Consider the following 56787-nt stretch of genomic DNA (forward strand, 5'->3'; position numbering starts at 1 on the left):
CGAGGAATCCGCGAGCCAGGTACGCCTGCGCGCCGACCGCATCGGCGCCCTCGACGACCACCTCTACCTCGCGGCCGAAACCGACCTCTCCGCCGTCCTCGGCCACCTCGACACCGTCAAGCCCTCGCTGCTGATCCTCGACTCCGTGCAGACCGTCGCCTCCCCCGAGATCGAAGGCGCCCCCGGCGGCATGGCCCAGGTCCGCGAAGTGGCCGGCGCCCTCATCCGCGCCTCCAAGGAACGCGGCATGTCCACCCTCCTGGTCGGCCACGTCACCAAGGACGGCGCCATCGCCGGACCCCGCCTCCTGGAACACCTCGTCGACGTCGTCCTGCACTTCGAAGGCGACCGGCACGCCCGGCTCCGCCTCGTCCGCGGCGTCAAGAACCGCTACGGCACCACCGACGAGGTCGGCTGCTTCGAACTCCACGACGAAGGCATCACCGGCCTCGCCGACCCCTCCGGCCTCTTCCTCACCCGCCGCGCCGAACCCGTGCCCGGCACCTGCCTGACCGTGACCCTGGAAGGCCGCCGCCCCCTCGTCGCCGAGGTCCAGGCCCTCACCGTCGACTCCCAGATCCCCTCCCCCCGGCGCACCACCTCCGGCCTGGAGACCTCCCGGGTCTCGATGATGCTCGCCGTACTGGAACAGCGCGGCCGCATCAGCGCCCTGGGCAAACGCGACATCTACAGCGCCACGGTCGGCGGCGTGAAGCTGACCGAACCCGCCGCCGACCTCGCCGTGGCCCTCGCCCTCGCCAGCGCCGCCAGCGACACCCCCCTCCCCAAGAACCTCGTCGCCATCGGCGAAGTGGGCCTCGCGGGCGAGGTCAGAAGGGTCACCGGCGTCCAGCGCCGGCTGTCCGAAGCGGCCCGCCTCGGCTTCACCCACGCCCTCGTCCCCTCCGACCCCGGCAAGATCCCCGACGGAATGCGGGTACTGGAGGTCGCCGACGTCGGAGCGGCCCTCACCGTCCTGCCCAAACGGGTGCGCCGGGAGGCCCCACAGGAAGAGGGCGCACGCCGGTAGACTTTGCCCTGGTCTCGCCCGTCGCCGCAGAATTGCCTGTCGGCCACGTACGCTCCGCTGGTACGTCAACACAGCATGGGCCGGGCGGCCTGCGGACCGACAGACCTTGCGACGGAGGAGTGCAGTGGCAGCCAACGACCGGGCATCGACTTCCGGCAGGTCCGGTGGAAGCTCCGGCACCGAGAGCCTGATGCGCGCCACGCTGAGCGCCGTCGCGCCCGGTACCGCCCTGCGCGACGGCCTGGAGCGCATCCTCCGCGGCAACACCGGCGGGCTGATCGTGCTGGGCTTCGACAAGACCGTCGAAACCATGTGTACCGGCGGATTCGTCCTCGACGTCGAGTTCACCGCGACCCGGCTGCGCGAGCTGTGCAAGCTCGACGGCGCCCTGGTCCTCGACAAGGACATCACCAAGATCCTGCGGGCCGGCGTCCAGCTCGTCCCGGACGCCTCCATCCCCACCGAGGAGACCGGCACCCGCCACCGCACCGCCCAGCGCGTCTCCATCCAGGCCGGCTTCCCGGTCGTCTCCGTCAGCCAGTCGATGCGCCTGATCGCCCTCTACGTCGACGGCGAGCGCCGCGTCCTGGAGGAGTCCGCCGCGATCCTCTCCCGCGCCAACCAGGCGCTGGCGACCCTGGAGCGCTACAAGCTCCGCCTCGACGAGGTCGCCGGCACCCTCTCCGCCCTGGAGATCGAGGACTTGGTGACGGTCCGCGACGTCACCGCGGTCGCCCAGCGCCTGGAGATGGTCCGCCGGATCGCCACGGAGATCGCCGAATACGTCGTCGAGCTCGGCACGGACGGCCGCCTCCTCGCCCTCCAGCTGGAGGAACTGATCGCCGGCGTGGAGCCGGAACGCGAACTGGTCGTCCGCGACTACGTCCCCCAGCCGACCGCCAAGCGCTCCCGCACCGTCGTCGAGGCCCTCGCCGAACTCGACGCGCTCAGCCACACCGAACTCCTCGAACTCCCCATCGTCGCCCGCGCCCTGGGCTACAGCGGAGCCCCCGAAACCCTCGACTCCGCGGTCTCCCCGCGCGGCTTCCGCCTGCTGGCGAAGGTCCCCCGGCTCCCCGGCACGGTCATCGACCGCCTCGTCGACCACTTCGGCGGCCTGCAAAAGCTCCTCGCGGCCAGCGTCGACGACCTCCAGGCCGTCGACGGCGTCGGCGAGGCCCGCGCCCGCTCGGTCCGCGAGGGCCTGTCCCGCCTGGCGGAGTCGTCGATCCTGGAGCGGTACGTCTGATCCTGGGGCCGGTACGGGCGGGGATGCGCAGCCCCTGAGTTCGGCCGGGCCCCGCGGGGGCCCGTCACGCCCGCCCGGCGGCGCCCTGAACGTCCGCCGGGACGCCCGCCCGGTGGTCCTGCCGGCGGTCCTGCCGCCGCACGGCCTCCGGCGTGACGGGCGTGAAGAAGTTGATCAGATTCCCGTCCGGGTCCCGGAACAGCAGGGAGCGGTTGCCCCACGGCATCGTCGTCGGCTGCTGCACGAACGCACAGCCCAGAGACGCCAGCCGCCGGTACTCCGCGTCGACGTCCGCCACCCGGAACTCGATGATCACCGTCCGGTTGGCGGCCGGGCGGGCGGAGTCCTCGCCGAACAGCGCCACGGTGCGGCTGCTCGCCACCGCCAGCGTGCACGACGGCGTCACCAGCTCGGCGAAGTCAGGGGTCGACCACGCCGCCGGAACACCGGTGACCCGTTCGTAGAACGCGACGAGACCGGCGACGTCGTGGGTGATCACACGCAGCGAAACAACGTTCATGAGCGGCTTCCTGTCGGAGAGTCCCCCGGAGGTCCACCGGGGTCGGCACCACGGTCCACCCCCGGGGTCGCACCACGGTGCCGACTGCACGGCACCGCGCACGCACCGGAGGAAGAGGCGCTGCCGACGAACGTAGAGCCGATACCGGACAGAACCCGCCCGGTATACGCGGCACACTTTCCGGCGTGACCACCTCGACCGCCCGCGTGCTCGCACTGCTGGAGATCCTCCAGGGCAGCGGCCGCCACACCGTCCCCGACCTGGCCGCACGCCTCGGCGTCGACGAACGCACCGTCCGCCGCTACGCCGGCCACCTGCAGGACCTCGGCGTACCCGTCGAGTCGGTACGCGGCCGCTACGGCGGCTACCGGCTCCTCCCCGGCTACCGGATGCCCCCGCTGATGCTCACCGACGAAGAGGCCCTCGCCGTCCTCCTCGGCCTGCTGTCCGGCCGGAACACCGGACCGGCCACCACGTCCCCCGCCGCGACCGAGAGCGCCGCCGCCAAGATCCGCCGCGTACTGCCCAAACCCCTGGCACGCCGGCTGGACGCCCTGCGCGAAACCACCGGCTTCACCACACGCCCCCACCCCACCCCGCCCCCGGAAACCCACACACTCCTCGCACTCGCCGAAGCCGCCCGCCACCAACACCCGGTAACCCTCACCTACACCGACCGCAACGCCCACACCACCACCCGCACCGTCCACCCCTACGGCCTCGTAGCCCACTCGGGGCGGTGGTATCTGACGGCGGGGGTGGGCGGTGGCGGGGTGACGGGCGGTGGGGCGGCGGCTGGTGGTTCGTCTGGGGCTGGTGGGGCTGCTGAAGCCGCCGATCACGTCGGTCCCGTCGGTTCCGTCGGTTCCGTCGGTTCCGTCGGCGGGGCAGGCTCCGTCGCCGATTCCGCCGGTTCCGCCGATTCAGCTGATCCTGCCGACTCCGCTGATCCCGTTGGGGAGTCCGGCGTCCCGGCCGACGAAGGGATACGTACCTTCCGGCTGGACCGGATCGCCGCCCTGACCGTGCAGCCGGGCTCCTTCACCGTCCCGCCGAACTTCGACCCGGTCACCACCCTGCTCGACGGCCTCGCCCGCACCCCCTGGGCCCACGAGGTCTCCCTCCGCGTCCACGGCAGCGTCGAGCACATCCGCAAGCACCTGCCCGCCGGGATCGCCACGCTGTCACCCGTCACGTCCGAGGGTGCCGGGGCACGTACGGGGGCAGGAAGGGAGGCCGACGCGGCCACCGGCACCGAATGGGTCCACGTCCGCCTCCGGGCCGAGCGGCTCGACTGGATACCCTCCGTACTCGCCGCCCTGGACCGCCCGTTCGTCATCGAACACCCCACGGCCCTCCGCGACCTCGTCCGCGCCCTGGCCCACCGCCTCCACGAGAACGCCACCGCCGACGAGCCACCCCACCCACCCATGTGACCGGCCGGCCAGCGACATTCACGGTCATCGCGAAGGGGACAAGCGAAAGATGACGAGCTGAGCCCTACAGCCGCCCCCTCGACCAGCAACCAGCTGTCCGCCGGCCCGACGCCCGGCCCTCAACCGCTCCCCCCTACCCCTCCCCCGGCCCAGCAGCCGGCCCGCCGTCCACCCATCAGTCCGCTCGGCGCAACGCCAGCGCCACCGCCTCCTTCGCCGGGTCCAGCCCGAGCACGGGCCGGTCCGGACGCTGCGGCGCCACACCGCCGATCGCCTGCAGCCAGGCCCAGGTGTCGGCAACGGTTTCCGCGACGGGCCGGCAACGCAGCCCGGCCGCCAGCGCCTTGGACACGTCGACGCCGAAGAGCGCGTCCCTCAGCTCACCGGGCGCCAGCCACACCGGCAGCTCGGTCCAGGGCTCGATCCCGGCGGCGAGCACATGCTCCGGCGCGGTCCAGCGCAGCTCCGCATCCGAGCCGGTGACCTTCACGCAGCTCTCCAACAGCTCGCCCATGGTGGCGTGGCCGACCTCGCTCACCAGGCTGTACGGCCCACCCAGCCCGCCCTCCAGGGCGTCCAGCGTCCACTCGGCCAGGTCACGGACGTCGATGTACTGCAGCGCCATCCCCCGCGGCCCCGGCGCGAGGACCGGGCCGCCGCGCGCGATCCGCCCCAGCCACCACGGCAGCCGCCCCACGTTCTCGTACGGCCCGAGGATCAGCCCCGCGCGCACCAGCAGCGCCCGCTCCCCGAACACCTCGGCCGCGGCCAGCTCGCCACCCCGCTTGGCCTGCGCGTAGTCCTCGGCGTCGGTGGCGTCCGAAGAGCCCGCCACCAGCGGCGCGCGCTCGTCGAGCCTGGCCGTGGGCGGGAAGGCATACACCGAGCCGCTGGACACATAGGCGTACGTCCCCACCCGCCCGGACAGCAGCCGCGCACTGTTCCGCACCACCGACGGCGCACCGCTCCAGGTGTCCACCACGGCGTCCCACTCGCCCTGTTCCAGGGCCGCGAGCCCCGCCGGGGCCCCACGGTCGCCGTGCAGCGCCGTCACGCCCTCCGGCGGCGCGTGGTTCCCGCGGTGGAAGACCGTCACCCCCCACCCGCGCGCCACCGCCGCCTCACTGACCGCCCGCCCCACGAACTCCGTTCCACCCAGCATCAGTAGCTTCATGACGCCGACTATCCCGGACGACCCCGACCTCAGCAGCCCCGCTCGCTCCCAGCAGAACCGCTACGGGCGGAACCCCGAAGACACATACGAGCCAGGCGCATACGAGCAAAATCCGGCGCACGCACAGCCACAGCGCGCGCCCCGCCGCGGAGACGGCCCCCGGACAACATGACACCGGAACGACACGGCCCTCCGCAGAAAGCCTGGCCTCCCCGGCCCTCGGCCCCCGCCTCTGGGCACCTCAGCGGCGCCTCAGCCCTCAGCCTTTAGCTCTCGGCCAGGACAAACGTCGTATGGACCGTGTCCAGCCCGGGCACCTTCGCCTCGATCAGGTACTTGCCGGACGGCACCGTGGCCGAGCTCGGAGTGGCGCACTGCGGGCCGCTGGCCCGCCGGTCCCACACGATGGTGCGCTTCACGGAACCCTTGGCCGGCACCTGCAGCAGCGCGGGCCGGGTGCCCGACGGGCAGTCGTTCGAGGCCCACACCCGGTCGTCGCCCGCGGTGTCCGTGATGGTGAGCACCGCGGCCTTCTGCCCGAGGTCCACCTTGCACGCGTCACCGGCACCGTTCTTGACCGTCAGCTCGAACGTCGGCTTGGCACTCGGCGCATAGGACTTCTTGACGCTGTGGAGCACCAACTCCGCCTCATCCGAGACACAGTTGGGGAGCGAGGAACTCGCATCGACGGCGTTCTTGCCGGAGCCCTGGCCGAGCGGCCCATCGGGAACGGAACCCGAACTTCCGGAACCGCCCACGGAGTCACCACCGGACTCGTCGCCACCGCCGGCCGCGCCCGAGCCACCGCCGGAACCGGAGTCCGAACCCCCGCCACCGCTCGACTCGTCGCGCCCGCCCGGCTTTTGATCATCCGCGGGCCCGCTGGCGGAGGGCCCGGGCGTGATGGAGGTCGCGGGCCCCTTGCCGTGGGGCCCCTTGCCCTCATCGCCACTCTTGCCGCCGCTTGCGCCCCAGTTGAGGGCCCACACGACCAGAAGGGCGAGCAGTACGACGATGGCCAGCGCAACGGCCCTCCGCCGCCAGTAGATGGAGGAGGGAAGCGGCCCGATCGGATTGCGCAGTGATCCCACGCGGAAACTCTACGAGAGATCAGCCGCCACACCGGCCAGTACCCGCCGTATCCGACTGCAACTTTTCCCATGATCAGCCCGGACCCGCCGGCCCGTCCCTCCACAGACAACTCCCGGGCCCCGTTTCCTGCCCCCATCCCGCCCTAACGCCTCTGATACAGGCTTAGTTCGGATAGGTCACACTCCGCTCACTCCGTCACCACTTCCGCTCGGTGCGCCATCGACGACCGACGGACCGGAGGGCCCAACCGATGCCCGAGCGCAGGAGCAGGCACGGACCCAACGGAAGAGGGCCCGCCCAGAGAGAAGAGGGCACGCCCGGAGCCAGGGGCCGCCCCTGAGACAGCCTCGCCCCGGGCCAGGCTCAGCCCGGAAACGCCATCGCCCCAGGTCGGCATGCCCACCCAGCCCTCAGCCCCAGCCCCCCGGCCGCCGCCGACCGGGCAAAGGCCAGTCCCGCCCCGTCCCGCCGCGACCTCACCGGCCCGACGACCACTCCTCCTTGTGACCGAAGCCCTGCCCGTTGTCGATCAGCCGCAGCCAGTCGGGCCGCAGCTCCCACAGCGCGGTCCGCTCCAGGGCATCGCGCAGCCGCTCGCTCGTCGCGACAAAGGGGAAACGCTCCAGATAGACCCGCCAGCCGGCCTCCCGCTCCGCGCCGGTCAGCGTGCGGCAGCCGCCCCGCCCTTGAAGCCCGGTCAGGCCGGTCCACTCCTGGCCGTCCCGCTGGGCCGTGAACGCAACCCGCGCCCCCGGCTCCGCGAGGGCCCGGCCGTGCCGTGTGGTGGCCGACGTGACGAAGTACAGCGCGGGCCCCGCCCCGGCCTCCGCGCCGCCCTGCACGTCGGTGGCGTACAGCACCGCGCACGCCTGCGGCCCCTCCTCGTCCACGTACGCCAGGGTCATCGTCGTATGCGCGGCCAGCGCCCGCCGGATCCCCTCCGGACACGGGCCACCACCCGTCCCCGCCGCTTCGCCGGATCCCGCAGCGCCGTCCGAGCCCCACTCGCCACCCGATCCCGCCGCGCCACCCGGCCCCGCAGCACCGCCTGACGCCCCAGCACCGCCTGGCGCCCCGGCACGGCCGGATGCACCGGCGCCCCTCCCCCCAGCCATACCCGCGCCCGAGCCCACCTCGTCCGAGCCCGCCACGCCCGAGCCCGCCGCGCCCGACTCGGCCGCGTCGCCCCTCCCAGCCGCACCACCGGGCCTCAGCGCACCGCTCATCCTCACCGCACCGCTCCTATCGCCCGTCCCGCGCATCCGCTCCATGCCCGCATCCTCGCTTTCCCTGCCAATCCCTGCGTTCCCTGCGTTCCCTGCTTGCCGCCTCCATATATTCCAGCAACGATTACGGAGAGTGACTAGTTCCCCCGGAATGTAATCAGCCCCGGCCCCCGTGCCGCACCCCGAAGCCGCCGCGCCCTCCTCCTACCGCCGGTAGCCGCCACCCGTGCGTATGTGGTCGTCCTGCGTGCGGGTGGGCGCGCGGCGGGGCGGCCCGGCGCGTTTCCCGGGCGGCGTCGGACGTGCCAGGATCGGCAGTGCCATGACTTCGACGCCTGTCACCACCACTGCCACGACCGCCGCCACCGAGACCGCTTCTGCCGCCGGTGCGGCCGCGGAAGCCGACGGGACCGCGCTGCACGGCCCGGTCACCGACTGGTTCGACGAGCACGCCCGCGATCTGCCCTGGCGCCGCCCCGAGGCGGGCGCCTGGGGTGTGATGGTGAGCGAGTTCATGCTGCAGCAGACCCCGGTCAGCAGAGTGCTGCCGGTCTACGAGCAGTGGCTGGCCCGCTGGCCCCGCCCCGCCGACCTGGCCGCCGAGGCGCCGGGCGAGGCGGTACGGGCCTGGGGCCGGCTCGGCTACCCGCGCCGCGCCCTGCGGTTGCACGCCGCCGCCTCCGCGATACAGGAGCGGCACGGCGGCGACGTGCCCCGTGAGCACGGCCAGTTGCTGGCGTTGCCCGGCGTCGGCGAGTACACGGCGGCCGCGGTCGCCTCGTTCGCGTACGGGCAGCGGCACGCGGTGCTGGACACCAATGTGCGCCGGGTGTTCGCGCGCGCGGTGGCCGGCCGGCAGTTCCCGCCGAACGCCACCACGGCGGCGGAGCGCAAGCTCGCGCGGCAGTTGCTGCCCGAGGACGAGAAGCTGGCGGCGCGCTGGGCGGCGGCCACGATGGAGCTGGGTGCGCTGCTGTGCACGGCGCGTGCTCCGGAGTGCGGGCGCTGCCCGATCGCCGCGCAGTGTGCCTGGCGGCGGGCCGGGTCGCCGGCGCACGACGGTCCGGCGCGTCGTACGCAGACGTATGCCGGTACGGACCGGCAGGTGCGGGGCAAGCTGCTCGCGGTGCTGCGCGAGGCGGTGTCGCCGGTGCCGCAGCAGGCGCTGGACGCGGTGTGGGACGAGCCGGTGCAGCGGGCGCGGGCGCTGGACGGGCTGGTCTCGGACGGTTTGGTGGAGCCGCTCGGCGGTGGCCGCTATCGGTTGCCGCTCACGTAGTGCGGCGCTCACGCGTACGCGATTGCCTGTAAGACGGAGGAAGGGCGCGGTCACTTCGGCGGCCGCGCCCTTCGGCGTCGGGCGGCCCTGGCTGACCGGGTGTCACCTTTCGCCGTACTTGACCGGAAAGCGCCCCCGATACGACCGGAAGAAGACCTTCCCTTTGTGCGATGACCCCCGCGTCACGGCCGGTCGGCCTTTCGGCGGGGGTGCTCCTCCCTCCGGAGGATGACGTGCGGCAGGCCGTCGTCCGTCCGAGGTATGACCCCTGGCGGGCTGTTACACAACCGAGGGTTTTCCGTGCACTCGCTGTGGGGCCGACGCACATTACGCCGCAACACCCCCTCCGTAGCGTCTTCCTCGTGCTGGAGATGACCGCCAGCACGGTCAACGTGGGGAATCGTAAGCGGATCGGAGGCGTCGACATGGCGACCAGCGGCGGCAAGGTACTGGACTTCGAAGAGTACGTGCGTACCCGGCAGGAGGCCCTGCTGCGCAGCGCCCGGCGCCTGGTGCCCGACCCGGTCGACGCCCAGGATCTGCTGCAGACGGCACTGGTCCGCACGTACGGCCGCTGGGACGGCATCGCGGACAAGTCGCTGGCCGACGCCTACCTCCGCCGCGTCATGATCAACACGCGGACCGAGTGGTGGCGGGCGCGCAAGCTGGAAGAGGTGCCCACCGAGCAGCTTCCGGACGCGAGCGTGGACGACGGCACGGAGCAGCGCGCCGACCGCGCGCTACTGATGGACATCCTCGGGGTGCTGGCTCCCAAGCAGCGCAGCGTCGTCGTGCTGCGACACTGGGAGCAGATGAGCACGGAGGAGACCGCCGCGGCGCTGGGCATGTCCACGGGGACGGTCAAGAGCACGCTGCACCGTGCGCTGGCCCGGCTGCGTCAGGAGCTGCAGATGCGTGACATCGACGCGCGGATGCTGGAGCGCGGCGAGCGGGGGCGGGAGCGGTGCGCGGCCTGACCGGCGGCACGCGGCGCTCCGCGGGCCGGCGAGCGGCACAACCGGCATCACACCACATGCGAGACGAAGTGCGCCTTTACCGATGAAAACGGACACGGCGCCAGGCGCCTTACGGCTCGCAGCGCGACGCGCGACAATCTCCTCAGGAACAGCGGCGGCATCGGCAGCTGTGCGAGCAGCACGGTGAGCGGGAGCGGATTGACCAGGAACAGGTTGACCAGGATCGGGTTGACCAGAGGCGGCGCGGCCACGGCGGGTGTGGCCGCCGTCGGCCTTTTGCTGGCCGGATGCAATCCGGGCGGCGAGGGCGTCCGCAGCGAGGGGTCGGCCGGCACCACCCGCGCGCCCCAGGGCGCGCTGCACACCACCCCCAGCCCGTCGGCGCCCGCCCGCTACAAGAAGGTCGACGCCGTCAAGCTGCTGAAGCACGCCCCGAAGGTCGGCCCGGACGTGAAGAGGTCGCTGGCCAAGCCGTGCGCCGCGGACGAGTACCCGGTCGAGGTGACGTATGCGTCGCTGACCGGCGCGAAGTCGCCCGACGTCATCGTCAACGTCATGACCTGCGCGGATTCCGTCGGCATCGGCGCGTATGTGTTCCGCAGGCGCCCGGGTGCCCCGGACGGGTATGACACCGTGTACGTCAACGAACAGCCGTCGGTCTACGCCGGGGTGAACAAGGGCGACCTGGAGGTCTCCAAGCAGACCTACGCCGCGGGCGACAAGGTGTGCTGCCCCTCCGGCGAGGACGTGGTGACCTACCACTGGGCGGACGGCCGCTTCAGCCAGCGCGGGCGCCCGTACCACACCGACTACAGCAAGACCACCGCCGGCGGCGCCACGCCGGACGACGACACGGGAACGGAGGGCTGAGACCACCGCATGGCCGAGACCCATGTCCTCTTCGTCGAGGACGACGACGTCATCCGCGAGGCCACCCAGCTCGCACTGGAACGCGACGGCTTCACGGTCACCGCGATGCCGGACGGGCTCGCGGGCCTGGAGGCGTTCCGTGCCGACCGACCCGATATCGCGCTGCTCGATGTGATGGTGCCGGGGCTCGACGGCGTCAGCCTGTGCCGGCGCATCCGCGACGAGTCGACCGTCCCCGTGATCATGCTGTCGGCGCGCGCCGATTCGATCGACGTGGTGCTCGGCCTGGAGGCCGGCGCGGACGACTATGTGACCAAGCCGTTCGACGGCGCGGTGCTGGTCGCCCGGATCCGCGCGGTGCTGCGCCGCTTCGGCCACGCCAGCGGTCCGGACCGGGCCGGCGGCGCGTCCGCGGACCCGGCCGACATCCCCGAGCCGGTGCTGCGCTTCGGCGACCTGGAGGTCGACACCGAGGGCATGGAGGTCCGCAAGGGCGGTGCGAACGTCGCCCTGACGCCGACCGAGATGCGGCTGCTGCTGGAGTTCTCCAACGCACCGGGTACGGTCCTCTCGCGCGACCGGCTGCTGGAGCGGGTCTGGGACTACGGCTGGGGCGGCGACACCCGGGTGGTGGACGTCCATGTCCAGCGGTTGCGCGGCAAGATCGGCCAGGACCGGATCGAGACGGTCCGCGGCTTCGGATACAAGCTGAGAGGCTGACACGGCCGGTGGTCAGGCTGGCCCTGCGGACGGGGCTGAGATGGAAGCTCAGCGCCGCGATCGCGCTCGTCGGAGCGCTGGTCGCGATCGCGCTGAGCCTTGTCGTGCACAACGCCGCCCGGCACTCCATGCTCGACAACAGCCGCGACGTGCAGATCGAGCGGCTGAACTTCACCCAGAAGATCTTCATCTCCACCAACCGGCTGCAGTTCGGCGCCAAGATCGACGATCCGGCGCTGCCGGAGGCGCTGCGCGACGAGGTCGAGAAGAACAAGCGCGCCACCTACCTCCAGGACACCGGGCAGACCGCCCCCGAGGTGTGGGCCGCCTCCCCGCTCAGCAACGGCCGGGTGCTGTCCGTCCACGACCGTTTCCCCGACCGCTTCGCCGTCCTCGACGACCTCGACAAGGCGCTGGTCATCGGCTCGACCGCGGTGGTGGTCGGCGGCTGCGCGCTGGGCGTGCTGGTCGGCGGACGGCTCTCCAGGCGGCTGCGCAAGGCGGCCGCGGCGGCCGGCAAGCTCGCGGACGGCGACACCGCCGTCCGCATCCGCGACGAGGTCGGCAGCGGGCGGGTGCGCGACGAGACCGACGACCTGGCCTTCGCCGTGGACGCCATGTCGGACGCCCTCCAGGAACGCATCGAGGCCGAGCGGCGGGTCACCGCCGACATCGCCCACGAGCTGCGCACCCCCGTCACCGGCCTGCTGACCGCCGCCGAACTGCTGCCGCCCGGCCGCCCCTCCGAACTCGTCCGCGACCGCGCGCAGGCGCTGCGCACCCTCGTCGAGGACGTCCTGGAAGTGGCCCGGCTCGACGGCCATGCGGAGCGCGCCGAGCTGCAGGACGTCGCGCTCGGCGAGTTCGTCACCCGGCGGGTGCGCGCCCTCGACCCGGACATCACCGTCGACGTCGTACGGGACGCCGAGGTCACCACCGACCCGCGCCGCCTGGAGCGGATCCTCGGCAACCTGATCGCCAACGCCGCCCGGCACGGCAGGCCGCCCATCGAAGTCACCGTCGAGGGCCGGGTGCTGCGGGTCCGCGACCACGGCACCGGCTTCCCCGAGGCGCTGCTGCGCGAGGGCCCCAGCCGGTTCCGCACCGGCAGCAGCGATCGTGCCGGGCGCGGGCACGGCCTCGGCCTGACCATCGCCGCGGGCCAGGCCCGCGTGCTCGGCGCCCGCCTCACGTTCCGCAACGCGGACGAACTCACCGACGGGTCGACGGGCGCGGTCTCCGTCCTCTGGCTGCCGGAGAATGCCCCGACGAGTACGGGGAGCTTTCCGGTTCTTCATCTGCCTGACCGGTAACGCGGTTGCGTTGCCCCACGTTTTTGGCTCTCCCGCCATGGGTCTTCTCGCCGTGATTCGCCCGCTGCGCGGTGCGCTCGCCGTTGCGCCTGGCGGCGGGCCGGTCCGCTGCGCAGGCCCGTCCCCTCCCGTTGAGGGGTGGGGAAAAGACCGGTGGGGTGCAAGTGGCTGGTCCGGTGCGCGTGGTGATCACACGTAAACGGGTCGCCCCGTAACGACAAAGTGGGGGCGGGCCATCACAACGGCCCGCCCCCACCCACATTCACTTGACTCACTCACGGGAGGGGACGGGCCGGAGGGGCGGGTGTGCGGGACGTAGAGCGAAGCAGTCCCACACACCCGCCCCGGAGGCCCGTCACCGCACCCACAGCCCCGCGCAGCGGACCCGGCCCGCCGCAGGCGCCACGGCGAGCGCACCGCGTAGCGGGCGACAATCGGCGAGCACCCCCCCCCGGAGGGAAAGCCGAAGACGCCGAGATTCAGACCGCTTCGGCGACCAGAACCCGATCCGCCGCCCCCTCTTCGCTCCCGGCGTTCGTCACCGGCCCGCCCCGTAGGGGAACCTCCTTGAGGAACCACGCCGCGGCGAAGCCGATGACGCTGATGGCGGCGCCCCAGAGGAAGACGTGATGCGTGCCGGAGGCCACCGCGTGCGCGTAGGCGTCCTTGATCATCGGGGGGAGCTGGGCGAGGCTCTTGGGGTCCATCTGGGCGCCGCCGCTGGTCATCTTCTCGCCGGCCGTGCCGATCCGTTCGGCCATCGTGGACTGCACCTGGTGGGTGAAGATCGCGCCGAAGATCGCGACGCCGAAGGAGCCGCCGATCGTGCGGAAGAGGGTGGCGGAGGACGAGCCGACGCCCATGTCCTTCATCTCGACGCTGTTCTGGGCGATCAGCATCGTGGTCTGCATCAGGAAGCCCATGCCGGCGCCGAGCACCGCCATGAAGACGCCGGAGGTGAAGCGGGTGGTGCCGGTGTCCATCAGGGACAGCAGGGCCAGGCCCGCGGTGATCAGTCCGCCGCCGACGACGACGAAGATCTTGTACTTGCCGGTCCGGGTGGTGACCCGGCCGGCGAAGAGCGAGACGGCCATCATGGCGAGCAGCATCGGCAGGAGCAGCAGGCCCGAGTTGGTGGCCGAGGCGCCCTGGACGGTCTGCTGGAAGAGCGGCAGGAACGTCATCGACCCGAACATCACGAAGCCGACCAGGAAGCCGATGAGGGTGACGAGGGAGAAGTTGCCGTTGCGGAAGATGTGCAGCGGCAGCACCGGCTCGCTGACCTTGCGCTCGACGATCACGAAGAGGGCGAGGGCGACCACGCCGAGGATGCCGAGGCCGATGATCTGGCCGGAGAGCCAGGCGTACTCGGTGCCGCCCCAGGTGGTGATGAGCACCAGCGAGGTGATGCCGAGGGTGAGCAGCGCGGCGCCGGCGTAGTCGATGCGGGTCTGTGCGCGCTTCTTCGGCAGGTGCAGCACGGCGGTCACCATGACCAGGGCGATCGCGCCGAGCGGCAGGTTGATGTAGAAGCTCCAGCGCCAGCCGAGGTGGTCGGTGATGGTGCCGCCGACGAGCGGTCCGCCGATCATGGCGACGGCCATGACGCCGGCCATCATGCCCTGGTACTTGCCGCGTTCCCGCGGCGGGATCAGGTCACCGATGATCGCCATGACGCCGACCATCAGTCCGCCGGCGCCCAGGCCCTGGACGGCGCGGAAGCCGATCAGCTGCCCCATGTCCTGTGCCATGCCGGACAGCGCGGAGCCGATCAGGAAGAGCACGATGGACGACAGGAAGACGCCCTTGCGTCCGTACATGTCGCCGAGCTTGCCCCAGATCGGCGTGGAGGCGGCGGTGGCCAGGGTGTAGGCGGTGACGACCCAGGACAGGTGGTCCATCCCGCCCAGTTCGCCGACGATCGTGGGCATCGCGGTGCCGACGATCATGTTGTCCAGCATCGCGAGCAGCATCGCGATCATCAGTGCGAAGAGCACCACGCGGACGCCGGCCGGCTTTTTGGCCGTGCCCGGGTCCGGTGCGGTGTCCGGTCCTGCGGTGGTCGTCATCTGCTTGTCCCCCGTCGGGGTCGCGGGTCGCGACTTCCCCATCACTCACTCCTACTTACTTGCCGCCCGGCTAGTTCAGTACAGTACGGAAGGTAAGCGGACAACTAGCCGGGCGTCAAGTAAGTTTCTCGGGTGCCCGGCCGGGCAGCCCTCCGACCAGGACCGACAACGCAGGAGAGAGCACCATGAGCACACAGGCGCGCAAGGGAAACACCCGCCAGCGCATCCAGGACGTCGCTCTGGAGCTGTTCTCCGAGCAGGGCTACGACAAGACGTCGCTGCGTGAGATCGCGGAGCGGCTGGAGGTCACCAAGGCGGCGCTCTACTACCACTTCAAGACCAAGGAAGACATCGTCATCAGCCTGTTCCAGGACCTGAGCAGGCCCATCGACGAGCTGATCGCCTGGGCCGAGGAGCAGCCGCGCACCCTGGAGACCAAGCAGGAGCTGATCCGCCGCTACAGCGAGTCGCTGCGCTCGGCCGAGCCCCTCTTCCGGTTCATGCAGGAGAACCAGGCGGAGGTGCGCAATCTGAGCATCGGCGAGACCTTCAAATCGCGGATGCTGGCGCTCTTCGGGCTCCTCAAGGAGCCCGACGCGGAGCTGACGGATCAGGTGCGCTGCATCACGGCGCTGTTCTCCATGCATGCGGGCATGTTCGTGATGCAGGGAGTGAGCGGCGACCCCGAGGAGAAGCGCAAGGCCGTCCTCGAGGTCGCCACAGAACTGGTCACGGCGGCGAACCCGCCGAACCGCCGGCCAGCCCGGCCGGACTCAGCTCAGACGGCGTCGCCGTGAGCCCGCAGGAATCCGGTCGGCTCGATGCCCGACCCGTAGTCGGGGCCGGTGCGGACCTCGAAGTGCAGGTGGGGACCGGTGGAGTTACCCGTGCTGCCGGACAGGCCGATCTGCTGGCCGGCGCCGACCTGCTGGCCGACCTGGACCTGTATCTGTGACAGGTGCGCGTACTGGGTGTACGTGCCGTTGTCGTGCTGGATCACGATGGCGTTGCCGTAGGCCGGGCCGTCACCGCCACCCCAGGGGCCGGCCTTGACGACGGTGCCCTTGTGGACGGCCTTGACGGGGGTACCGGTCGGCACGACGAAGTCCTGGCCACTGTGCTTGTGCGACCAGTGGCTGCCGGCGATGCCGAAGGGCTCGCCCAGCGTGTAGTTGCTGACCGGCTTGACCCAGGCGTCGGGCTTCACGGCCGCTTCCTTCTTGGCCTTGACGGCGGCGGCCTTCGCGGCGGCCGCGGACTTCACCTGCGCGTCGGCCTGCGCGGTCACGGCGGAACCGACACCCGAGGTGAGGTTCTGCAGGCCCGTGTCGGCGGCGCCGGCAATACCGGCACCCAGGGCGGCGGCAACACCGGCACCGGCGGCGACGACGGCCACGCGATTGCGCAGGGCGGTCTTCTTGGCATTACGGAGAGCGGTGAACTTCGACATGCGGGTTTTCCTCCAGTGAATTGCTGACTTCCCGGCTGCGGTCCGGGATTGCCATTCCTTGGTAACCCGCCTTTGCCGCCCCGCCAAGGGGCCTTTCTACTAACCAGGTCCGTACCAAGAGGGGGGTGAACGGGGCCCTTGCGTGCCCTCCGGAGCACCGTACGAAACACTCAAAATCGGACATCTCGCACCCGCTCGCGAGTCTCCTCCAGGGCACTTGAACAGGCATTTTCGCCATATGTCGCATGGGCGGCGCCCCTCTCGCCCCGGCCGACCCCCGCGCCCCCCACTCCTCGGCGCCGCGACCCCCGCACTCCCGCCGCCGACTCCCCCTAATGTTTTTAGTAGGCCCCAAATCGGCTGTGCGCCATGTCACCGATAAACAAGATCCAATGCCTTTTCGCGCCCCATTCGGGCGCCCGATCCGGGTCTTGGGTGTCTGTGACGCGGACAACTCCCGACCTCGCGGAGTCACCTCCGCGGCGCTTTGCGGCCCGGGTTATCCGCGCTTTGTGACCCGGGTTACCCGGCATTTGTGACGTGGGTTACTCGGGCTTTGCGTTCCGGGTTGCCGAGGCTTTGCGGCCTGGCTTACCCGGGATTACTAAATGTCCGAATTGAGGGTGGATGGGGGGTCGGTTTCCGTGACCGCCACCACAGCGCCCGGTACCGCCACACCGCCCGGCACCGCCACAGGCCGCCACAGGCCACCACAGGCCACCACAGGCCACCAGGTCACAGGCTCGCCGCCGTCCCCGGTCGTACCGCCGCCGGGCCACAAGCACGCCGCCGCACCCCGATCGCACCGCCACCGCCACTGCCCCGCCCCTGCCCCTGTCCCCCTCCCCGCCCGCGATCTGGCCGATCCCCGCCCGCTGACCCGACCGCCGCCGTGCCTGCCCCTCTAGCCTGGCCGACGGCAGCACCGGCCAGGGGGAGGGCGACCGCACGATGGACCCGTCAGCACTGGGGATCCGGCTCGCCTCCGGCGTGATCGCCCCGCTCGTGCGCAGGCTCTTCGTCCAGGAGGGGCCGGGCGCCGGCCTGGTGGACCGGCCGGTGCGGATCTCGGGGCTGGTCACCTTCACGGGCGAGAAGCGGACCCTCGCCGAGAAGGACCTGCACCGGCTCGCCCGGGAACTGGTGGACCGGGCCGTACGGTCCGCGGGTCCCGGTGAGCGCCCGCTGCCCGCGGACGAGGAGCCCACCGTGGCCGGTGCCCTGGCCGCCACGCTGCGCGGCCTCGGCACCCTCGACATGGACGACGTCCAGGCCGTCCAGCTGGGAGCCGACGCCCTCGCCGAGCGCCTGAGGGCGGCGAGCCCCGCCGCCGTCCGCGGCCTGACCAGGGACGCCGAGCTGCTGCACGACACCCTGCTCGGCCTCGCCTGCCTGCACATCGTGCACTTCTTCACCCAGCGGTCCGCCTTCGTGGCCCGCACCCTCGTGGCGCAGAGCCGGACCCTCGACGGCCTGGTCACCGCCATGGACGCCGTCCTCGCGCGGCACCCCTCCCCGCAGGCCGCCGACACCGCCTTCGAACGCGGCTACCTCGCCTACCTGGACCGCAAGCACGGCCGGCTGACCATCTACGGCATCGACCTCTCCCGCTCCCCGGACCGCTGGCCGCTGGACGCGGCGTATCTGAGCCTGGCGGCGACCGCCCCGGCCGCCCCCGAGGCCACCGCCGCCGGTCCCCTCCACGACGAGGCCGGCCCGCAGCCCGGACCGCCCGCGCCCCTGCCCGTCCCCGCCGACCAGGCCCTGGCCGGCCGCGACCGGGTGCTGCTGCGCGGGGTCGCGGGATCCGGCAAGAGCACCCTCGTCCAGTGGCTGGCCGTCTCGTGCACCAAGCCCCCCGGCGAGACGGCCCTCCCCCACCTCTACGGCCGGATCCCCTTCGTCCTCCCCCTGCGCACCCTCACCCGCGACGGGGCGCCCCTGCCCACCCCCGAACGGTTCCTCGCCGCCGTCGGCTGCCCCGTGTCCGGCTCGCAGCCCGACGGCTGGGCCGACCGCGTGCTGGCCGGCGGGCGGGCGCTCCTCCTGGTCGACGGCCTGGACGAGATCCCCGAGCGGGAGCGCGAGCCCACCCGCCGCTGGCTGCGCGACCTGTCCGACGCCTTCCCCGGCAACCTGTGGCTGGTCACCTCCCGCCCCTCCGCCGTACGCGACGACTGGCTCGCCGCCGACGGCTTCGGCGAACTCACGCTGTCGGCCATGAGCCGCGCCGAGGTCGCCGCGTTCATCGGACGCTGGCACGCCGCGGCCCGCCGCGACGCCGAGGACCCCGCACGCCTCGACGCCTACGAGCAGTCCCTCCTCGCCGCCGTCCACACCACACAGGACCTTGCCCGGCTCGCCACCAACCCCCTCATGTGCGGCCTGATCTGCGCCCTGCACCGGGACCGCCGCGGCTATCTGCCCACCGGCCGCAAGGAGCTCTACGACGCCGCCCTGGGCATGCTGCTCTCCCGCCGGGACCGCGAGCGCGGCATGGCCGCCCCCACGGGCATCGAGCTGAGCGACGAGCCGCAGATCCAGCTCCTCCAGCGGCTCGCGTACTGGCTCATCCGCAACGGCCGCAACGAACTCGACCGCGAACGGGCCGAGCGCATCGTCGGCGAGGCCCTGCCGGCCGTGCCCGCCGCCGCGGAACAGGGCGACGCGACGGCCATTTTCCGCCATCTCCTGCTGCGCAGCGGCCTCCTGCGCGAACCGGCCGCCGGCTCCGTCGACTTCGTCCACCGGACCTTCCAGGACTACCTGGGCGCCAAGGCCGCCGTGGAGGACGGGGATTTCGGGCTGCTGGTGGCGCACGCGGAGGACTCCCAGTGGGAGGACGTGATCCGCATGGCGGTGGCCCACGCCCGGCCGCGCGAACGGGCGGAGATCCTGCGGGGGTTGCTCGCCCGGGGGGACGGCATCGAGGACGACGCCGCTCGCCTGCGCGTCCATCTCCTGGCGATGGCAGGCCTGGAACACGCTACTGAGCTGGATCCGCGGGTGCGGGAGGAGGTGAACGAGCGGGCACGGGCGATCCTGCCGCCCCGAAGCCGCGAGGAAGCCAGGCTTCTGGCCGAGGTGGGTCACCTCGTCCTCGGGCTGCTGCCGGGGCCGGAGGGTCTGGAGGAGGACGAGGCACAGGAGGTGATCGCCACCGCCGCGCTCATCGGGTCGGACGCGGCGCTGGAGGTGATCAAGCGCTTCCGCTGCCACTCCGCCACCGGGGTAAGGTATCAACTCGCGCATTCCTGGCACGCGTTCGACACCGAACGTTATGCCGAGGAGGTCATGCGGAACCTCGACACCGACACGTCCGTCACGGTCGTCAACGCCGGCGAACTGCACACCCTGCAAGCACTGGGAGGGCGGCCGCGCACCGAGGTGACCGGGCCCTTCACCGCCCGGGAACTCCTCGCATCCCTGGACACCCGCCAGATCACACATCTGACGCTCACCGACAATCCCGTGATCGACGACTTGGCCTTCATCCGGAAGTTCCCGGCGCTCGAGTCACTGACGGTTCAGGACTGTCCCTCGGTCTGCAGCCTCGCTCCGCTCCAGGACCTGCCCCTTCGCTCGCTGGCCATCGCCGGGGCAGGCGACAGGGCGATTCCCCTCCATGGACTCGATGGTCTGCACCACCCGACGTTCTTGATGCTTCTCGCTGGGATGCCGACGGACGGCATGGCCGCGCTCCCCTCCCGTGCCCCGTTGACTGGTCTGGCGCTCGGGCAGCCCATCGGCGCCGACTTCACCCGAGTGACCTCCTGGCCCCGCTTGGAAAGCATCCAGCTGCTCCGCATCAGCAATGAGTTCGCCGAGGAGCAGTGGCATGCCCTCACCCGCCTCTCTAGGCTGAAGCGCTTTTCCTTCGGCCTGGCCGAAGACCACGTCCCCTTGCGGGTTCCCCCGGACCTTCGTCTTCCCCAGGTGGAAACCCTGAGCCTCCTCAACCCGGCACGCCGCCCCGCTTCCGACCTGAGCCACACGCTGGAGACGGTTCTCCCGGCCTTCCCCGGCGTACGCACGCTCCAGCTCTACGGCGCACACGCCCCCTCCATCACTCTCCCTTCCCTGTCAGCCCTCCCCGACCTCCAGGAGGTTTATCTCTCCTACGTCCGCCCAGAGGCCAGCCCTCCCTTTCCTCCCCATGTCAAAGTCACCCTCTACCCCCGTCCCCGTACATAGGCGGGCCGGTGTCCTCGGCCCATCCCCGATATGTGCGCGGCCGACGGGTGCCCGCCCGCATCTGCTGATCGCCGGCCTTTTGCTTCCGGGTTACTTCCGGCCACCCCAACCGACGGCATCTTCGCCGCCGAGCCACTCCCCCGATGGCCTCTCGCTTACGGCCGCGGGGTTCCCGGGCTTTCCCCGGAGTGGCTGTCGTCCTTTCCGGAACGGGACGTGCTCCGGAGGTGCTGGTGCGCCGCCCGTGTATTCCGCGGGGCCCGGCGTTGCCGGCGAAATGGGTGCCGTGTGCAGGGAGCGGCCGGGCATCGGCGGCGTTGTCCAGAAACGGCCGAAAATGACCTAGCAATTTCGGAGCTGAATTTCTCCGCCGCATACGGAACTGCCCCGGAACCGTGAGAAACGATTCCGGGGCAGTGCCGTGTGTGCGATTTACGCGGTGCCGTCAGGCGTCCTTGCTCAGGTTCGGGCCCGAGCCGCCGGTGGCGGACTCGATCGGCGGGGCGTCGGGCAGGGCCGACTTCTCCTCGCCGCGGAAGGTGAACTTGGCGGTGTCACCCTCGCCCTCGACGTCGACGACCACGATGTGGCCGGGACGCAGCTCGCTGAAGAGGATCTTCTCCGAGAGGGCGTCCTCGATCTCGCGCTGGATCGTGCGGCGCAGCGGACGGGCGCCGAGCACCGGGTCGTACCCGCGCTTGGCGAGCAGCGACTTGGCCTCGCCGCTGAGCTCGATGCCCATGTCGCGGTCCTTGAGCCGCTCGTCCACCTTGGCGATCATGAGGTCGACGATCTGGATGATGTCTTCCTCGGTGAGCTGGTGGAAGACGACGGTGTCGTCCACACGGTTGAGGAACTCGGGGCGGAAGTGCTGCTTGAGCTCTTCGTTGACCTTGTTCTTCATCCGCTCGTAGCTGGACTTGGTGTCGCCCTGGGCCGCGAAGCCGAGGTTGAAGCCCTTGGAGATGTCCCGGGTGCCGAGGTTGGTCGTCATGATGATGACCGTGTTCTTGAAGTCCACGACCCGGCCCTGGGAGTCGGTCAGGCGACCGTCCTCCAGGATCTGCAGCAGCGAGTTGAAGATGTCCGGGTGGGCCTTCTCGACCTCGTCGAAGAGCACGACGGAGAACGGCTTGCGGCGCACCTTCTCGGTGAGCTGGCCGCCCTCTTCGTAGCCGACGTAGCCGGGGGGCGAACCGAACAGCCGGGAGACGGTGTGCTTCTCGCTGAACTCCGACATGTCGAGGGAGATCAGCGCGTCCTCGTCGCCGAAGAGGAACTCCGCCAGCGTCTTGGACAGCTCGGTCTTACCGACACCGGACGGGCCGGCGAAGATGAACGAGCCACCGGGACGCTTGGGGTCCTTCAGGCCGGCACGGGTACGGCGGATGGCCTGGGAGAGCGCCTTGATGGCGTCCTTCTGGCCGATGACGCGCTTGTGGAGCTCGTCCTCCATGCGCAGCAGCCGCGAGGACTCCTCCTCGGTGAGCTTGAAGACCGGGATGCCGGTGGCCGTGGCCAGGACCTCGGCAATCAGCTCCTCGTCCACCTCGGCGACGACGTCCATGTCGCCGGCCTTCCACTCCTTCTCCCGCTTCGCCTTGGCGGCCAGGAGCTGCTTCTCCTTGTCGCGCAGGCCCGCGGCCATCTCGAAGTCCTGCGAGTCGATCGCGGACTCCTTCTCCCGGCGCACATCGGCGATCTTCTCGTCGAATTCGCGCAGGTCCGGCGGTGCGGTCATGCGGCGGATCCGCATCCGGGAGCCGGCCTCGTCGATCAGGTCGATCGCCTTGTCCGGCAGGAAGCGGTCGGAGATGTAGCGGTCGGCGAGGGTGGCCGCGGCGACCAGCGCGGAGTCCGTGATGGAGACGCGGTGGTGCGCTTCGTAGCGGTCCCGCAGACCCTTGAGGATCTCGATGGTGTGCGGGAGCGACGGCTCGGCGACCTGGATCGGCTGGAAGCGGCGCTCCAGGGCCGCGTCCTTCTCCAGGTGCTTGCGGTACTCGTCGAGCGTGGTGGCGCCGATGGTCTGCAGCTCGCCTCGCGCCAGCATGGGCTTGAGGATGCTCGCGGCGTCGATCGCGCCCTCGGCGGCGCCCGCACCCACCAGGGTGTGGAGCTCGTCGATGAACAGGATGATGTCGCCGCGGGTGCGGATCTCCTTGAGGACCTTCTTCAGGCGCTCCTCGAAGTCACCGCGGTAGCGGGAGCCGGCGACCAGGGCACCGAGGTCGAGGGTGTAGAGGTGCTTGTCCTTGAGGGTCTCGGGCACCTCGCCCTTGACGATGGCCTGCGCCAGGCCCTCGACGACCGCCGTCTTGCCGACGCCGGGCTCGCCGATGAGGACCGGGTTGTTCTTGGTACGGCGGGAGAGCACCTGCATGACCCGCTCGATTTCCTTCTCGCGCCCGATGACCGGGTCGAGCTTGGTCTCGCGGGCGGCCTGCGTCAGGTTGCGGCCGAACTGGTCCAGGACGAGGGAGGTCGAGGGGGTGCCCTCGGCGGGGCCGCCGGCGGTGGCGGCCTCCTTGCCCTGGTAGCCGGAGAGCAGCTGGATGACCTGCTGCCGCACCCGGTTCAGATCGGCGCCCAGCTTCACCAGGACCTGGGCGGCGACGCCCTCGCCCTCGCGGATCAGGCCGAGCAGGATGTGCTCCGTACCGATGTAGTTGTGGCCGAGCTGGAGGGCCTCGCGGAGCGAGAGCTCCAGGACCTTCTTGGCACGGGGGGTGAAGGGGATGTGCCCGGACGGGGCCTGCTGGCCCTGGCCGATGATCTCCTCCACCTGCTGGCGGACCGCCTCGAGCGAAATCCCGAGGCTCTCCAGGGCCTTAGCGGCGACACCCTCACCCTCATGGATCAGGCCCAGGAGGATGTGCTCGGTGCCGATGTAGTTGTGGTTGAGCATCCGGGCTTCTTCCTGAGCCAGGACGACAACCCGCCGCGCACGGTCGGTGAACCTCTCGAACATCGTTAATCGCTCCTCAGAGCGGTCAGGCAGTTAGGGGTCGGTCCCCTCCCTGTCCTTCCGCATGCTAGTCCCGCGGGGCGGGACAGCTCATTCCAACTGCCGACACCCGTCCGGATCACCCCCGCTCCGGCGGGGAAATTTACTGCCGAACAGCTGACATCTGCTCCAACTCGATGGTGCGAGACGATGTTCCCGCAGGCCAGGTATATACGCCCACTGCCACTACGCCCGTGGCGAACGCGCCCCGTACCGACACGCCGTCCGCCGTCGGCCCTCGGCCCGGCGGAGGCGCCTCGGGCGCCGGTCACACCGTCTCTTCCCACTGACACTGTCTTACCCGCCGGCACTGACACTCCATGCGGCGCAGGGCCCTTCCATCCGCTACGGGCGAACATCCGCACGCCACCGAAAGCCCCTCGCGCCCTCTTGCGCGGGCACGCTGCGTATCGCAGGTTCCACTCAGCGTAACTTCCGGGGTGGTGGGGAGTTGCACGGGGCATGGCCCGCGTGCTTCCGCGCCCCCGCAGCCCCTTCGCCCCCGTCACGCCTCCCGTTCCCCGCGCCGCGCTTCGCCGCCGGTACGAGGAGGAGCTGGGCTGGCCGACCACCGCCACGGGGCCGGTGGAGCTGCTGACGGGGCTGCGCTTCGACGTCCTGGAGATGCCGGCCGATGCGGGGGGTGCCGTATTGCGGCGGCTGCCGCGCACCGGCCCCGTGGCGCTGGTCCGGGCCGGAAGCGGCGGGAAACATCCGGCTGATCGGCCGAAATTGTTCATGCTCATCGCGGCCGGGGGTGCGGAGGAACTTCCGGGAATCCTGGAATGGCTGGAGTGGGGTGCTCTGGCGGCGGATCTCACGGCGCGGGGGGCCGGGGACCGGATGCCCGCTCCGGCGTTCCCGGGCGGCCCGGGACGGTCATACGGATTCGGCTCGTGGGAGGCCGCGGGGTGGGTGCGGCCTCCCCGGCCCGGGTACGAGGCGGGGAATTCCCTGCCCACCACGGGGTTCGGGACAGGAATCGGGGACGTTGGGGGCGCCCCCGACCTCGTACGGCTCGTGAGCGCGGCGGCGACGGAGTGCCACCGTGCCCGGTTGCGGCGTGCTCGTAATGCCCAATCGGACCGCGCGAACGGCGATCAGCCGTTGGCCTTCTCGAATGCCTCGCGAATGTCGGCGGGGACGCGGCCGCGGTCATTGACGTTGTAGCCGTTCTCCTTCGCCCAGGCGCGGATCTTCGCAGTGTCCTGGCTGCCGCCGGAAGCGGCGCCGCGCGACTTGCCGCGGCCCGAAGAAGCGCGGCCACCGGTGCGGCGACCCGCCTTCACGAAGTCGGCAAGCGAGTCACGCAGCTTCTGCGCGTTGCCCTCGGAGAGGTCGATCTCGTAGGACTTGCCGTCGAGAGCGAACGTCACCGTCTCGTCCGCCTCGCCACCGTTGAGGTCGTCGACAAGAAGAACCTGAACCTTCTGTGCCACCGGTTTCCCTTTCATCGAATGCGGATTACGACGGAAAGCAAACCGCTTTTCCGGGAAAAACACAAACCCTTGGGTAGGGTTCACTTGCCCGCAGACCGGGGAACGCATGCTTCCGTAGCCATGAGATAGGGGAGCGATTCGGACATAGAACACTCATCACAGGTGCAGAAGCATCCGGCTGTTACCCAGGGTGTTGGGCTTCACTCGTTCGAGGCCCAGGAACTCCGCAACGCCCTCGTCATAGGAACGCAGCAGCTCACTGTAGACATCACCGTCTACCGGAGCTTCGCCGATCTCCACGAAGCCGTGCTTGGTGAAGAAGTCGACTTCGAAGGTGAGACAGAAAATGCGCCGCACTCCGAGCCAGCTGGCAGTGCGCAGCAGCTTCTCCAGGACTTGGTGGCCGACGCCCGATCCCTTCAGGCGCGGATCCACGGCCAGGGTGCGGACCTCGGCGAGGTCTTCCCACATGACGTGGAGCGCTCCGCAGCCGACGACCTCGGCGTCTTCGTCCCGCTCGGCCACCCAGAACTCCTGGATGTCCTCGTAAAGCGTGACGGTGGCTTTGTCGAGGAGGATCCCGTCGCGCGAGTAGGAGTCGATGAGGCGGCGTACGGCCGGGACATCGGCGGTCCTGGCGCGGCGGACGGTGAGCCCTTTTGAATGCGGAGGCATGCCGGGACGCTATCGCCCGTTGCCGGTGGCATCCGCCCCGGGTTCATCCCCTTCGGCCGGCCCGGCTTCCCCGGTGCCTTCCGCTGCCGCCGCCGCTTCGTCTTGTTGTGCGGGAGCGGCCTGTGCGGGCTGTGGTGTCTGTTGTTCCGTACCGTCCGCGGGTTCGTCGACTTGCACCATCCGTACGGCGTCGCGCAGGGCGTGCCGTTGTTCCGGCGACATCATGCCGAAGAAGGCGACAAGGGCGGCCGCGGGGTTGTCGCTGGCGGACCATGCTTCGTTCATGAGTGCGGCCGCGTAGGCGGCGCGGGTGGAGACCGCCTCATATCGATAGGCGCGGCCTTCTGCTTCGCGGCGCACCCAGCCCTTCTGGTGCAGGTTGTCCAATACGGTCATGACCGTGGTGTAGGCGATCGACCGTTCCTTCTGCAGGTCTTCCAGGACTTCTCGGACGGTGACCGGGCGGTTCCACTCCCAGACACGCGTCATGACCGCGTCTTCCAGATCACCCAAGCGTCTCGGCACACAAGAACAATAGTGGGAGATGTCGCGAATGCCCGTTGATCTCGTGGCGTTTGGGACGGAAAAAGGCGGTACGGCCCGGGAGGGAGCCTCCGGGGCCGTACGGTGCGCCGCGGGCCGCCCGGCGGGCGGCGGGCGGCTCAGGCGCCGTGCGCCGTGGCCTCCTGGCCGGTGGATTCGGTGCGGGAGAGCGCGGCGTCCACGGCGGCGTCCTCCTTGGCCTTGTTCGCCCCGCCCTGGCTCTTGACGATCGTCACGATCAGGGCGGTGAAGGCCACGGCCATCACTACCGGCGGGAGCAGCGCTGCGACGTAATCCATGGCGTTCGGCCTCCTTTGGGCGGGGAGATTCCAGAGTACGCAGCGCTCAGGCGGTGCGGCTCTCGGGGGGCGGAGCGGGGCGCCGCCGGGGCGGGAACACCTCTCCGGGGGTGGGGATCGGCCGGTCCCTGCGCGGCGCCTTGGGGGACGCCGGCGCGGGCCGGGGCTTGCGCTCCGGTTCGGGCTTCCGCTCGGGCTCGGGCTCGCGCCCGTCGCGGGCCGCCGAGCGGCCGCCGGGCAGCGCGCGCAGCCGGGTCCGTACGGACTGTTCGGCCAGTTGCTCGCAGTGCCGCAGCAGGGCGCCGCGGCGTTCGCGCTCGGCCCGGCCGGCCGGGGAGGCGGTCAGGGAGCGCAGGGCGGCGAGGTCGTCGGGGCCGGGGACGTGACCGGCCGAGAGCGCCTCGGCCAGCTGCGCGAGGTAGCCGGTGGCCGAGCCGGGCAGGGCGTCGCGGTAGCGGGCGAGGTCGGCGAGGAGGAAGGCGCGCAGCCGGCCGCCTTCGCGGACCGCCTCGTCGACCGCCTCGGCCAGCCGGAGATATTCCTGGATGTCCTGCGACCACTCGGGCCCGGAGGCGCCGAGCGGGGCGGGGTGGGGCGTCGTCTGCAGGGCATGGGCGAGGGCGCGACGGAGCACACGCAACTCATCGGCGCTGAACGCCATGCCGCCGCGGGTTCCGTTTGGCATTGGCATGTGGCGACTTTACGACCGTTTCCGACAAAAGCCGCTTAATTCGTGAACGGTGGCGCGGCAGCGAGCCGCACCACCGCACACCGCGCGCCGGAAAAGGCACCCGGCCGGGGAATGCGCACGGGCCCGGAATGCGCCGCGGCGGTGCGGACCGCCCGCCCGCACCCGCCGGGCGCCTTGTCACGACCGGGCGATGTTCCGCTCGTAGACCAGCCGCAGCCCGATCAGGGTGAGCCACGGCTCGTGCGAGTCGATCACCGACGATTCGCCGAGGACCATCGGCGCCAGCCCGCCGGTGGCGATCACGGTCACCTCGTCCGGGTCCTCGGCCAGCTCGCGCGCCATCCGCTGCACCACGCCGTCGACCTGGCCCGTGAAGCCGTAGAGGATGCCGGACTGCATGGCCTCCACGGTGTTCTTGCCGATGACGCTGCGCGGCCGGGCCAGTTCGATCTTGCGGAGCTGGGCACCCTTGACGCCCAGCGCGTCCACGGAGATCTCGATGCCCGGGGCGATCACGCCGCCGACGTACTCGCCGCGCGCGCTGACCGCGTCGAAGGTGGTGGCCGTGCCGAAGTCGACGACCACCGCGGGGCCGCCGTAGAGCTCGACGGCCGCCAGGGCGTTGATGATCCGGTCGGCGCCGACCTCCTTCGGGTTGTCCATGAGGATCGGCACGCCCGTCTTGACGCCCGGCTCCACCAGGACCGCGGGCACGTCGCCGTAGTAGCGGCGGGTCACCTCGCGCAGCTCGTGCAGGACGGAGGGGACCGTGGAGCAGATGGAAATGCCCTCGATGCCGTCGCCCAGGTCGTCGCCGAGCAGCGGGTGCATGCCCATCAGGCCCTGCAGGAGGACGGCGAGCTCGTCGGCGGTGCGCCGGGCGTCGGTGGAGATCCGCCAGTGCTCGACGATCTCCTCGCCGTCGAACAGGCCGAGAACGGTGTGGGTGTTTCCCACGTCGATGGTCAGCAGCATGCTCCGCACCGCCTCCGGGTCATGTCGCGCCCGGCAGGACCGCCCTGGGCGGCGGGCGGTCGGGGGGCTCCTGCGTCGATGGTCGCGGGCATGACGGTCAGCCGTCCTCGCGCGCGTCGCCGTCCGCGCCCCGGGCACCGGACCCGTCGTCCTCGCGCAGGTCGAGGCCGATGTCGAGGACCGGGGAGGAGTGCGTGAGGGCACCCACCGCGAGGTAGTCGACGCCGGCCTCGGCGTAGGTGCGGGCGTTGTCCAGGGTCAGCCGGCCCGACGACTCCAGCATGGCGCGCCCGGCGACCAGCTCCACGGCCTCGCGGGTCTGCTCCGGGGTGAAGTTGTCCAGCAGGATCAGGTCGGCGCCCTCGGCGAGGATCGGCGGGATCTGGTCGATCCGGTCGACCTCCACCTCGATCGGCACCCCGGGGAACTCGGACCGTACGGCCGTGAACGCCGCGGCGACGCCGCCCGCCGCGACCACGTGGTTGTCCTTGATCAGCGCCGCGTCGGACAGCGACATCCGGTGGTTGACGCCGCCGCCGCAGCGCACCGCGAACTTCTCCAGGGCGCGCAGCCCCGGCGTCGTCTTGCGGGTGTCGCGGACCTTGGTCTTCGTCCCGTCGAGGGCGTCGGCCCAGGCCCGGGTGGCGGTCGCGATGCCCGACAGGCGGCCCAGGATGTTCAGCGCGCTGCGCTCGGCGGTGAGCAGGTCGCGGGTGCGGGTGGTGACGCTCAGCAGCGGGGTGCCGGCCGCGACGCGGTCGCCGTCCTCGACGTGCCGCTCGACGGCGAACTCGTCGGTGCACACGATCGACAGCACCGCTTCGGCGATCCGCAGCCCGGCGACCGTGCCGGCCTCACGGGCCGTGAAGTCGCCGGTGGCGACCGCGTCCTCGGGGACGGTGGCCACGGTCGTGACGTCCACGCCCTGGTCGAGGTCCTCCTCGATGGCCAGGTGCGCGAGGTCCTCGACCTGGACGGGGTCGAGTCCGGCGGCCACCAGGAGGGCGGCCAGGTCGGGGTCGAGGCCGCAGGTCAGCGGGTCGAGTTCGTAGGCGCCCTCGTCGCCGCCGCAGCCGCAGGCGTCGCCGCAGCCTCCGGGGGCGCCGTCGGCGGGCCGGCCGATCTGGAGGAGGGGGAGGTCGTCGCGGGTGCTGCTCACGGGCTGGGCTCCGTTTTCGGGGAGTCGGGCGGGGGGTTGCGGGGTGCTGTCCCGGCGGGCGGCGGGTCCGGCGGGCCGGTGGCCGACGGCGAGCCGCCGGGCGCCGGGGGACCGGTGGTCAGGGGCGGGGTGGGCGGTCATCGGCGGTCACGGGGCCGTGGTCGGCGGGAAGCCGGCGGTCGCCGTCGTACGGAGGGTCAGCGCGCGGTCCGCGTCCAGGGTGATGCGGAAGTGCCGGCGCCAGGAGGCATCGTCGCGGTCCGGGTGGTCCTCGCGCCAATGGCAGCCGCGGGTCTCCGCGCGGCGCTGCGCGGCGGCCACCAGCACCCGGGCGACGCACAGGAGGTTGGTCGCCTCCCACGCCTCCACGCCGGGCTCGGGGGACTTGTGGGCGGTCCCGGCGCTCGCCCGGGTCGCCTCGCGGTGGATGCGGTCCAGTTCGGCGGCGGCCCGCGCGAGGCTCTCGGCGCTGCGCAGCACGCCCGCCCCGGCGCTCATGATCCGCTGCACGGCGGTACGGCTCTCGGGGGCGAGGAGGGGGAGGGTGGTGCGCGGCGCGGACGCCGGAGCACGGTCGCCGGCGGAGTCCGGCGCGGGATCCGGCGCGGGGCCCTCGGTGAGGTCCGCGGCGATCCGCTCGGCGAAGACCAGGCCCTCCAGGAGGGAGTTGGAGGCGAGCCGGTTGGCGCCGTGCACGCCGGTGCAGGCGACCTCGCCGCAGGCGTAGAGGCCCGGGACGGTGGTGCGTCCTCGCAGGTCGGTGCGGACGCCGCCGGAGGCGTAGTGCGCGGCCGGGGCGACCGGTATCGGCTCGGTGACCGGGTCGATGCCATGGCCGCGGCAGGCGGCGAGGATGGTCGGGAAACGGGTCTCCCACATCTGCGCGCCGAAGTGCCGGCCGTCCAGATACATGTGCTCGACGCCCTGTTCGTGCGCCCGGCGCATGATCGCCTTGGCGACGATGTCGCGCGGCGCCAGCTCGGCGAGTTCGTGCTGCCCGGCCATGAAGCGGGTGCCGTCGGCGTCGACGAGGTGCGCGCCCTCGCCCCGTACCGCCTCGGAGATCAGCGGCTGCTGGCCCTCCGCTTCCGGGCCCAGATACAGGACCGTGGGGTGGAACTGGACGAACTCCAGGTCGGAGACCTCCGCGCCGGCGCGCAGCGCCAGCGCCACCCCGTCGCCGGTGGAGACCGCCGGGTTGGTGGTCGCGGAGAAGACCTGCCCCATGCCCCCGGTGGCGAGCACCACCGCCGGGGCGTGGACGGCCCCGACGCCGTCGTGCTGGCCCTCGCCCATGACGTGCAGGGTGACGCCGGACGTGCGGCCGTCGGCGTCCGTGAGCAGGTCGAGGACGAGGGCGTTCTCGATGGTGCGCAGCCCGGCGGCGCGGACCGCCTCGACGAGCGCGCGGGAGATCTCGGCCCCGGTGGCGTCGCCGCCGGCGTGCGCGATCCGGCGGCGGTGGTGGCCGCCCTCGCGGGTGAGCGCTATCTCGTCGCCGCCCGGGGCGGTGTCGAAGCGGGCGCCGGAGCGGATCAGCCGGTGCACGGCGTCCGGGCCCTCGGTGACCAGGGTCCGCACGGCCGCCTCGTCGCACAGCCCGGCGCCCGCCACGAGGGTGTCGGCCAGGTGCTGCTCGGGGGTGTCGCCGTCGCCCAGAGCCGCCGCGATACCGCCCTGCGCCCAGCGTGTGGAGCCGTCGTCCAGGCGGGCCTTGGTGACGACGACGGTGCGGCGCCCGGCCGCGGCGCAGCGCAGCGCGGCGGTCAGTCCGGCCACCCCGGAGCCCACCACCACGACGTCCGCCTCGATGGACCAGCCGGGGGCGGGGGCCGTCAGGCGTATGCCGGTGCCCGGTACCGGGCCGGGTCCGCTGTCGGTTCCGGTGCCTTTTCCGGTGCCTTTTCCGGTGCCTTTTCCGGTGCCTGTTCCGGTGCCTGTTCCGGTGGCGGTCATCGGGTCGCTCCGAGGGGGCCTTGGGGGGTGGTCGGGGGCGGGGTGGGGGCGGTGTGCGTGGGGGCCGGCGTGGTGCGGGATTCCTGGGGCGTGGTGCGGTGCTGCCCCGTGGCCCCGGCGTGCGCCGTGGTTCCGTCCTGCGGCGTGGTGCTGTCCCGGTGGGCGGTCGACGGCCGGGTCCGTCCGGCGCCGAAGACGAGCCGGATGTTGTCGATCAGCCGGGTGGTGCCGACCTTCGCGGCGACCGCGAGGACGGCCTCGCCCTCGTAGGCGTCCGGGATCTCGGTGAAGTCCGACGGGTCGACCAGCGCCAGGTAGTCCAGCGTGAGCGGCGGATCGAGGCGGGCGGCGTCCTCCAGGACCGCGCGGGCCGCGGCGCGCGCCACGGAGGGGCCGTGCGGGGGCCCGGCGGCGGCGTAGGCGACCGCGTGGGCGTCGGCGGCCGCCCGGTCCTCGCCGAGGGCCGCCAGGGCCGCGGAACGGTGCTGTGCCGCATGGCCCACGGAGGCGGCGCGGGCGCGCAGCGCCTCCTCGGCGGCGAGCCGGTCACGGGCCGCGAACAGCGCCGCCGACAGCGCGAGCGCGGTGGTCCGCTCCGGTGCGGAGAGGTAGCGGTTGCGGCTGGACAGGGCCAGGCCGTCCTCCTCGCGCACCGTGGGGACGCCGATGATCTCGACGGGGAAGTTGAGGTCGGCGGCCATCCGCGAGATGACCGCGAGCTGCTGGGCGTCCTTCTGCCCGTAGAGGGCGATGTCCGGCGCGGTCAGGTGCAGCAGCTTGGCGACGACGGTCAGGACGCCGTCGAAGTGCCCGGGGCGGCTGGCGCCCTCCAGGAGGGTGCCCATGGGGCCCGCGGCGATCCGGATCTGCGGCTCCCCGCCGGGGTAGACCTCGTCGGCGGACGGGGCGAAGACGGCGTCCGCGCCCGCCGCGGCGGCCAGCTCGACGTCCGCGTCCAGGGTGCGCGGATAGCGGTCCAGGTCCTCCCCGGCGCCGAACTGCAGCGGGTTGACGAAGACCGTGACGACGACCTGCCCCTGCGGGCCGACCCGGCGGCGGGCGGCGCGGATCAAGGTGGCGTGGCCCTCGTGGAGCGCACCCATGGTCATGACGACGGCACGGGCCCCGGCGCGGCGGGGCAGCTCGCGCAGAGCGGCGGCGGTGTGGACGAGGCGGGTGGGGTCGGTGGGGTGAGCCGTCTCCGGGGGCGGGGCCTGGCGGCTCGCGTCCATGGGCTGGGTCTGGCAGCTCGCGTCCGTGGGCTCGGCCGGGTCCGGGCTCTGCGGCGAGGAGGTCATCGGTCGCCTCCTTCGGGGCCGTGGTCGGGGGCGTCGGGACCGTGGTCGTCAGGGCCGGGGCCGGAGGCGTCCGGGCCGTCGTCGGGGGCGCCGGCGTCCGCTTCGCCGGCCGGGCCGGGGGCGTCCCGGTCCGCTCCCGGGGCGCCGGACGCGTCGGGGGCGGAGGCGCCCGGTGCGGAGCCGGGGCGCGGGGCGTCGCCGGAGTCCGCGAGCACATCGAGCAGGTCCTCGGCCAGCTCCGGCTTCAGCAGACCGTGGTCCAGCGCACGGTCCGCGGTCGTCCGGGCCATGGCGACGTACCCGGCGACGCTCTGCGGCGCGTGCCGGCGCAGCTCCGCGATGTGGGCGGCGACGGTGCCGGCGTCGCCCCGGGCGACCGGGCCGGTCAGGGCCGCGTCGCCGGAGCGCAGCGCGTTGTCGAGGGCGGCGCCGAGCAGCGGCCCCAGCATCCGGTCCGGGGCCTGCACACCCGCGTCGCGCAGCAGGTCCATCGACTGGGCCACGAGCGTGACCAGGTGGTTCGCGCCGATGGCGAGTGCCGCGTGGTAGAGCGGACGCGCCGATTCCGCGATCCACTCGGGCTCCCCGCCCATCTCGATGACCAGCGCCTCGGCGGCCATCCGCAGCTCGTCGGGCGAGGTCACCCCGAACGAGCAGCCGGCCAGCCGCTGGACGTCCACGGAGGTGCCGGTGAACGTCATGGCCGGATGCAGGGCGAGCGGCAGGGCTCCGGCACGGGTGGCCGGGTCCAGCACCGCGGTGCCGAACCGGCCCGAGGTGTGCACCAGCAACTGGCCGGGCCGCACCGCGCCGGTCTCGGCGAGGCCGCTCACCAGGTCGGCGAGGGCGTCGTCGGGGACGGTCAGCAGGACGAGGTCGGCGCGCGCGAGCACCTCGGCCGGGGTGACCAGCGGGACGTCGGGCAGCAGCGCGGCGGCGCGCCGCACGGAGGCGTCGGAGACGCCCGACACGGCGACCGGGCGGTGCCCCGCGAGCCGCAGCGAAGCGGCGAGGGCGGGCCCGACACGGCCCGCGCCGACGACTCCGACGGTCAGCCGGGCGGGGCGGTCCTGGGCCTCGGTGGGTGGCATTGCGTTCACGCGGCGATGGCCTTCCGTTCCAGTCCGCGGGGGGTACCGGACGATTCCTCGCCATGCTACGCGAGTGTTTCCGGCGGCTTTCCGAGCTGTACGGAAGGTGAGACGGGGGTCTCTCGCGAGAGTTTTCCACAGGGGTCGCGGCGCGGCGCGGGCCTGCGCCATGCTCGATGCCATGACGCGCGGGGAGCGCGGAGAAGCAGCAGAGAAGCAGCAGGCAGGGGGACGCATGAGGCACATGCGGGACAGGCGGACGGACGAAGGCGGCACCACCGCGGGGGTGGCTCCGAGCGAGGGGGTGGAGGCTCCGGCCGCGGGGGTGGCTCCGAGCGAGGGGGACGCCGCAGCGGCCGGGCGGGCGCGGCGGCGGGCCGCGCTGCGCGGCGCGGAGCGGATTCTGGCAAGAGACGCGTTCCTGGAGACCGTCCGCGAGCGGCTGGACCGCCTGGTGGCCGACGCCCCGGCCTCCTACGACCTGGACGACCGCCCCGACTTCTACGGCAACGACGACGGCGTGATCGGCGAGCTGGAGCGCCGCACCGCCCGCGCCCTGGGCACCGAGGCCGCCGCCTTCTTCCCGACCGGCACGATGGCCCAGCAGGTGGCGCTGCGCTGCTGGGCGGGGCGTACGGGCAACGCGACGGTCGCCGGCCATCGCCTCTCGCACCTGGAGGTGCATGAGCGCGATGCCTTCGCGGTGGTCGGCGGGCTGCGCATGGTGCATCCGACGGACGCTCCACGCCTGCCGACCGCGTCGGAGGTGTACGACCTGGCGGAGCCGTTCGGGACTCTGGCGCTCGAACTGCCGCTCCGGGAAGCCGGCTTCGTACTGCCGTCGTGGGACGAGCTGACGGCGGTGGTGGCGGCGGCACGGGACCGTGACGCGGTGGTGCACTTCGACGGCGCGCGGCTGTGGGAGTCCGGCCCGCACCTCGGCCGTACGCTCCCGGAGATCGCGGCCCTCGCGGACAGTGTCTATGTCTCCTTCTACAAGTCGCTGGACGGCATATCGGGCGCCGCGCTCGCCGGCAGCGAGGACTTCGTCGAGGAGGCGCGGGTCTGGCGGCACCGGTACGGCGGCCAGTTGTTCCAGCAGTGGCCGGCCGCGCTGACGGCCCTGATCGGCCTGGACCGGGAGCTTCCGCGGCTGCCGGCGTACGTGGCCCAGGCCGCGGTGGTGGCCCGCGCGCTGGGCGAGGGCCTGGCCGAGGCCGGTGTCCCGTGGTTCAGGGTGCACCCGGAGGTGCCGCACACCCATCAGTTCCAGGTGTGGCTTCCGCACCCGCCCGAGCTGCTCGACGAGGCCGCCGTACGGCAGGCGGAGGAGACGAGGACCGCGCTGTTCCAGAAGTGGTTCGAGCCCACCCCGGCCGGGCCGCCCGGGGTGGCCCTGACGGAGGTGACGGTCACCGCGGCCGGCCTGGACTGGACGGCGGACGAGGTGCGGGCGGCAGTCGGGGAGTTCGTGAAGTACGTGGAGCGCGTCAGGGGGTGAGTTGTAGGCCCGCCTCGGGCGCGGCGGACCACCCGGGGCGGACGGGGGTCGCGGGCAGCGGGCCGCGGTGGGCTGCCGGTGGGCTGCCGGTGGGCGGCAGGCCCCAGTTCGGCCGACGGCGGCTGGGAGGCCGTGCGCTCGGGGCGGGTTATGGCGTGGCGTCCGACGGGAGTCGCGGGGCCGTCTGCGGGGTGCCGTCGGCGTGGGTGGTGGAGGCGGGCGCCGGCGCGGGTGCTTGGGCGGAGGTGGGGGCCTGGGGAGGGGTGGGGTGGGGCGGGGGGAGGGGGCGGCGGGGAAGACGGAACAACGCCGCCACCCCCTCCCCCACCCCCCGCCGCACACGCCCCACCAGCCGGTCCTCGGGTGCCGTGACCACGGCCAGGAAGCGGCGCCACTGCGTGATCTCCCGGGCGGTGCGGACGGTGTGGACGCCCGGGGCGGGCGGTGCGGCCTCGCCCCGCTGGGCGGCGCGGTAGCTGTCGAGGAGGTGCTGCTGAGTGGCGTTCATGTGCCTCACTGTGGGGCGGCCCGTTGCTCCGTGGCCCGTCGATTGACGGGAGCCGTCAATCGACGTCCGTGCAGGTGGCAGGCTCGCGCATGATGGGCGCATGGCCAACGTCATCGACATCACCGGGCTGCCGCCGGAGCGCGTCGTCTTCTCCCCCTCGCCCCTGGCGGAGCTGGGCGCCGCGCTGCATGCGCTCTCCGAGCCGGGCCACCATCCCGGGCTGCACGGCTGGGTCACCGCGACCAACGCGGCGTTGCCTGCCGACCTGGCCGACCGGCTGTGCGAGGCGGACTTCCTGTGGCGGTCGTCCCGTACCGACATCCTGCTGCCGGCCCGTCCCGGGGCGACGCTGGCCGAGGAACTGGACGAGCTGGACAAGATCGACGACGAGCGGTTCGTGGCGGCCGCGTTCGAGATCACCTGCTCCCCGCGGTACACCCGCCCCACCCCCTCGCCGCTCGTCGATGCGGACGAGCGGGCGCGGGTACGGGAGATGGCGGCCGCGCGCGGTCCGCGGCAGGCGGCCTTCACCGACCGGATGCTCACCGACCCCGACGGCCTGCGGGTGTGGCTGCGCCGCCTGCTGGAGGACTGCGAGGAGGCGTTCTTCGGGGACGTCTGGCGGCGGGAGGGCATCCAGCTGGCGGCCGACGCCCGGCACAAGACCGAGCTGCTGCGCCGCAAGGGCCTGGCCGAGACGCTGTCCGCGACGTCGAAGGCGCTGTCCCTGGAGGAGGCGCAGGACGGCAGCGGCGCCACCCGCATCCTGGTCGACAAGCTGGCCCAGGGACGGACGACGGCCTTCGCGAGCCCCGGGGACCCGGGCGTCACCTTCCTTCCGACGACGTTCGGCTGGCCGCATCTGGTGTTCAGCCACGCCCCGGGCTGGCGCCCCGTGCTCCAGTACCCGGTCGCCGGGCCGGAGTTGTCGGCTCCGGCCGCCCTGGAACTCGTCCAGCAGCGTCTGGAGGCGCTGGGGCACCCGATGCGGATGCAGTTGTGCCGGACGCTGTCGCGGGGGCCGCATACGACGGGGGAGCTGGCGACCGCGTTCGGCATCACCTCGCCGGAGGTGTCGCGGCATGTCGCCCTGCTGAAGAAGGCCGGGCTGATCCGGACGCGGCGGCGCGGGCGCTATGTGCTGCACCAGCTGGACCTTCAGGTGGTGGCCCGGCTGGGCAGCGACTTCCTCGAAGGCGTCCTGCGCTGACGGCGGGGGGCAGCGCAGGCGGGAGGGGGCAGCGCAGGCGGGGAGGGGCGGTGCGGGCGCGGGGCTCCGAACGCGCACCCGCCCCGCGCTCCCTGACCCCGCCGGCCGCCCCACCACGCCCGCGGCGCGCCCCGCCCCGTTGTGCCCCGCTCTCTTACGCCCCCGCTCCGCCCGCCCGCACCAGCCCCGTCTCGTATGCGAGGACCACTGCCTGGACCCGGTCGCGGAGGCTCAACTTGGTGAGGATGCGGCCGACATGGGTTTTGACGGTGGCTTCCGAGAGCACCAGCCGTGCCGCGATCTCGCCGTTGGACAGCCCCTGGGCGACCAGCAGCAGCACCTCCCGCTCGCGCTCCGTCAGCCGTTCCAGCTCGGGCCGGGACGGCTCGGCGGAGGTGGCGGGCAGCATCGGCGTGAAGCGGTCGAGCAGCCGGCGGGTGGTGGAGGGGGCGACGACCGCGTCGCCGCTCTCCACCGCGCGGATCGCGGCGAGCAGTTCGCCGGGCGGTACGTCCTTGAGCATGAAGCCGCTGGCGCCGGCCTTCAGCGCGGAGAAGGCGTATTCGTCGAGGTCGAAGGTGGTCAGGATGAGGACCTTCGGGGCGTCTTCCTTCTGTCCGCCCTCGCAGATCCGGCGGGTGGCCTCGACGCCGTCGAGGTGCGGCATCCGTACGTCCATGAGGATCACGTCGACCTGGGTGGTGCGCAGCACGTCGAGGGCTTCCACGCCGTTGCCCGCCTCCGCGACGACCTCCATGTCGGGCTGTGCGGCCAGCACCATCCGGAAACCGGTGCGCAGCAGCACCTGGTCGTCGACGAGCATCACGCGGATGGTCATGGGGAGGGGTCCTTTCGTGCAGGAGTGGGGGCCGAGCGTACGGGGTGGGGCGGGCCGGTCCTCGGGGACCGCACCGCTCACCGTGCCGGTGTGAGCGGCAGGACGGCGCTGACCCGGAAGCCGCCGCCCGGCCGTGGTCCGGCGGCCAGGGTGCCGCCGACCATGCCGACGCGTTCGCGCATCCCGATCAGGCCGTGGCCGAGGCCGTCCGCCCCGCCCTCCTCGTACAGCTCGCGCTGGGCGCCGCGTCCGTCGTCCTCGATGAGCAGATCGAGGTCGTCGTCCTTGTAGGAGAGGCGGACGGTGGCGCCGACGGCGGGGCCGCCGTGTTTGCGGGTGTTGGTGAGCGCTTCCTGGACGATGCGGTAGGCGGTGAGTTCGACGCTGCTGGGCAGTTCCCGCGGTTCGCCCTCCACCTGGAAGTCGACGGGCAGCCCCGCGCCGCGCACCTGTTCCATGAGGTCGCCGAGCTGGTCCACGCCGGGCTGGGGGACGTATTCGCCGCCCTCGGGCTGTTCGCCGGTGCGCAGCACGCCCAGCAGCCGGCGCATCTCGGCCAGTGCCTGGCGTCCGGTGCCGGAGATCGTCTCCAGTGCCTGCCGGGTCTGCTCGGGCGCGGCGTCCAGGACGTATGCGGCGCCGTCGGCCTGGACGACCATGACCGAGACGTTGTGGGCGACGACGTCGTGCAGTTCGCGGGCGATCCGGGCACGTTCGGCGGCCACCGCGATCCGGGACTGGGTCTCGCGCTCCTTCTCCAGCCGGGCGGCCCTCTCCTCCAGTTGTGCCCAGTAGGCGCGGCGGGTGCGCATGGAGTCGCCGAGCACCCAGGCCAGGACGAAGGGCACGGTGAGCAGCACGGTGAAGAAGACGTTCTGCGAGATCGTCCGGCTGCCGAAGGCGTCGCTGAAGCGGAGGGCGGAGAGGGCGGGCCCGAAGAGGGCGCCGGCCAGGGCGCAGCGGGAGGCCCAGCGGGGGACGGCGGGTGCGGACGCGACGGTGTAGGTGATCACGAACATCGCGAAGTCGGCGGCCATGGTGGGGATGCCGCAGATCAGCTGGCCGACGCCGATGGCCGCCGTGAGCAGCAGCATGGGCACGGGGATCTTGCGGCGCAGCGCGACGACCAGGCACAGGCCGACGGTGAAGATCGCGGCGAAGATGCGGGTGATGCCGCCTTGGGCATCGACCGCGACCCACAGGCTGCCGAACCCGAGCAGGAGGACGGCCCAGAAGGTGTCCACTCCCGTCGGGTGCCTGCGGAGGAAGTCATAGAGGCGCTGCACGTAACCCAGCGTAGGCACCCTGAATACGTGTACGAGTCAACCGGAGGAGCGATCCTGTGCGCGGGGCCTACTCCCCAAGGTGGAGACCCCATGCGCCAAATGTGTCGGAACGGGGGACGGCCTGCGCGGCGGCCCGTCCGCGTGTACGGGCGGGCGCCCGTACCGTGGGGCGGGTGACGAACGAGTGGTGCGGGTGGCGCGAGGCCACGGAGCGGGCGCTGTACGGTCCGGACGACGGCTTCTACACGCGCCCCGGGGGCCCCGGCCCGGCCGGTCACTTCCGTACCTCCGTGCACGCCTCTCCCCTGTACGCGGGCGCCGTCGCCACCCTTGTGTGCCGCGTGGACTCCGCTCTGGGCCGGCCGGACGAGTTGGCGCTGGTCGATGTGGGGGCAGGGCGCGGGGAGCTGCTGACCGGGGTGCTGGCCGCGCTGCCCGGTGAGGTGGCGGCGCGGCTGCGCCCCTGCGCGGTCGAGCGTGCCGCGCGCCCGGCGGGCCTCGATCCGCGGATCGAGTGGCGGGGCGGGCTGCCGGCTCCGGGTTCGGTGACCGGCCTGCTGTTCGCGAACGAGTGGCTCGACAATGTGCCGGTGGACGTCGTGGAGACGGATGCGGACGGGGTGCCGCGCCGGGTTCTCGTGCGGGCCGACGGCACGGAGCGGCTGGGCGCGCCGGTGGACGGCGCGGACGCGGAGTGGCTGCGCCGGTGGTGGTCCCCCGCTCCGGCCCCGGAAGCCGCCGCGGGGCGGACCCCGGACGCCGCCGTGGAGCGTGCCCCGGGCGCCGCCCGCGCCCCGTCCCGCCCTGCCGCCCCGGACGCCGCTCCCTCCCCCGGCCTGCGTGCCGAGATCGGCCGGCCGCGGGACGAGGCGTGGGCGCGGGCCGTCCGTACGCTGCGCGCGGGGCTCGCGGTCGCCGTCGACTACGCGCACGAGCGGGGCGACCGGCCGCCCTTGGGCACGCTCACCGGCTTCCGTGACGGCCGGGAGGTGGCGCCGGTCCCGGACGGGAGCTGCGACATCACGGCGCATGTGGCGCTGGACGCCTGTGCCGGGCCGTCGGCGCGGCGGCTGACCCAGCGGGCGGCGCTGCGGGCCCTGGGGGTGGACGGGCGGCGGCCGCCGCTCGCCCTGGCCGCCACCGACCCTTCCGGGTACGTACGGGCGCTGAGCGCGGCGGGGGCGGCGGCGGAGCTGACCGACCCGGCGGGCCTGGGCGGCTTCGGGTGGCTGGTGGAGCCGGTGGGCGGGGCGGGGGCGGACCTGCTCGGGGCGGTGGGCGCCGCCTGAGGGCCCTGAGGGCCAGGGCGGGGGCCGCGCGGGCATGCTGCAAGACTGTTCCCATGACGGAGACGACGGTCGGCATCGGCGGCGCGGCGGAGAGCACCGACATGGTGCTGAACATCGGCCCGCAGCATCCCTCGACGCACGGCGTGCTGCGGCTGCGCCTCGTCCTGGACGGCGAGCGCATCCAGCACGCCGAGCCGGTGATCGGCTATATGCACCGGGGTGCCGAGAAGCTCTTCGAGGCGCGCGACTACCGGCAGATCATCATGCTCGCCAACCGGCACGACTGGCTGTCGGCGTTCTCCAACGAGCTGGGCGTGGTGCTGGCCGTCGAGCGGATGCTCGGCATGGAGGTGCCGGAGCGCGCCGTGTGGCTGCGGACGCTGCTGGCCGAGCTGAACCGGGTGCTGAACCATCTGATGTTCCTCGGCTCGTACCCCCTGGAGCTGGGCGGCATCACCCCCGTCTTCCACGCCTTCCGTGAGCGGGAGGAGCTCCAGACCGTCATGGAGGAGATCTCCGGCGGCCGGATGCACTACATGTTCAACCGCGTCGGCGGCCTCAAGGAGGACCTGCCGGCGGGCTGGCTGGGCCGGGCCCGGCACGCCGTCGCGGAAGTGCGCTCCCGGATGGACGTCTTCGACAATCTGGTGCTGGGCAACGAGATCTTCCGGGGCCGTACCCGCGGGGTCGGGGTGCTCGCGCCGGAGACGGTGCACGGGTACGGCGTCTCCGGGCCGATCGCGCGGGCCTCGGGCGTGGACTTCGATCTGCGGCGCGACGAGCCGTATCTCGCGTACGGGGAGCTGCAGTCCACGCTCAAGGTCGTCACCCGCGAGGAGGGCGACTGCCTGGCGCGCTTCGAGTGCCTGCTGGAGCAGAGCCACAACGCGCTCGATCTCGCCGATGCCTGTCTGGACCGGATCGCGGAGCTGCCGCCGGGGCCGGTCAACCAGCGGCTGCCGAAGGTCCTGAAGGCTCCGGAGGGCGCGACGTACGCCTGGACGGAGAATCCGCTCGGCATCAATGGCTACTACCTCGTCTCCAAGGGGGAGAAGACGCCCTACCGCCTCAAGCTGCGCTCGGCGTCGTTCAACAACATCCAGGCGCTGGTGGAGCTGCTGCCGGGCACGCTGGTCGCCGATATGGTCGCCATTCTCGGTTCGCTGTTCTTCGTCGTCGGGGACATCGACAAGTAGACGGGACGCGCGGCTTTCCCCGCCACCCTCGCCCCCGGCCTGTGGACAAGCCGGGGCTCCCGGCCGGCCGGGGCCGTAGGACGCACCGCCGGGAGCCGCGCGGCGCAACCCGGAGCAGCCCGGCCCCGGAGCGGATGAACGCTCCGGGGCCGGGCTGCTGTCGGATCGGGCTCGGCCGCGGTGTCCGGGTCAGGAGATGGCGCTGCGCAGTGCGCCGACCTCGAACTGGTCGGTCTCGTCGTGCGCGGTCAGGTCGATGACCTCGCCGGAACCCGCGGTCGTGGCACCGGCGGTCGTGGCCCCCGCGGGCTGCTCACCGTCCGCCTGCTCGCCGACGCCCTGCTCGCCGACGCCCTGCTCGCCGTCGGTCTGCTCGCTGTCGGTCTGCTCGCTGTCGGTCTGCTCGCCGTCGGCGGGCTCGGCCTGCGCACGCTGACCGTCCGCACGCGCACCGTCCGCGTGCCCGCCGTCGGCATCGGCCTGCTCCGCGGACGGCTGGGAGCGCGCGTCCGAACGGGCCGCGTGGGCGGTGCGCGCCCGCGCACGGGCCGACTGTTCGGCGAGCGCCTCGTCACCGACGACGTCCGCCAGGTCGTCCTCCAGCGGCGCGGTCAGCTCCCGGGGACCGGGGCCGGTGGCGGTGGCGTTGCCGAAGAAATCGAAGCCGCCCTGCGCGCGGGAGGTGGCGGCGGGACGGGACGGGACGACAGCGGCGGCGGTGGCCGGGACCGGGCGGAGGGCGGGTCCGGCGGCGGCCGTACGGGCGTCTGCGCCGCCCGTACGCTGCCCGGCTGCCGCCGGCGGGTTCCCCCGGCCGTCGTCACCGCCCCGGCCGCCCCGGGCGTCGCGGCCCGCGGCCGGTCCGGACCCGGTGGTCCCTTCGGTACCGGCGCCGTCCCGTGGCGTCCGGGCGGCCTTACGGGCGGTGCGCTGCCGGGCGGCGTTGCGTGCCAGCTGGCGCAGCGCCCGGTCGGCGTCGGCGTAGCTGGCGGTGGTCCGGGCCGGGCCGTCCCCGTGCGCGACGGGCTCGTGCCGGGCCGGGGCGGACGTCTCCCCCGCCCGGACGAAGTGGAGCGCCCGGGGGAGCGCGGCGGCGGCCGGCAGTGCCTTGGCGGGGGCGGCGGCCTCGATGGCGAGCAGCCGGCGGCCCTCCAGGGCGCTGGCCCGCTCGGTCTCGGCGGTGGCGTAGCGGCGCAGCAGCGCGGCGTGTTCGCTGCGCAGGCGGGCCAACTCGGCGCGCTTGGAGCGGAGTTTGGTCTCCAGGCCGGCGCGGCGCTCGCGGGATTCCTCCACATCCGTTTCGAGTTCGGCGATCCGCTCCTCGGTGCGCCACTCGTCGCGCACCCGGGCGCGGTCGAGTTCGGCGACCCGTCGGCCGGCCGTACGGTCCCAGGTCCGCAGAAGGACGGCGCCGGTGACGGCGGCGGCGGCCGCGCCCGCGGCGAGCACCCGTTGCACCAGATCGTCGCCGACAAACCACGCGCCCGCGGCGCAGGCTATTGACGCACCGGCGACCGTCACGGGAGGAAGCAGCCGGTGGAGGGGTGGGGATTGGCGGTGGCGTCCTCGTGGCATGGCCAGAAACTTACCGTGCGTGCGGGACCTATGGGGCCCCGCACACCAATCCGTTTCCCGGTGGTTACTTCGTGACCAGCCCCTTGGACTCCACATAAGCCTGCGCGACATCCGCGGGCTTGAGCCGTTCGGCATCGACCTTGCGGTTCAACGCGATCAGATCTTCGGTCGTCAGGGTGCGGGTGAGCTTCCCGAGGGCGGTCTCGATCTCCTTGTCACCTGCGCTTTCGGCATTCACCACGGGCAGCACATTGTCGGCGTTCTGAAGCTTCTTGTCGTCCTTGAGGAGCACCAGCCCGAAGGTGTCGAGCGTGGCGTCCGTGGTCGTGGTGAGCACCAGTTGGTCGGTGCCGTCCTTGACCGCCTGCTTGGCCTGCGGGGTCCCGACGCCCTTGGGGTCCAGCGCCGTGATGTCGATGCCGTACGTCTTCTCCAGGCCGGGCTTGCAGAACACCCGGGTCTCGCACTCCTCACCCGCCGCGATTTTGACCTTCTGCTTCGATGCGCCGAGGTCGGAGAGGGTCTTCAGGTCGTGGTCGGCGGCGAATTCCCTGGTGACCGCGAACGCGTTCTGGTCCGTCGCCCCGCCCGCCGCCAGCACCTTGAGCCCGCGCGGCCCGGCGAGCTTCTTCAGGGCCGTCACCGTCTTGTCGATGTCACTGGAGGCGACGGGCTTCGCCTTGCTGCCGTTCTTCTTCGCGTTGAGGAATTCGGCGAGGGTCGAGGCGTATTCCGGAACGACATCGATCTGCCCCTTCTCCAGGGCAGGTTCATACAGCTCGCGATTGGCCAGGGTCTGCACCCGCGTGCGGTAACCGGCTTCCGCCAGGACCTTGGAATAGATCTCGGCGAGCACCTTCGACTCGGTGAAACCGGCCGAGCCGATGACGATCTCGTCGGTGCCCGCGCCCTTGCCGTTGCCGCCGCCCTTCTCCTCCAGGCTCTGGCCACCGCACGCGGCCGGTCCGGCCGCCAGTGTGATCACTGCGCCCGCGGCCACCGCGGTGCGCGCCACACGTGACTTGCTGCTCATGGATGCCACCATTCAGTCCGTTCGGATCGGGTCGGGTCGGTCGAGGTCGGTTCTGCCGGTCGGAGGTCAGGTCTGCGCGGGTCGGGGCTGTGCGGATCGGGTCTGCCGGGTCGGGTCTGTGCGGGTCGAGCCGGTCGGTCCCGGGCCCGGCCCCGCCGAGCAGGCTCGATCGGGTCGGCCGGCCAGGTCCCATGAGGCCGGATCGCCTCGCGTCACGCGCGGGCCGTACGGACCGCGCGCCGCCGCCCCCGCATCGGGTCGAGGAACCGCTCCGCGAGGACGAGGACGCCCTCCACGGTCAGGGCGAGCACGGCCACCAGGACGGCGCCCGCGACCACTTGTGCGGTGTCGTAGTTGCCGAAGCCCGCGGTGATGATCCGGCCCAGGCCCCCGCCGCCGGCCAGCGCGGCCAGCGTCGCGGTCGCCACCACCTGGACCGTGGCCGAGCGCAGGCCCGTCATGATCAGCGGATAGGCGAGCGGTATCTCGACCCGCAGCAGGAGTTGCGGCCCCGACATGCCCATCCCGCGCGCGGCCTCGACCACATCGCGGTCGGCCTCCCGCATTCCCAGATAGGCGTTGGTCAGCAGCGGCGGCACCGCGAACAGCACCAGCGCGACGATCGCCGGCCAGTCGCCCCGGGTCCCCAGCGGACTGAGCGTCAGCAGCACCAGCACCGCGAACGTCGGCACCGCCCGCCCCACGTTGGAGAGGTTGACCGCCAGCGCCCCGCCCTTGCCGAGGTGCCCCAGCCAGAGCGCCACGGGCAGGGCTATCAGGCAGGACAGCACCAGACACAGCCCGCTGAGCCAGAGATGCTCGGCCAGGCGGTGCCAGACGCCTTTCTCCCCGGCCCAGTTGGCGGCCGTCGTCAGCCACTGCCAGGCTCCGGTGATCGCTCCCACGGTCAGCCCACCGCCTTCGCCGCACGGGCTCCGCGCCCCGCCCGGCCCCGCCCCCGCGCCTGCGTCCTCGTCCAGGGCGTCAGCAGCCGCTGCACGCCCATGAGCAGCAGATCGGCGAGCACCGCCAGCAGCACGCACAGCACCGAGGCCGTCAGCACCTCCGCCTTGAAGAAGCCCTCCATGCCGCTGGCTATGAGGTTGCCCAGGCCGCCGTAGCCGACGACGGAGCCGATGGTCGTCATCGCCACCGTCGAGACCGTGGCGATCCGCAGCCCGGCCACCAACGCGGGCAGCGCGAGCGGGAGTTCCACCTCGCAGAGCAGGCGCGCCGGACCGTACCCCATCCCGCGGGCGGCCTCGCGCACCTCGGCGGGCACCGCCTGCAGACCGGCGAGGATGTTGCGCACCAGGATCGTCAGCGAGTACAGCACCAGGCCCGTCACGACCACGGCGGCCGAGACCCCGAAGACCGGCGTCAGCAACGCGAACATCGCCAGCGAGGGGACGGTGTAGAGCACGGTCGTCAGCCCCAGGACCGGTCCGGCGGCGGCCCGCCACCGCCGCGCCACCAGCGCCAGCGGAAAGGCGATCAGCAGCCCGATCAGCACCGACACGGCCGTGATGCCGAGGTGCTGGACCGTGGCGTCCACCAATTCCTGGCCACGGGTGCGCAGATACTCGCCGCAGATCCAGTCGTTCCGCGCCAGACAGCCCGCTCCGGCGGCACCGCCGCTCATGGCCCGTCACCTCCCCCGCCCCGTTCGCTCACCTTTTCGGTGACTGTCTGCGACCCTAAACCCCGCCACTGACAATCGGACCGGTCCCGCAGCTCATCGGCCACATCGCCATCCGCGCGCAACACCGCGTTCACGACCGCCCGGCCACAATGGGCCCGTCCACACCTGGGGGAACGCATGATCCGCTTCGAGCACGTCACCAAGAGCTACGCCGACGGCACCACGGCCGTGGACGACCTCACCTTCGAGGTCGCCGAGGGCGAACTCGTCACGCTCGTCGGGCCGTCGGGCTGCGGCAAGACCACGACGATGAAGATGGTCAACCGGCTCATCGAGCCCACCGCCGGCCGCATCCTCCTCGACGGCGAGGACATATCCACCCTCGACCCCGTCCGGTTGCGGCGCCGGATCGGCTACGTCATCCAGCAGGTCGGCCTGTTCCCCCACAAGACCGTCCTGGACAACACCGCCACCGTCCCGCACCTCCTCGGCCGGCCCCGCAAGCAGGCCAGGGCGCGCGCCGCCGAACTCCTCGACCTGGTCGGCCTGGACCCGTCCACGTACGGCGACCGCTACCCCGACCAGCTCTCCGGCGGCCAGCGCCAGCGCGTCGGGGTGGCCCGCGCGCTCGCCGCCGACCCGCCGGTGCTGCTGATGGACGAGCCGTTCGGCGCGGTGGACCCGGTGGTGCGCGAGCACCTCCAGAACGAGTTCCTGCGGCTGCAGTCCACGCTCCGCAAGACGGTCCTCTTCGTCACCCACGACATCGAGGAGGCGGTCCGGCTCGGCGACCGCATCGCCGTCTACGGGGCGGGCCGGATCGAGCAGTTCGACACCCCCGCGGCGGTGCTGGGCGCCCCCGCGACCCCGTACGCGGCCGCGTTCGTCGGCGCGGACCGGGGCCTGAAGCGGCTCTCCGTCACGCCCGTCGAGCGCGGCGACCTCGAACAGCCCCCGGTCGTCCGCCTCGACGACCCGGCGGCCCAGGCCGCCGCCCGCCTCGCCGCCGACGGCGCCGCCTGGGCAGTCGTCCTCGACGCCGACGGCGCGCTGTACGGCTGGGTCCCCGCCGAGGCCCTCACGGGCGCCGCGGCCACCCACCCCGCCGAGCCCTCCCCCCAGGCCGCCACCGTCCGCGCCCACGCCCGCCCGATGGACGCCCATGTGCCGCTCGGGGCCCCGCTCAGGCAGGCGCTCAGCACGATGCTGCAGCACGACGCGGGCTGGATCGCGGTCCAGGACGGCGACCGCCACCTGGGCGTCCTCACCCCCGCCCGGCTGCACACCGCGCTGCGCCGCTCCACCACGGCGGACGCCGCGAACGTCCCGCGCACTCAGGTGGCGCTCGATACGGTCCCCGGACCGGCGGTCCCGGCCACGGCCGACGGCCACGTCAGGACCCCGGGCACCGTCACGGCCCCGGCCGGCACCCCGGACGACGACGCCTGACCCGCCCTGGAAGGCGCCCCCGCCCAAGCCCCCGACCGGCCCCCCGGCCGGTCTCACACCCTCGCGTCGGCCCCGCCGTCGCCGTTCCCGTTGCCGTCGTCCTCCGGCAGCTTGCACACCCGCTCCAGGAAGATCGCCGCGGCGACCACCGCCGCGCCGGCGAGCACCGACAGACCGGCGTAGATCGCCTGGTCCCTGCGGGGTGCGACATCGAGGCCGGTGGTCAGCAAGAAGACGCCGACGCCGCCGTACAGCCCCGCGACCAGCGACGCCACCAGCGCGCTCGCCTGGCCGAAGACCACCGCGCGGGCAGCCACCAGCGGATCGACGCCCTTGGCGCCCGGCCGGCGCTCGCGCTGGGCGCGCAGCCGGGAGCGGAGCGAGAACGCGGTGTAGGCGAGGACCGCGGCGATCAGCGCCAGCACGACCGGCGCGGCCACCGGCACGCCGGGAAGGGTGCCGAGGGCGTCCCACAGCCGGGCGCCGCCCCAGGCCAGCACCCCGGCCGCCAGGAACAGCCCGACCAGCACCTTGATGTGTAGCTGCTTCACCGAGCGATCGCCCCTCGTGCCGTCCTGACCATGCCTGCCGTGGCGGCCGTTGCTGTCGTGACGGCCGCCGTGTCCGTCCCGTACGGATGCCTCCCGCAGGGAACGGACCCGCAACCCTAACGGCTACTCGGGCAGTCGCAGTTCCAGGTCCGAGCGGGGCGCCACGCCGTCGCGGCCGAGCGCCGACAGCAGCGCGGCCACCGCGCCATGCCCCGGAACCTCTGCCTCCGGTTCGATGTCGTACCACGGCGCCAGTACGAACGCCCGCTCATGGGCCCTCGGGTGGGGCAGCGTCAGCCGCGGGTCGTCGGAGAGCACGTCCTGGTACGCGACGATGTCGACGTCGATCGTGCGCGGCCCCCACTGCTCGTCCCTGACCCGCTCGAAGGCCTCCTCGATCGCGTGCCCGCGCTCCAGGAGGGAGGCCGGCGGCAGCGTCGTCTTGATCAGCACCACGGCGTTGAAGTACGTCGGCTGGGAGCCGGGGGCCACGCCCCAGGGCTCGGTCTCGTAGACCGGGGAGACCGCCTTGACCCGCAGACCGGGGGTGTCCTCCAGCGCGTCGACGGCGCCCTGGAGGATCTCCAGGCGGTTGCCGAGGTTGCTGCCGAGCGAGATCACGGCGCGTTTGGGGTTGGAGAGCGTCACGTCCGCGGCGTCCACCTGCTCCACGACGGAGGCGGGCACCGGCTGGACGGTCGGGTCACCGGGCTGGGGGTGCCGCACCGCGGCTCCCTCGGGGGTGGCGGTCGGCTGACGGGCGGAATTCATACTCGGCTCCGAGTGATGGTGATGGTCACGTCATCGAAGGGGACGGTGATGGGCGCGTCCGGCTTGTGCACCACCACCTCCACCTCCTGCACGCCCTCGTGCTTGAGGCACTGGCCGGCGATGCGCTCCGCCAGGGTCTCGATGAGGTCGACGGGCTCGCCCTGCACGACGGCCACCACCTCCTCGGCCACGACGCCGTAGTGCACGGTCTTCGCGAGATCGTCGGAGGCCGCTGCCGGGCGGGTGTCCAGGCCGAGCACCAGGTCGACGATGAACGTCTGGCCCTCCTCGCGCTCACGGGGGAACACCCCGTGGTGGCCCCGGGCCTTCAGCCCACGCAGCGCGACACGATCCACGCGAATCACTCCCACTGGTCCACGGCACCTCTGGCGCCACTGTTCGTCGGATTCCGGGCAGCCGCCGGAGCGATCCGGCAACACTGCCCCGCCGTCGAATCTACCTTCGAGGAACGACGGTCCTCGCCTACGGGGGCTATGGACAAGACCCCGCCCGCCTGCTAAAAGCCGCCCTCAGGGACAGCGTCCGGCAAACCGGGAGATCGTCCGCGCGGCCTCTTACCCCCCTGCCCACGCCCCACCCCTACCCGTACCGCACTTGGCTCGAACGGGTGCGCCCTCGCCCGGATGGCTGACCCCCACGACTGACGACGGCCCCGGCCCGCGCCCGGACGCCGGGGCCGTCGGCATGGCGAGGCTCACACCCCGCCCGCCTCCCCCGGGCCACACCCCCGGCGGCGGGGCTCAGAGCGTGTCCGCGTCGCCGTCGCCGTCGGAATCGCCGGATTCGTCGTCCTCGTCGTCGCGGTCCGCGAGCACCGGAGAGCCGTGGTGCGACCACACCCGCCAGCCGTCCTCCGTGCGCCGGAAGACATTGGTCGCCACGACCAGCTGGCCGATCAGCGGCCCCACCGAGCCGTCGTCCTCCGCGGGCCCGCCGCTGAGGATGTTCTCGGTGCAGGTCACCAGCGCGGTGTCACCGACGACGTCGATCTCCACATCGGTGAGGAAGAACTGGATGTACTCGGTGTTCGCCATGATCAGGGCGTACGAGCGCAGCACCTCGCCGCGCCCGCGCAGCACCGGCCACCCGGGGTGGACCACACTCACCTGACCGTCCAGCCACAGCTCGGACAGCGCCTCGTGATCGCCGCGCTCGATGGTCTCGTACAGGGTGGTGTTCGCCTGCTCGACCAGCTCGATGTCCGTCCGTGGGCCCAAGCCGCTCACACCGTTCCCGTCGTGTCGCTCATCTCGTCCGTACCGGCCGCGGCCGTGCCGCCGGCCGCTGCCGCGTCCTCCACGGCACGGGCCACCCGTACCGCGTCCGCGCTCGCCCTGACCTCGTGCACCCGCACCGCCCAGGCCCCCTCTCGCGCCACGATCGCCGACACCGCCGCCGTCGCGGCGTCCCGTTCCCGGGCCGGCGGCGGGGCGGCCTGCCCGTCGCCTGCCAGCACCCTGCCCAGGAACCGTTTCCTCGATGCCGCCACCAGCAACGGACGGCCCAGCGCGCGCAGCCGTGCGAGCCCGGCGACCAGCGCGAGATCGTGCTCCGCCTGCTTCGCGAAGCCCAGGCCGGGGTCGAGGACGATCCGGTCCGGATCGATCCCGCCGGCCACCGCGCGGGCCATGCTCCGCCCGAGTTCGTCGACGACCTCGGCGACCACGTCCCCGTAGACGGCGCGGTTGTTCATGTCGATGGACTGGCCGCGCCAGTGCATCACCACGAACGGGACGTGGTGCGCGGCCACCACGGGCACCATCGCCGGATCGGCGGCGCCCCCGCTGACGTCGTTGACCAGGCACGCCCCGGCCTCCACGGCCTGCTCGGCGACCGAGGCGCGCATGGTGTCGACGGACACCACGACGCCGGCCGCGGCGAGCTCCCGCACGACGGGGACGACCCGGCGCAGCTCCTCGGCCTCGTCCACCCGCGCCGCGCCCGGCCGGGTCGACTCGCCGCCCACGTCCACCATGTCGGCGCCCTGCGCCACCAGGTCCAGGCCGTGTTTGACGGCGAGTTCGGTGTCGAACCAGTCACCGCCGTCGGAGAACGAATCGGGCGTCACATTGACGACGCCCATCACCGCGCAGCGTTCCCAGTCCGGGAGTCCGGCCACCCGGCCACGCAAGGTACTCATGGCACCAGCGTAGGCCGTGTGCCGACCGGCCGGATTGCTGCCGTCCGCTGGGGGGCCGCCCGGACGCCGGCCCGCTCCACGGCGATGCGGAACAGCCCCCTCCGGTGCCCCCTCAGGTGCCCGCTCCGGCAGCCGGTCAGGCCGCCCGCCCGACCGCGCCCGCCGCTTCGGCCGGCTCCGGCAGGTGCGCGCACGGCCGCGGCCCGGCGGTCTTCCGCCGCCGCAGCACGCGCGGCAGGCTCAGCTCCAGATAGCCCTCGGCCTGCAGCGCCGCCAGGCCGATCCGGGGGATGTCACGGCTGTTGCGGAAGACCACGAAGCGGGGCTCCCAGCGCGGCCGGAACTTGTCGTTGAACTTGTAGAGCGACTCGATCTGGTACCAGCGGGACAGGAAGATCAGCATCCCGCGCCAGACCCGGATGACCGGACCGGCGCCCAGCTTCTCGCCGCGCTCCAGCGAGGAGCGGAAGACCGCGAAGTTCAGCGACACCTGCTGGATCTCGAGGTCCGGGGCGGCCTGCAGCGCGGCGACGATCAGCAGCTCGTTCATCCCGGGGTCGGCGCCGCGGTCGCGCCGCATCAGCTCCAGGGAGATCCCGCGCTCGCCCCACGGCACGAAGTGCTGCATCGCCTTCAGGTCGCCGAACGGGCCCTCCTCCTCGCCCTCACCGGCCGGCAGGTGCGCGGTGGCGATGACCGCGTCGCCGTCGGCCACCGCGTCGATCCGGCCCAGCGCCATCGAGAAGCCGCGCTCGGTGTCGGTGTCCCGCCAGGCGTCCGCGGCCCGCTGGAGCCGCGCCAGCTCGGCCGGTTCCAGGTCGCGCACCCGCCGCACCCGGGTCTCGTAGCCGTTGCGCTCGATGCGCTTGACCATCTGCCGGACGTTGCGCATCGCACGGCCGCTGAGGGTGAAGCCGGCCACGTCCACGATCGCCTCGTCGCCGAGCTCCAGCGCGTCCATGCCGGTCTCCCGGGTCCACACCTGACCGCCGGTCTCGCTGCAGCCGGTGACCGCCGGGGTCCAGGAGTGCGCCCTGGCCTCCTCCATGAAGCGCTCGATGGCGCCCGGCCATGCCTCGACGTCGCCTATCGGGTCGCCGCTGGCGAGCATCACACCGGAGATCACCCGGTAGCAGACGGCGGCCTTGCCGGTCGGGGAGAAGACGGCGCCCTTGTCGCGGCGCAGCGCGAAGTAGCCGAGCGAGTCGCGGGCGCCGTGCCGGGCGAGCAGCTCGCGCAGCTGCCGCTCGTCGTCGTCGGTCAGCCGGGCCGCGGGGTGCTCGGGGCGGAAGGCGAGGTACGCGGTGGTGGCCACCGTCAGCAGGCCGAGCGCGCCGAGGGAGTAGCCGACGGTGTAGTCCACCTGGTGGGTGTAGACGACCGGGCCCTCGAAGCCGAACAGGCCCCACAGCACGTGCTGGACGCGGTCCCAGACGGAGGGCGAGCCGACGGTCTTGTTGGGGTGGGAGCTGACGACGACCATGCCGATGGCGAAACTGGCGCCGCCCAGGACGACGAGGTTGGCCAGCGCCTTCCAGCGGCTGCGCGGGTCGGGCAGCGCCGCGAACTCCTTGCGGTGCCACACCAGGAACACCAGGAGCGCCATCGAGAGCACCGCGCCGAACACGGAGTGGCGGTAGACCAGCTGGGCGGCGGTGCCCACGGGCAGCAACGCCACCGCCGCGCCCCAGGCCCGCCGCTTGCGCCGCTTGAGCCCGTGGGCCAAAAGGAGCAACAGGATGCCCACGACGATCGACGCGGCGGCCGCGAGGGGGCTCACCGCGCCCGGCAGCACCTCGGCGAGGGCGTGCACCCGGCTGTGCCGGAACCGCGGGAACACGCCCGCGGCCAGGTTCAGCAGGCCGACGACGACGCCGGCCGTGCCGACCCACCCCGGCACCGCTTCGGGCCGCGGGCCGCGGAGCCAGCGTGGCGTTCGCCACGCAACCGTCTCCGACTTTTCGCCATCTAGCCTGTCAGACATCACTTTCCCGTCGCCCCGGTCGAGAGAACGTGCGAGCCTTGTCGCAGCATCTGGACTTTTTGCGCCCTGTATGACGGCGTTTCAGGGCTAGGGGTTCCACCAGCGGTACGGAAGGCCCGGCCGCCCGGAAGAAAGCACCGCATGGGTCTCACCAGTAAGAAAGTGCTGCTTCTCGCCGTCCTCGTCGCGGTGGCACTGTTCATCCTCACCGTGTGGCTGTGGCCCCGCCTGTCCCAGGGCAACTGGCGTGCCGTACTCGGCCGGGTCGGACTCCTGGTGGCGACCCAGCTCTCCCTCTTCGCCGCGGTCGGCCTCTACGCCAACAATTCCTTCGGCTTCTACGCGTCCTGGGCCGACCTCTTCGGCCAGGAGCAGGAGCCGGGCGTGGTCACCAACTACCAGACCGGCCCGAACGGCACGAAGCTGCAGATGCTGGGGACCGAACGGGTCAGCGTGCAGAACGGCTCGCGCCCGGCGGCGGGCGGCCGGATCGACAAGGTGCTGATCCGCGGCGAAAACTCCCAGATCGCCAGCCCCGCCTTCGTCTATCTGCCGCCGCAGTACTTCCAGAAGAAATACGCGCACCGGAAATTCCCGGCGGCACTCGTCCTCACGGGCTATCCGGGCACCGCGGAGGCGCTCTACAAGAAGCTGCATTTCCCGCAGACCCAGCACGAACTGCTCAAGAAGCACAAGATGCAGCCGACCGTCCTGGTGATGATGCGCCCGACGGTGGCGCCGCCGCGCGACACCGAGTGCGTGGACATACCGAACGGCCCGCAGACCGAGACCTTCTTCACCAAGGACCTGCGCGCGGATATCGCCGCGCACTACCGAATAGGGCGCGAGGCCAGGAACTGGGGCGTCATCGGCGACTCCACCGGCGGCTACTGCGCGCTGAAGATGGCCATGCGCCACCCCGACGCGTACTCCTCCGCCGTCGCCCTCTCCGGCGCCTACAAGGCACCCCTCGACGCCACCACCGGCGACCTCTTCGGCGGCAACCCGCAGCTGCAGCGCGAGAACAACCTGCTGTGGCGTCAGCGGCACCTGCCCGCCCCCGAGGTGAACCTGCTGGTCACCAGCAGCAAGCAGGGCGAGGGGAATTACCACCAGACCCTGCGGTTCATCCAGCAGACGAAGTCACCGAGCCGGATCTCGTCGATCATCCTCGACAGCGGCGGCCACAACTTCAACACCTGGCGCCGCGAGATCCCGGCCGCCCTGGAGTGGCTGGGCAACCACCTCAGGGCCTGACGGGCGGCCGCCCGTCCTCCCGTACCCGCCGCGCGGCCGGGTCCCTCCGCAGCAGGCGAGGGACCCGGCCGCCGGCGTGCCGGGCCGCGTTGTCTCAGCGGGCGAGTATCAGGCTCATCGCCTCGGCGCGGGTGGCGGCGTCGCGCAGCTGGCCGCGCACGGCCGACGTCGTCGTCTTGGCCCCCGGCTTGCGCACCCCGCGCATGGTCATGCACATGTGCTCGCACTCGATGACGACGATCACGCCCCGCGGCTCCAGGATCTCCATCAGCGAGTCCGCGATCTGCGTGGTCAGGCGCTCCTGGACCTGCGGACGCCGGGCGTACACGTCCACCAGCCGCGCCAGCTTGGACAGCCCGGTGATCTTGCCGTCGGCGGACGGGATGTAGCCGACGTGCGCCACACCGACGAAGGGCACGAGGTGGTGTTCACAGCTCGACACCAGCTCGATGTCCTTGACCAGCACCATTTCGTCATGACCGAGGTCGAACGTGGTGGTGAGCACGTCCTCCGGCTTCTGCCACAGCCCGGCGAAGATCTCCTTGTACGCCCGCGCCACCCGGGCCGGCGTCTCCAGGAGGCCCTCGCGGTCCGGGTCCTCGCCCACCGCGATGAGGAGCTCGCGGACGGCGTTCTCCGCGCGCTTCTCGTCGAAAGTGCCGATCTTGCCGGCGACGTCCAGCGTCACAGGGTCGGTCATGTGGTGCCTCGTTCCTTCTGTGCCCGCTCGAAATCGCGGTGAAAAGCGAAAAACCGCGCCCCCCAGGCTAAACCTGGAGGGCGCGGCGCGTATTCCGGGGCCCGGGGGCCGCGGGGTCAGCTCTCGGGGTGCTGCTCCTCGGGGGTCTCCGCCTTCTCCGTGGAGACGGTGGCGGTCGTGGTCACCGAGCCGTTGGCCGGGGCCAGCTCGCGCGGCGTGAGCACCGGCGGGCGGCTGGAGGGCGTACGGCGCGAGGAGCCGGTCCACGCCGGGCGGGCCGGGCGCTTGACCACGTGCTTGAAGAGTTCGGCGATCTCCTCCTTGTTGAGGGTCTCCTTCTCCAGCAGCGTCAGCACCAGGTTGTCCAGCACGTCGCGGTTCTCGACCAGGATCTCCCACGCCTCGTTGTGCGCGGTCTCGATCAGGCGCTTGACTTCCTCGTCGACCAGCGCGGCGACCTCTTCGGAGTAATCGCGCTGGTGACCCATCTCACGGCCCAGGAAGGGCTCGGAGTTGTCGGTGCCGAACTTGATCGCGCCGAGCCGCTCGGTCATGCCGTACTGCGTGACCATCGCGCGGGCCGTGGCGGTGGCCTTCTCGATGTCGTTCGCGGCGCCCGTGGTCGGGTCGTGGAAGACCAGCTCCTCGGCCGCGCGGCCGCCCAGCATGTACGCCAGCTGGTCGAGCATCTCGTTGCGGGTCGTGGAGTACTTGTCCTCGTCGGGCAGGACCATGGTGTAGCCCAGGGCCCGGCCGCGGGACAGGATCGTGATCTTGTGCACCGGGTCGGAGTTCGGGGAGGCCGCCGCGACCAGGGCGTGTCCGCCCTCGTGGTACGCGGTGATCTTCTTCTCCTTCTCGGACATGATCCGGGTCCGCTTCTGCGGGCCGGCCACGACGCGGTCGATCGCCTCGTCCAGGAAGTGGTTGTTGATCAGCTTCTCGTCGCTCCGGGCCGTCAGCAGCGCGGCCTCGTTGAGGACGTTCGACAGATCGGCACCGGTGAAGCCGGGGGTGCGCTTGGCGACGGCCGAGAGATCGACGTCCGGCGCGACCGGCTTGCCCTTCTGGTGGACCTTGAGGATCTCCAGGCGGCCCTGCAGGTCCGGACGGTCGACGGCGATCTGCCGGTCGAAGCGGCCGGGGCGCAGCAGCGCCGGGTCGAGGATGTCCGGACGGTTGGTCGCGGCGATCAGGATCACGCCGCCCTTGACGTCGAAGCCGTCCATCTCGACCAGCAGCTGGTTGAGGGTCTGCTCGCGCTCGTCGTGGCCACCGCCCAGGCCCGCACCGCGGTGCCGGCCGACGGCGTCGATCTCGTCGACGAAGACGATCGCGGGGGCGTTCGCCTTGGCCTGCTCGAAGAGGTCACGGACCCGGGAGGCACCGACACCGACGAACATCTCGACGAAGTCGGAGCCGGAGATCGAGTAGAACGGGACGCCCGCCTCGCCGGCGACGGCGCGCGCGAGCAGCGTCTTGCCCGTTCCGGGCGGGCCGTACAGCAGCACGCCCTTGGGGATCTTGGCGCCGACGGCCTGGAACTTCGCCGGCTCCTGGAGGAACTCCTTGATCTCGTGGAGCTCCTCGACGGCCTCGTCCGACCCGGCGACGTCCGAGAACGTCGTCTTGGGGGTGTCCTTGGTGATCAGCTTCGCCTTCGACTTCCCGAAGTTCATCACCCGGGAGCCGCCGCCCTGCACCTGGTTCATCAGGAACAGGAAGATGACCACGATGGCGACGAAGGGCACGAAGGAGATCAGCATCCCGACGAACGGGTTCTGCTTCTCCGGCGAGACGGTGTACCCGTCCTTGATGTCGCCGGTCTGGTACTTGGCCTGCAGGTTCTTCGCCAGATCGACGCCCTGGTCGCCGATGTAGCTCGCCTGGATCTTGTTGGAGCCGTCGATCTTGTTGGAGCCGGAGAGCTCGATCTTGATCTTGTTCTCGTCACCGGTCGTCAGCTCGGCGGACTTCACCTTGTTGTCAGCGATCGCCTTGACGACCTGACCGGTGTCCACCGTCTTGTAGCCGCCGGACGAGCCGACGACCTGCATCAACACGACCACGGCGAGGACGGCCAGCACGATCCACATGACCGGCC

The 56787-nt window shown here is 72.2% G+C and carries 50 protein-coding genes (2 of these 50 only partly in view); 17 read left to right on the forward strand and 33 right to left on the reverse strand.

Annotation, left to right across the window (positions count from 1 at the left end):
• Together radA and disA are read left to right on the forward strand one after the other, a co-directional pair.
• Positions 1-1030 carry the 3' portion of a DNA repair protein RadA gene (gene radA / locus K7396_RS15815; RefSeq protein ID WP_086721221.1) on the forward strand. The gene continues 383 nt to the left of window position 1, outside the view, so 1030 of the gene's 1413 nt are visible here — the last part of the coding sequence; its start codon lies beyond the left edge, outside the window; the stop codon is at positions 1028-1030.
• A 124-nt stretch (positions 1031-1154) separates the two neighbouring features.
• Complete coding sequence (gene disA, locus K7396_RS15820; RefSeq protein WP_086721222.1) at positions 1155-2279, forward strand: DNA integrity scanning diadenylate cyclase DisA; 1125 nt, start codon at positions 1155-1157, stop codon at positions 2277-2279.
• A gap of 64 nt (positions 2280-2343) precedes the next feature.
• Here disA and K7396_RS15825 read toward each other — a convergent pair whose 3' ends face one another.
• Positions 2344-2799 carry a VOC family protein gene (locus K7396_RS15825; RefSeq protein ID WP_086721223.1) on the reverse strand — a complete coding sequence of 152 codons (456 nt, stop codon included), beginning with the start codon at positions 2797-2799 and terminating at the stop codon, positions 2344-2346.
• Positions 2800-2984: 185 nt separating this feature from the next.
• On the opposite strand from K7396_RS15825, the gene K7396_RS15830 reads away from it, so the two are divergent.
• Positions 2985-4235, forward strand: a complete 1251-nt coding sequence (locus K7396_RS15830; protein WP_152104648.1) for a helix-turn-helix transcriptional regulator — start codon at positions 2985-2987, stop codon at positions 4233-4235.
• Positions 4236-4410: 175 nt separating this feature from the next.
• On the opposite strand, the gene K7396_RS15835 is transcribed toward K7396_RS15830, so the two are convergent.
• The 3 genes from K7396_RS15835 to K7396_RS15845 form a co-directional block, all read right to left on the reverse strand.
• On the reverse strand, positions 4411-5409 hold the full coding sequence (locus tag K7396_RS15835; protein ID WP_086721735.1) for an NAD-dependent epimerase/dehydratase family protein: 999 nt from the start codon (positions 5407-5409) through the stop codon (positions 4411-4413).
• Positions 5410-5675: 266 nt separating this feature from the next.
• Positions 5676-6500 carry a hypothetical protein gene (locus tag K7396_RS15840; RefSeq protein WP_107421294.1) on the reverse strand — a complete coding sequence of 275 codons (825 nt, stop codon included), beginning with the start codon at positions 6498-6500 and terminating at the stop codon, positions 5676-5678.
• A gap of 477 nt (positions 6501-6977) precedes the next feature.
• Positions 6978-7406, reverse strand: coding sequence for a pyridoxamine 5'-phosphate oxidase (locus K7396_RS15845; RefSeq protein WP_152104647.1), 429 nt, complete (start codon positions 7404-7406; stop codon positions 6978-6980).
• A gap of 643 nt (positions 7407-8049) precedes the next feature.
• Here K7396_RS15845 and K7396_RS15850 point away from each other — a divergent pair.
• Positions 8050-9006: an HhH-GPD family protein gene (locus tag K7396_RS15850; protein ID WP_086721825.1), complete on the forward strand. Its 957-nt coding sequence runs from the start codon at positions 8050-8052 to the stop codon at positions 9004-9006.
• A 371-nt stretch (positions 9007-9377) separates the two neighbouring features.
• A complete protein-coding gene (locus tag K7396_RS15855; RefSeq protein WP_373866930.1) occupies positions 9378-9983 on the forward strand; it encodes a SigE family RNA polymerase sigma factor in 606 nt (201 codons plus the stop codon).
• Between the two features lie 47 nt (positions 9984-10030).
• Here the strand turns inward: K7396_RS15855 and K7396_RS15860 are convergent, their stop codons facing one another.
• Positions 10031-10234, reverse strand: coding sequence for a hypothetical protein (locus K7396_RS15860; protein WP_143589312.1), 204 nt, complete (start codon positions 10232-10234; stop codon positions 10031-10033).
• Between K7396_RS15860 and K7396_RS15865 the strand changes: the two genes are divergently transcribed.
• Genes K7396_RS15865 through cseC form a run of 3 tightly spaced genes read left to right on the forward strand, consistent with a single transcriptional unit; the run spans position 10212 to position 12886 of the window.
• A complete protein-coding gene (locus tag K7396_RS15865; RefSeq protein ID WP_086721824.1) occupies positions 10212-10853 on the forward strand; it encodes a hypothetical protein in 642 nt (213 codons plus the stop codon). The genes K7396_RS15860 and K7396_RS15865 overlap by 23 nt on opposite strands.
• Before the next feature lie 9 nt (positions 10854-10862).
• Positions 10863-11573 (forward strand): two-component system response regulator CseB, encoded by a 711-nt coding sequence (cseB, locus tag K7396_RS15870; protein ID WP_086721823.1) that lies wholly within the window; start codon positions 10863-10865, stop codon positions 11571-11573.
• Between the two features lie 8 nt (positions 11574-11581).
• Positions 11582-12886, forward strand: a complete 1305-nt coding sequence (gene cseC, locus K7396_RS15875) for a two-component system sensor histidine kinase CseC (RefSeq protein ID WP_086721822.1) — start codon at positions 11582-11584, stop codon at positions 12884-12886.
• 479 nt (positions 12887-13365) lie between these two features.
• Here the strand turns inward: cseC and K7396_RS15880 are convergent, their stop codons facing one another.
• Positions 13366-14997, reverse strand: a complete 1632-nt coding sequence (locus K7396_RS15880; RefSeq protein WP_263295884.1) for an MDR family MFS transporter — start codon at positions 14995-14997, stop codon at positions 13366-13368.
• A 143-nt stretch (positions 14998-15140) separates the two neighbouring features.
• Between K7396_RS15880 and K7396_RS15885 the strand changes: the two genes are divergently transcribed.
• Entirely contained in the window at positions 15141-15752 is a 612-nt protein-coding gene (locus K7396_RS15885; protein ID WP_086718783.1) for a TetR/AcrR family transcriptional regulator, read from the forward strand.
• Here K7396_RS15885 and K7396_RS15890 read toward each other — a convergent pair.
• On the reverse strand, positions 15734-16405 hold the full coding sequence (locus K7396_RS15890; RefSeq protein WP_086718782.1) for a M23 family metallopeptidase: 672 nt from the start codon (positions 16403-16405) through the stop codon (positions 15734-15736). The genes K7396_RS15885 and K7396_RS15890 overlap by 19 nt on opposite strands.
• Positions 16406-17356: 951 nt before the next feature.
• Here K7396_RS15890 and K7396_RS15895 point away from each other — a divergent pair.
• The gene (locus tag K7396_RS15895; RefSeq protein WP_152104646.1) at positions 17357-20599 is read left to right on the forward strand and encodes an NACHT domain-containing protein; all 3243 of its coding nucleotides are present in this window, start codon (positions 17357-17359) and stop codon (positions 20597-20599) included.
• Positions 20600-21044: 445 nt separating this feature from the next.
• On the opposite strand, the gene K7396_RS15900 is transcribed toward K7396_RS15895, so the two are convergent.
• Positions 21045-23570, reverse strand: coding sequence for an ATP-dependent Clp protease ATP-binding subunit (locus K7396_RS15900; RefSeq protein ID WP_086720454.1), 2526 nt, complete (start codon positions 23568-23570; stop codon positions 21045-21047).
• A 498-nt stretch (positions 23571-24068) separates the two neighbouring features.
• Between K7396_RS15900 and K7396_RS15905 the strand changes: the two genes are divergently transcribed.
• Entirely contained in the window at positions 24069-24776 is a 708-nt protein-coding gene (locus K7396_RS15905; RefSeq protein ID WP_086720452.1) for an SCO3374 family protein, read from the forward strand.
• Here K7396_RS15905 and K7396_RS15910 read toward each other — a convergent pair.
• From K7396_RS15910 to K7396_RS15955, 10 genes are all read right to left on the reverse strand, one after another.
• Complete coding sequence (locus K7396_RS15910; protein ID WP_086720451.1) at positions 24707-25045, reverse strand: histone-like nucleoid-structuring protein Lsr2; 339 nt, start codon at positions 25043-25045, stop codon at positions 24707-24709. The two genes, K7396_RS15905 and K7396_RS15910, sit on opposite strands and share 70 nt — an antisense overlap.
• A gap of 156 nt (positions 25046-25201) precedes the next feature.
• Positions 25202-25720, reverse strand: coding sequence for an amino-acid N-acetyltransferase (locus K7396_RS15915; protein WP_086720450.1), 519 nt, complete (start codon positions 25718-25720; stop codon positions 25202-25204).
• Between the two features lie 9 nt (positions 25721-25729).
• A complete protein-coding gene (locus K7396_RS15920; RefSeq protein ID WP_233476803.1) occupies positions 25730-26209 on the reverse strand; it encodes a BlaI/MecI/CopY family transcriptional regulator in 480 nt (159 codons plus the stop codon).
• Positions 26210-26382: 173 nt separating this feature from the next.
• Entirely contained in the window at positions 26383-26562 is a 180-nt protein-coding gene (locus K7396_RS15925) for a hypothetical protein (RefSeq protein ID WP_152104645.1), read from the reverse strand.
• Positions 26563-26608: 46 nt separating this feature from the next.
• A complete protein-coding gene (locus tag K7396_RS15930; protein ID WP_152104669.1) occupies positions 26609-27223 on the reverse strand; it encodes a hypothetical protein in 615 nt (204 codons plus the stop codon).
• A 207-nt stretch (positions 27224-27430) separates the two neighbouring features.
• Complete coding sequence (locus K7396_RS15935; protein ID WP_086721871.1) at positions 27431-28228, reverse strand: type III pantothenate kinase; 798 nt, start codon at positions 28226-28228, stop codon at positions 27431-27433.
• 97 nt (positions 28229-28325) lie between these two features.
• Positions 28326-29387 (reverse strand): carboxylating nicotinate-nucleotide diphosphorylase, encoded by a 1062-nt coding sequence (gene nadC, locus K7396_RS15940; RefSeq protein WP_152104644.1) that lies wholly within the window; start codon positions 29385-29387, stop codon positions 28326-28328.
• 147 nt (positions 29388-29534) lie between these two features.
• A complete protein-coding gene (locus tag K7396_RS15945) occupies positions 29535-31343 on the reverse strand; it encodes an L-aspartate oxidase (RefSeq protein ID WP_223659999.1) in 1809 nt (602 codons plus the stop codon).
• Positions 31340-32575, reverse strand: coding sequence for a pantoate--beta-alanine ligase (panC, locus tag K7396_RS15950; RefSeq protein ID WP_152104666.1), 1236 nt, complete (start codon positions 32573-32575; stop codon positions 31340-31342). Before panC ends, K7396_RS15945 begins: the two co-directional genes overlap by 4 nt.
• Positions 32576-32637: 62 nt before the next feature.
• Entirely contained in the window at positions 32638-33732 is a 1095-nt protein-coding gene (locus K7396_RS15955; protein ID WP_152104667.1) for a Rossmann-like and DUF2520 domain-containing protein, read from the reverse strand.
• A 235-nt stretch (positions 33733-33967) separates the two neighbouring features.
• Between K7396_RS15955 and K7396_RS15960 the strand changes: the two genes are divergently transcribed.
• Positions 33968-35233, forward strand: coding sequence for a threonine aldolase family protein (locus tag K7396_RS15960; protein ID WP_223660001.1), 1266 nt, complete (start codon positions 33968-33970; stop codon positions 35231-35233).
• A gap of 148 nt (positions 35234-35381) precedes the next feature.
• Here the strand turns inward: K7396_RS15960 and K7396_RS15965 are convergent, their stop codons facing one another.
• Complete coding sequence (locus K7396_RS15965; protein WP_223660003.1) at positions 35382-35741, reverse strand: hypothetical protein; 360 nt, start codon at positions 35739-35741, stop codon at positions 35382-35384.
• Between the two features lie 100 nt (positions 35742-35841).
• Here K7396_RS15965 and K7396_RS15970 point away from each other — a divergent pair, with 100 nt between their 5' ends.
• Positions 35842-36951, forward strand: coding sequence for a DUF5937 family protein (locus K7396_RS15970; RefSeq protein WP_152104643.1), 1110 nt, complete (start codon positions 35842-35844; stop codon positions 36949-36951).
• A 154-nt stretch (positions 36952-37105) separates the two neighbouring features.
• On the opposite strand, the gene K7396_RS15975 is transcribed toward K7396_RS15970, so the two are convergent.
• Entirely contained in the window at positions 37106-37789 is a 684-nt protein-coding gene (locus K7396_RS15975; RefSeq protein WP_152104642.1) for a response regulator, read from the reverse strand.
• A 77-nt stretch (positions 37790-37866) separates the two neighbouring features.
• Positions 37867-39075: a sensor histidine kinase gene (locus K7396_RS15980; protein ID WP_152104641.1), complete on the reverse strand. Its 1209-nt coding sequence runs from the start codon at positions 39073-39075 to the stop codon at positions 37867-37869.
• 173 nt (positions 39076-39248) lie between these two features.
• Between K7396_RS15980 and K7396_RS15985 the strand changes: the two genes are divergently transcribed.
• On the forward strand, positions 39249-40364 hold the full coding sequence (locus K7396_RS15985; protein WP_152104640.1) for an SAM-dependent methyltransferase: 1116 nt from the start codon (positions 39249-39251) through the stop codon (positions 40362-40364).
• Between the two features lie 53 nt (positions 40365-40417).
• Positions 40418-41560 (forward strand): NADH-quinone oxidoreductase subunit D, encoded by a 1143-nt coding sequence (locus K7396_RS15990; protein ID WP_086717420.1) that lies wholly within the window; start codon positions 40418-40420, stop codon positions 41558-41560.
• Between the two features lie 189 nt (positions 41561-41749).
• On the opposite strand, the gene K7396_RS15995 is transcribed toward K7396_RS15990, so the two are convergent.
• From K7396_RS15995 to K7396_RS16010, 4 genes are all read right to left on the reverse strand, one after another.
• Complete coding sequence (locus K7396_RS15995; RefSeq protein ID WP_223660005.1) at positions 41750-43081, reverse strand: hypothetical protein; 1332 nt, start codon at positions 43079-43081, stop codon at positions 41750-41752.
• Positions 43082-43199: 118 nt separating this feature from the next.
• Positions 43200-44168: an ABC transporter substrate-binding protein gene (locus tag K7396_RS16000; protein ID WP_086717422.1), complete on the reverse strand. Its 969-nt coding sequence runs from the start codon at positions 44166-44168 to the stop codon at positions 43200-43202.
• Positions 44169-44380: 212 nt separating this feature from the next.
• Positions 44381-45073: an ABC transporter permease gene (locus tag K7396_RS16005; protein WP_086717423.1), complete on the reverse strand. Its 693-nt coding sequence runs from the start codon at positions 45071-45073 to the stop codon at positions 44381-44383.
• Between the two features lie 2 nt (positions 45074-45075).
• Complete coding sequence (locus tag K7396_RS16010) at positions 45076-45810, reverse strand: ABC transporter permease (RefSeq protein WP_086717424.1); 735 nt, start codon at positions 45808-45810, stop codon at positions 45076-45078.
• A gap of 177 nt (positions 45811-45987) precedes the next feature.
• Between K7396_RS16010 and K7396_RS16015 the strand changes: the two genes are divergently transcribed.
• Complete coding sequence (locus K7396_RS16015; protein WP_223660007.1) at positions 45988-47259, forward strand: ABC transporter ATP-binding protein; 1272 nt, start codon at positions 45988-45990, stop codon at positions 47257-47259.
• 53 nt (positions 47260-47312) lie between these two features.
• On the opposite strand, the gene K7396_RS16020 is transcribed toward K7396_RS16015, so the two are convergent.
• The 6 genes from K7396_RS16020 to K7396_RS16045 all read right to left on the reverse strand — a co-directional run bounded on the left by K7396_RS16020 (position 47313) and on the right by K7396_RS16045 (position 52726).
• Positions 47313-47810, reverse strand: coding sequence for a DUF3180 domain-containing protein (locus K7396_RS16020; RefSeq protein ID WP_086721387.1), 498 nt, complete (start codon positions 47808-47810; stop codon positions 47313-47315).
• Positions 47811-47933: 123 nt separating this feature from the next.
• A complete protein-coding gene (gene folK, locus K7396_RS16025) occupies positions 47934-48581 on the reverse strand; it encodes a 2-amino-4-hydroxy-6-hydroxymethyldihydropteridine diphosphokinase (protein ID WP_223660009.1) in 648 nt (215 codons plus the stop codon).
• Positions 48578-48937 carry a dihydroneopterin aldolase gene (folB, locus tag K7396_RS16030; protein ID WP_030077148.1) on the reverse strand — a complete coding sequence of 120 codons (360 nt, stop codon included), beginning with the start codon at positions 48935-48937 and terminating at the stop codon, positions 48578-48580. Before folB ends, folK begins: the two co-directional genes overlap by 4 nt.
• Positions 48938-49342: 405 nt before the next feature.
• Positions 49343-49819: a nuclear transport factor 2 family protein gene (locus tag K7396_RS16035; protein WP_086718901.1), complete on the reverse strand. Its 477-nt coding sequence runs from the start codon at positions 49817-49819 to the stop codon at positions 49343-49345.
• Between the two features lie 5 nt (positions 49820-49824).
• Positions 49825-50742 carry a dihydropteroate synthase gene (folP, locus tag K7396_RS16040; RefSeq protein WP_223660011.1) on the reverse strand — a complete coding sequence of 306 codons (918 nt, stop codon included), beginning with the start codon at positions 50740-50742 and terminating at the stop codon, positions 49825-49827.
• Between the two features lie 136 nt (positions 50743-50878).
• Complete coding sequence (locus K7396_RS16045) at positions 50879-52726, reverse strand: phosphatidylglycerol lysyltransferase domain-containing protein (protein WP_167392782.1); 1848 nt, start codon at positions 52724-52726, stop codon at positions 50879-50881.
• 141 nt (positions 52727-52867) lie between these two features.
• On the opposite strand from K7396_RS16045, the gene K7396_RS16050 reads away from it, so the two are divergent.
• Positions 52868-53983 (forward strand): alpha/beta hydrolase, encoded by a 1116-nt coding sequence (locus tag K7396_RS16050; RefSeq protein ID WP_086718888.1) that lies wholly within the window; start codon positions 52868-52870, stop codon positions 53981-53983.
• A 94-nt stretch (positions 53984-54077) separates the two neighbouring features.
• On the opposite strand, the gene folE is transcribed toward K7396_RS16050, so the two are convergent.
• Both folE and ftsH read right to left on the reverse strand, forming a co-directional pair.
• Positions 54078-54683, reverse strand: coding sequence for a GTP cyclohydrolase I FolE (folE, locus tag K7396_RS16055; protein ID WP_086718890.1), 606 nt, complete (start codon positions 54681-54683; stop codon positions 54078-54080).
• A 116-nt stretch (positions 54684-54799) separates the two neighbouring features.
• Positions 54800-56787, reverse strand: the 3' portion of a protein-coding gene (gene ftsH / locus K7396_RS16060; protein ID WP_086718892.1) for an ATP-dependent zinc metalloprotease FtsH. The gene runs 25 nt beyond the window's last position; the window shows 1988 of its 2013 coding nt (coding positions 26-2013); the start codon falls outside the window, past its right edge; the stop codon is at positions 54800-54802.

This window comes from Streptomyces angustmyceticus (assembly GCF_019933235.1).
Classification (GTDB): domain Bacteria; phylum Actinomycetota; class Actinomycetes; order Streptomycetales; family Streptomycetaceae; genus Streptomyces; species Streptomyces angustmyceticus.

What these genes read in the sequence shown, in the direction of transcription:
- K7396_RS15825 (WP_086721223.1), bottom strand. Translation starts at nt 2,799, where the DNA reads ATGAACGTTGTTTCGCTGCGTGTGATCACCCACGACGTCGCCGGTCTC.
- K7396_RS15835 (WP_086721735.1), bottom strand. Translation starts at nt 5,409, where the DNA reads ATGAAGCTACTGATGCTGGGTGGAACGGAGTTCGTGGGGCGGGCGGTC.
- K7396_RS15845 (WP_152104647.1), bottom strand. Translation starts at nt 7,406, where the DNA reads ATGACCCTGGCGTACGTGGACGAGGAGGGGCCGCAGGCGTGCGCGGTG.
- K7396_RS15850 (WP_086721825.1), top strand. Translation starts at nt 8,050, where the DNA reads ATGACTTCGACGCCTGTCACCACCACTGCCACGACCGCCGCCACCGAG.
- K7396_RS15855 (WP_373866930.1), top strand. Translation starts at nt 9,378, where the DNA reads ATGACCGCCAGCACGGTCAACGTGGGGAATCGTAAGCGGATCGGAGGC.
- cseB (WP_086721823.1), top strand. Translation starts at nt 10,863, where the DNA reads ATGGCCGAGACCCATGTCCTCTTCGTCGAGGACGACGACGTCATCCGC.
- K7396_RS15880 (WP_263295884.1), bottom strand. Translation starts at nt 14,997, where the DNA reads ATGGGGAAGTCGCGACCCGCGACCCCGACGGGGGACAAGCAGATGACG.
- K7396_RS15885 (WP_086718783.1), top strand. Translation starts at nt 15,141, where the DNA reads ATGAGCACACAGGCGCGCAAGGGAAACACCCGCCAGCGCATCCAGGAC.
- K7396_RS15890 (WP_086718782.1), bottom strand. Translation starts at nt 16,405, where the DNA reads ATGTCGAAGTTCACCGCTCTCCGTAATGCCAAGAAGACCGCCCTGCGC.
- K7396_RS15895 (WP_152104646.1), top strand. Translation starts at nt 17,357, where the DNA reads ATGGACCCGTCAGCACTGGGGATCCGGCTCGCCTCCGGCGTGATCGCC.
- K7396_RS15900 (WP_086720454.1), bottom strand. Translation starts at nt 23,570, where the DNA reads ATGTTCGAGAGGTTCACCGACCGTGCGCGGCGGGTTGTCGTCCTGGCT.
- K7396_RS15905 (WP_086720452.1), top strand. Translation starts at nt 24,069, where the DNA reads ATGGCCCGCGTGCTTCCGCGCCCCCGCAGCCCCTTCGCCCCCGTCACG.
- K7396_RS15915 (WP_086720450.1), bottom strand. Translation starts at nt 25,720, where the DNA reads ATGCCTCCGCATTCAAAAGGGCTCACCGTCCGCCGCGCCAGGACCGCC.
- K7396_RS15920 (WP_233476803.1), bottom strand. Translation starts at nt 26,209, where the DNA reads ATGACGCGTGTCTGGGAGTGGAACCGCCCGGTCACCGTCCGAGAAGTC.
- K7396_RS15925 (WP_152104645.1), bottom strand. Translation starts at nt 26,562, where the DNA reads ATGGATTACGTCGCAGCGCTGCTCCCGCCGGTAGTGATGGCCGTGGCC.
- K7396_RS15930 (WP_152104669.1), bottom strand. Translation starts at nt 27,223, where the DNA reads ATGGCGTTCAGCGCCGATGAGTTGCGTGTGCTCCGTCGCGCCCTCGCC.
- K7396_RS15935 (WP_086721871.1), bottom strand. Translation starts at nt 28,228, where the DNA reads ATGCTGCTGACCATCGACGTGGGAAACACCCACACCGTTCTCGGCCTG.
- K7396_RS15945 (WP_223659999.1), bottom strand. Translation starts at nt 31,343, where the DNA reads ATGACCGCCACCGGAACAGGCACCGGAACAGGCACCGGAAAAGGCACC.
- panC (WP_152104666.1), bottom strand. Translation starts at nt 32,575, where the DNA reads ATGGACGCGAGCCGCCAGGCCCCGCCCCCGGAGACGGCTCACCCCACC.
- K7396_RS15955 (WP_152104667.1), bottom strand. Translation starts at nt 33,732, where the DNA reads ATGCCACCCACCGAGGCCCAGGACCGCCCCGCCCGGCTGACCGTCGGA.
- K7396_RS15960 (WP_223660001.1), top strand. Translation starts at nt 33,968, where the DNA reads ATGAGGCACATGCGGGACAGGCGGACGGACGAAGGCGGCACCACCGCG.
- K7396_RS15965 (WP_223660003.1), bottom strand. Translation starts at nt 35,741, where the DNA reads ATGAACGCCACTCAGCAGCACCTCCTCGACAGCTACCGCGCCGCCCAG.
- K7396_RS15970 (WP_152104643.1), top strand. Translation starts at nt 35,842, where the DNA reads ATGGCCAACGTCATCGACATCACCGGGCTGCCGCCGGAGCGCGTCGTC.
- K7396_RS15975 (WP_152104642.1), bottom strand. Translation starts at nt 37,789, where the DNA reads ATGACCATCCGCGTGATGCTCGTCGACGACCAGGTGCTGCTGCGCACC.
- K7396_RS15990 (WP_086717420.1), top strand. Translation starts at nt 40,418, where the DNA reads ATGACGGAGACGACGGTCGGCATCGGCGGCGCGGCGGAGAGCACCGAC.
- K7396_RS16000 (WP_086717422.1), bottom strand. Translation starts at nt 44,168, where the DNA reads ATGAGCAGCAAGTCACGTGTGGCGCGCACCGCGGTGGCCGCGGGCGCA.
- K7396_RS16010 (WP_086717424.1), bottom strand. Translation starts at nt 45,810, where the DNA reads ATGAGCGGCGGTGCCGCCGGAGCGGGCTGTCTGGCGCGGAACGACTGG.
- K7396_RS16015 (WP_223660007.1), top strand. Translation starts at nt 45,988, where the DNA reads ATGATCCGCTTCGAGCACGTCACCAAGAGCTACGCCGACGGCACCACG.
- folK (WP_223660009.1), bottom strand. Translation starts at nt 48,581, where the DNA reads ATGAATTCCGCCCGTCAGCCGACCGCCACCCCCGAGGGAGCCGCGGTG.
- folP (WP_223660011.1), bottom strand. Translation starts at nt 50,742, where the DNA reads ATGAGTACCTTGCGTGGCCGGGTGGCCGGACTCCCGGACTGGGAACGC.
- K7396_RS16045 (WP_167392782.1), bottom strand. Translation starts at nt 52,726, where the DNA reads ATGTCTGACAGGCTAGATGGCGAAAAGTCGGAGACGGTTGCGTGGCGA.
- K7396_RS16050 (WP_086718888.1), top strand. Translation starts at nt 52,868, where the DNA reads ATGGGTCTCACCAGTAAGAAAGTGCTGCTTCTCGCCGTCCTCGTCGCG.
- folE (WP_086718890.1), bottom strand. Translation starts at nt 54,683, where the DNA reads ATGACCGACCCTGTGACGCTGGACGTCGCCGGCAAGATCGGCACTTTC.